This window comes from Streptomyces sp. T12, from assembly GCF_028736035.1.
Classification (GTDB): Bacteria; Actinomycetota; Actinomycetes; order Streptomycetales; family Streptomycetaceae; genus Streptomyces.
This window is the reverse complement of sequence record NZ_CP117866.1, coordinates 10,033,319-10,088,582: the sequence shown is the minus strand read 5'-3', so window position 1 is coordinate 10,088,582 and position 55,264 is coordinate 10,033,319. Positions and strand designations below refer to the sequence as shown.

General features: G+C 71.7%; 54 protein-coding genes (2 of these 54 cut by a window edge). 23 read left to right on the top strand and 31 right to left on the bottom strand.

The features are described 5' to 3' along the window. Together PBV52_RS45240 and PBV52_RS45235 are read right to left on the bottom strand one after the other, a co-directional pair. Positions 1-96, bottom strand: the 5' portion of a protein-coding gene (locus PBV52_RS45240) for a hypothetical protein (protein WP_079033661.1). 117 nt of this gene lie to the left of the window's left edge; 96 of the gene's 213 nt are visible here — the first part of the coding sequence; its start codon is at positions 94-96; its stop codon lies off the left edge, out of view. 1,251 nt (positions 97-1,347) lie between these two features. Further along, a complete protein-coding gene (locus PBV52_RS45235; RefSeq protein WP_274247311.1) occupies positions 1,348-2,313 on the bottom strand; it encodes a pirin family protein in 966 nt (321 codons plus the stop codon). A 158-nt stretch (positions 2,314-2,471) separates the two neighbouring features. On the opposite strand from PBV52_RS45235, the gene PBV52_RS45230 reads away from it, so the two are divergent. The 3 genes from PBV52_RS45230 to PBV52_RS45220 all read left to right on the top strand — a co-directional run bounded on the left by PBV52_RS45230 (position 2,472) and on the right by PBV52_RS45220 (position 3,818). Next, positions 2,472-2,963, top strand: a complete 492-nt coding sequence (locus tag PBV52_RS45230) for a MarR family winged helix-turn-helix transcriptional regulator (RefSeq protein ID WP_274247309.1) — start codon at positions 2,472-2,474, stop codon at positions 2,961-2,963. Beyond that, positions 2,960-3,406 (top strand): MarR family transcriptional regulator, encoded by a 447-nt coding sequence (locus tag PBV52_RS45225; protein WP_274247307.1) that lies wholly within the window; start codon positions 2,960-2,962, stop codon positions 3,404-3,406. Before PBV52_RS45230 ends, PBV52_RS45225 begins: the two co-directional genes overlap by 4 nt. Before the next feature lie 64 nt (positions 3,407-3,470). Then, the gene (locus PBV52_RS45220) at positions 3,471-3,818 is read left to right on the top strand and encodes a tetratricopeptide repeat protein (protein WP_274247305.1); all 348 of its coding nucleotides are present in this window, start codon (positions 3,471-3,473) and stop codon (positions 3,816-3,818) included. Positions 3,819-3,900: 82 nt separating this feature from the next. Here the strand turns inward: PBV52_RS45220 and PBV52_RS45215 are convergent, their stop codons facing one another. Continuing rightward, on the bottom strand, positions 3,901-5,301 hold the full coding sequence (locus PBV52_RS45215) for a PepSY domain-containing protein (RefSeq protein ID WP_274247303.1): 1,401 nt from the start codon (positions 5,299-5,301) through the stop codon (positions 3,901-3,903). A 165-nt stretch (positions 5,302-5,466) separates the two neighbouring features. On the opposite strand from PBV52_RS45215, the gene PBV52_RS45210 reads away from it, so the two are divergent. Then, the gene (locus PBV52_RS45210; protein WP_274247301.1) at positions 5,467-6,111 is read left to right on the top strand and encodes a peptide deformylase; all 645 of its coding nucleotides are present in this window, start codon (positions 5,467-5,469) and stop codon (positions 6,109-6,111) included. 132 nt (positions 6,112-6,243) lie between these two features. Then, on the top strand, positions 6,244-7,827 hold the full coding sequence (locus PBV52_RS45205) for an ABC-F family ATP-binding cassette domain-containing protein (RefSeq protein WP_274247299.1): 1,584 nt from the start codon (positions 6,244-6,246) through the stop codon (positions 7,825-7,827). Between the two features lie 7 nt (positions 7,828-7,834). On the opposite strand, the gene PBV52_RS45200 is transcribed toward PBV52_RS45205, so the two are convergent. Next, positions 7,835-9,268: an NAD(P)/FAD-dependent oxidoreductase gene (locus PBV52_RS45200; RefSeq protein ID WP_274247298.1), complete on the bottom strand. Its 1,434-nt coding sequence runs from the start codon at positions 9,266-9,268 to the stop codon at positions 7,835-7,837. 120 nt (positions 9,269-9,388) lie between these two features. On the opposite strand from PBV52_RS45200, the gene trxA reads away from it, so the two are divergent. Beyond that, positions 9,389-9,775, top strand: a complete 387-nt coding sequence (gene trxA / locus PBV52_RS45195) for a thioredoxin (protein WP_062715671.1) — start codon at positions 9,389-9,391, stop codon at positions 9,773-9,775. A 9-nt stretch (positions 9,776-9,784) separates the two neighbouring features. On the opposite strand, the gene PBV52_RS45190 is transcribed toward trxA, so the two are convergent. Genes PBV52_RS45190 through PBV52_RS45175 form a run of 4 tightly spaced genes read right to left on the bottom strand, consistent with a single transcriptional unit; the run spans position 9,785 to position 14,215 of the window. Then, on the bottom strand, positions 9,785-11,221 hold the full coding sequence (locus tag PBV52_RS45190) for an aldehyde dehydrogenase family protein (RefSeq protein WP_274247294.1): 1,437 nt from the start codon (positions 11,219-11,221) through the stop codon (positions 9,785-9,787). Positions 11,222-11,251: 30 nt separating this feature from the next. Beyond that, positions 11,252-12,430, bottom strand: coding sequence for a 4-hydroxybenzoate 3-monooxygenase (locus PBV52_RS45185; protein ID WP_274247293.1), 1,179 nt, complete (start codon positions 12,428-12,430; stop codon positions 11,252-11,254). An 18-nt stretch (positions 12,431-12,448) separates the two neighbouring features. Further along, positions 12,449-13,483, bottom strand: coding sequence for a LacI family DNA-binding transcriptional regulator (locus tag PBV52_RS45180; protein WP_274247291.1), 1,035 nt, complete (start codon positions 13,481-13,483; stop codon positions 12,449-12,451). Positions 13,484-13,540: 57 nt separating this feature from the next. Continuing rightward, positions 13,541-14,215 carry a TetR/AcrR family transcriptional regulator gene (locus PBV52_RS45175; RefSeq protein ID WP_274247289.1) on the bottom strand — a complete coding sequence of 225 codons (675 nt, stop codon included), beginning with the start codon at positions 14,213-14,215 and terminating at the stop codon, positions 13,541-13,543. Between the two features lie 101 nt (positions 14,216-14,316). Between PBV52_RS45175 and PBV52_RS45170 the strand changes: the two genes are divergently transcribed. Next, complete coding sequence (locus PBV52_RS45170) at positions 14,317-14,880, top strand: NADPH-dependent FMN reductase (protein ID WP_274247287.1); 564 nt, start codon at positions 14,317-14,319, stop codon at positions 14,878-14,880. A gap of 423 nt (positions 14,881-15,303) precedes the next feature. Here the strand turns inward: PBV52_RS45170 and PBV52_RS45165 are convergent, their stop codons facing one another. Beyond that, on the bottom strand, positions 15,304-16,209 hold the full coding sequence (locus PBV52_RS45165) for a LysR family transcriptional regulator (RefSeq protein WP_274249960.1): 906 nt from the start codon (positions 16,207-16,209) through the stop codon (positions 15,304-15,306). Between the two features lie 115 nt (positions 16,210-16,324). Here PBV52_RS45165 and PBV52_RS45160 point away from each other — a divergent pair, with 115 nt between their 5' ends. Continuing rightward, positions 16,325-16,579, top strand: coding sequence for a hypothetical protein (locus PBV52_RS45160; protein WP_274247284.1), 255 nt, complete (start codon positions 16,325-16,327; stop codon positions 16,577-16,579). A gap of 10 nt (positions 16,580-16,589) precedes the next feature. On the opposite strand, the gene PBV52_RS45155 is transcribed toward PBV52_RS45160, so the two are convergent. Both PBV52_RS45155 and PBV52_RS45150 read right to left on the bottom strand, forming a co-directional pair. Next, on the bottom strand, positions 16,590-17,471 hold the full coding sequence (locus PBV52_RS45155) for an LLM class F420-dependent oxidoreductase (protein ID WP_274247282.1): 882 nt from the start codon (positions 17,469-17,471) through the stop codon (positions 16,590-16,592). 68 nt (positions 17,472-17,539) lie between these two features. Continuing rightward, positions 17,540-18,520 (bottom strand): helix-turn-helix transcriptional regulator, encoded by a 981-nt coding sequence (locus PBV52_RS45150; RefSeq protein ID WP_274247281.1) that lies wholly within the window; start codon positions 18,518-18,520, stop codon positions 17,540-17,542. A gap of 56 nt (positions 18,521-18,576) precedes the next feature. On the opposite strand from PBV52_RS45150, the gene PBV52_RS45145 reads away from it, so the two are divergent. Then, positions 18,577-19,806 carry an MFS transporter gene (locus tag PBV52_RS45145; RefSeq protein WP_274247280.1) on the top strand — a complete coding sequence of 410 codons (1,230 nt, stop codon included), beginning with the start codon at positions 18,577-18,579 and terminating at the stop codon, positions 19,804-19,806. Here the strand turns inward: PBV52_RS45145 and PBV52_RS45140 are convergent. Then, positions 19,742-20,707 (bottom strand): TerC family protein, encoded by a 966-nt coding sequence (locus PBV52_RS45140; protein WP_274247278.1) that lies wholly within the window; start codon positions 20,705-20,707, stop codon positions 19,742-19,744. The genes PBV52_RS45145 and PBV52_RS45140 overlap by 65 nt on opposite strands. A gap of 234 nt (positions 20,708-20,941) precedes the next feature. Between PBV52_RS45140 and PBV52_RS45135 the strand changes: the two genes are divergently transcribed. Then, on the top strand, positions 20,942-21,916 hold the full coding sequence (locus tag PBV52_RS45135) for an alpha/beta hydrolase (RefSeq protein WP_274247276.1): 975 nt from the start codon (positions 20,942-20,944) through the stop codon (positions 21,914-21,916). A gap of 254 nt (positions 21,917-22,170) precedes the next feature. Then, the gene (locus PBV52_RS45130; protein ID WP_274247275.1) at positions 22,171-23,163 is read left to right on the top strand and encodes a helix-turn-helix domain-containing protein; all 993 of its coding nucleotides are present in this window, start codon (positions 22,171-22,173) and stop codon (positions 23,161-23,163) included. A gap of 31 nt (positions 23,164-23,194) precedes the next feature. Here the strand turns inward: PBV52_RS45130 and PBV52_RS45125 are convergent, their stop codons facing one another. Continuing rightward, entirely contained in the window at positions 23,195-23,548 is a 354-nt protein-coding gene (locus tag PBV52_RS45125; protein ID WP_274247273.1) for a hypothetical protein, read from the bottom strand. 196 nt (positions 23,549-23,744) lie between these two features. On the opposite strand from PBV52_RS45125, the gene PBV52_RS45120 reads away from it, so the two are divergent. Together PBV52_RS45120 and PBV52_RS45115 are read left to right on the top strand one after the other, a co-directional pair. After that, a complete protein-coding gene (locus tag PBV52_RS45120; RefSeq protein WP_274247271.1) occupies positions 23,745-24,203 on the top strand; it encodes a MarR family winged helix-turn-helix transcriptional regulator in 459 nt (152 codons plus the stop codon). A 94-nt stretch (positions 24,204-24,297) separates the two neighbouring features. Next, positions 24,298-25,491: a CaiB/BaiF CoA-transferase family protein gene (locus PBV52_RS45115; RefSeq protein WP_274247267.1), complete on the top strand. Its 1,194-nt coding sequence runs from the start codon at positions 24,298-24,300 to the stop codon at positions 25,489-25,491. 36 nt (positions 25,492-25,527) lie between these two features. Here PBV52_RS45115 and PBV52_RS45110 read toward each other — a convergent pair whose 3' ends face one another. After that, entirely contained in the window at positions 25,528-26,235 is a 708-nt protein-coding gene (locus PBV52_RS45110) for an SDR family NAD(P)-dependent oxidoreductase (RefSeq protein WP_274247265.1), read from the bottom strand. Positions 26,236-26,337: 102 nt separating this feature from the next. Between PBV52_RS45110 and PBV52_RS45105 the strand changes: the two genes are divergently transcribed. Both PBV52_RS45105 and PBV52_RS45100 read left to right on the top strand, forming a co-directional pair. Beyond that, entirely contained in the window at positions 26,338-27,174 is an 837-nt protein-coding gene (locus PBV52_RS45105) for a helix-turn-helix domain-containing protein (protein WP_274247263.1), read from the top strand. 94 nt (positions 27,175-27,268) lie between these two features. Continuing rightward, positions 27,269-28,138, top strand: coding sequence for a hypothetical protein (locus tag PBV52_RS45100; protein WP_274247261.1), 870 nt, complete (start codon positions 27,269-27,271; stop codon positions 28,136-28,138). 1 nt (position 28,139) lies between these two features. Here the strand turns inward: PBV52_RS45100 and PBV52_RS45095 are convergent, their stop codons facing one another. The 9 genes from PBV52_RS45095 to PBV52_RS45055 form a co-directional block, all read right to left on the bottom strand. After that, positions 28,140-30,197, bottom strand: a complete 2,058-nt coding sequence (locus tag PBV52_RS45095) for a beta-galactosidase (protein ID WP_274247259.1) — start codon at positions 30,195-30,197, stop codon at positions 28,140-28,142. A 29-nt stretch (positions 30,198-30,226) separates the two neighbouring features. Continuing rightward, positions 30,227-31,042, bottom strand: a complete 816-nt coding sequence (locus PBV52_RS45090) for a carbohydrate ABC transporter permease (protein WP_274247256.1) — start codon at positions 31,040-31,042, stop codon at positions 30,227-30,229. Further along, complete coding sequence (locus PBV52_RS45085) at positions 31,042-31,980, bottom strand: carbohydrate ABC transporter permease (protein ID WP_274247253.1); 939 nt, start codon at positions 31,978-31,980, stop codon at positions 31,042-31,044. The genes PBV52_RS45090 and PBV52_RS45085 overlap by 1 nt, the downstream gene beginning before the upstream one ends. Before the next feature lie 12 nt (positions 31,981-31,992). Further along, a complete protein-coding gene (locus PBV52_RS45080; protein WP_274247251.1) occupies positions 31,993-33,333 on the bottom strand; it encodes an ABC transporter substrate-binding protein in 1,341 nt (446 codons plus the stop codon). A 95-nt stretch (positions 33,334-33,428) separates the two neighbouring features. Next, positions 33,429-34,436 carry a LacI family DNA-binding transcriptional regulator gene (locus tag PBV52_RS45075; RefSeq protein ID WP_274249959.1) on the bottom strand — a complete coding sequence of 336 codons (1,008 nt, stop codon included), beginning with the start codon at positions 34,434-34,436 and terminating at the stop codon, positions 33,429-33,431. A 224-nt stretch (positions 34,437-34,660) separates the two neighbouring features. Further along, on the bottom strand, positions 34,661-35,527 hold the full coding sequence (locus tag PBV52_RS45070; protein WP_274247249.1) for a fructosamine kinase family protein: 867 nt from the start codon (positions 35,525-35,527) through the stop codon (positions 34,661-34,663). Between the two features lie 90 nt (positions 35,528-35,617). Next, positions 35,618-36,073 carry a (2Fe-2S)-binding protein gene (locus tag PBV52_RS45065; RefSeq protein ID WP_274247247.1) on the bottom strand — a complete coding sequence of 152 codons (456 nt, stop codon included), beginning with the start codon at positions 36,071-36,073 and terminating at the stop codon, positions 35,618-35,620. A 40-nt stretch (positions 36,074-36,113) separates the two neighbouring features. Continuing rightward, a complete protein-coding gene (locus PBV52_RS45060; protein WP_274249958.1) occupies positions 36,114-38,213 on the bottom strand; it encodes a xanthine dehydrogenase family protein molybdopterin-binding subunit in 2,100 nt (699 codons plus the stop codon). A gap of 170 nt (positions 38,214-38,383) precedes the next feature. Beyond that, entirely contained in the window at positions 38,384-39,532 is a 1,149-nt protein-coding gene (locus PBV52_RS45055; RefSeq protein ID WP_373922048.1) for an FAD-dependent oxidoreductase, read from the bottom strand. A gap of 257 nt (positions 39,533-39,789) precedes the next feature. Between PBV52_RS45055 and PBV52_RS45050 the strand changes: the two genes are divergently transcribed. Next, complete coding sequence (locus PBV52_RS45050) at positions 39,790-40,332, top strand: hypothetical protein (RefSeq protein WP_274247243.1); 543 nt, start codon at positions 39,790-39,792, stop codon at positions 40,330-40,332. Positions 40,333-40,399: 67 nt separating this feature from the next. Here the strand turns inward: PBV52_RS45050 and PBV52_RS45045 are convergent, their stop codons facing one another. Next, a complete protein-coding gene (locus tag PBV52_RS45045; protein ID WP_274247241.1) occupies positions 40,400-42,175 on the bottom strand; it encodes a helix-turn-helix domain-containing protein in 1,776 nt (591 codons plus the stop codon). A gap of 161 nt (positions 42,176-42,336) precedes the next feature. Between PBV52_RS45045 and PBV52_RS45040 the strand changes: the two genes are divergently transcribed. The 5 genes from PBV52_RS45040 to PBV52_RS45020 all read left to right on the top strand — a co-directional run bounded on the left by PBV52_RS45040 (position 42,337) and on the right by PBV52_RS45020 (position 47,512). Then, positions 42,337-44,076 carry an FAD-dependent monooxygenase gene (locus PBV52_RS45040; RefSeq protein ID WP_274247239.1) on the top strand — a complete coding sequence of 580 codons (1,740 nt, stop codon included), beginning with the start codon at positions 42,337-42,339 and terminating at the stop codon, positions 44,074-44,076. A 25-nt stretch (positions 44,077-44,101) separates the two neighbouring features. Continuing rightward, entirely contained in the window at positions 44,102-44,962 is an 861-nt protein-coding gene (locus PBV52_RS45035) for an intradiol ring-cleavage dioxygenase (protein WP_274247237.1), read from the top strand. After that, positions 44,959-46,041, top strand: a complete 1,083-nt coding sequence (locus tag PBV52_RS45030; protein ID WP_274247235.1) for a maleylacetate reductase — start codon at positions 44,959-44,961, stop codon at positions 46,039-46,041. Before PBV52_RS45035 ends, PBV52_RS45030 begins: the two co-directional genes overlap by 4 nt. A 60-nt stretch (positions 46,042-46,101) precedes the next feature. Beyond that, positions 46,102-47,022 carry a YceI family protein gene (locus PBV52_RS45025; protein ID WP_274247233.1) on the top strand — a complete coding sequence of 307 codons (921 nt, stop codon included), beginning with the start codon at positions 46,102-46,104 and terminating at the stop codon, positions 47,020-47,022. A 106-nt stretch (positions 47,023-47,128) separates the two neighbouring features. Beyond that, positions 47,129-47,512 carry a luciferase family protein gene (locus PBV52_RS45020; protein ID WP_274247231.1) on the top strand — a complete coding sequence of 128 codons (384 nt, stop codon included), beginning with the start codon at positions 47,129-47,131 and terminating at the stop codon, positions 47,510-47,512. A gap of 9 nt (positions 47,513-47,521) precedes the next feature. Here the strand turns inward: PBV52_RS45020 and ppk2 are convergent, their stop codons facing one another. The 4 genes from ppk2 to PBV52_RS45000 all read right to left on the bottom strand — a co-directional run bounded on the left by ppk2 (position 47,522) and on the right by PBV52_RS45000 (position 50,586). Beyond that, complete coding sequence (ppk2, locus tag PBV52_RS45015) at positions 47,522-48,418, bottom strand: polyphosphate kinase 2 (protein ID WP_274247229.1); 897 nt, start codon at positions 48,416-48,418, stop codon at positions 47,522-47,524. 53 nt (positions 48,419-48,471) lie between these two features. Further along, entirely contained in the window at positions 48,472-49,356 is an 885-nt protein-coding gene (locus PBV52_RS45010; protein ID WP_373922047.1) for a pectate lyase, read from the bottom strand. Positions 49,357-49,619: 263 nt separating this feature from the next. Next, complete coding sequence (locus PBV52_RS45005; protein WP_274247225.1) at positions 49,620-50,087, bottom strand: SRPBCC domain-containing protein; 468 nt, start codon at positions 50,085-50,087, stop codon at positions 49,620-49,622. A 70-nt stretch (positions 50,088-50,157) separates the two neighbouring features. Beyond that, complete coding sequence (locus tag PBV52_RS45000; protein WP_274247223.1) at positions 50,158-50,586, bottom strand: MarR family winged helix-turn-helix transcriptional regulator; 429 nt, start codon at positions 50,584-50,586, stop codon at positions 50,158-50,160. A gap of 169 nt (positions 50,587-50,755) precedes the next feature. Between PBV52_RS45000 and PBV52_RS44995 the strand changes: the two genes are divergently transcribed. Continuing rightward, positions 50,756-51,568 (top strand): amidohydrolase family protein, encoded by an 813-nt coding sequence (locus PBV52_RS44995; protein WP_274247221.1) that lies wholly within the window; start codon positions 50,756-50,758, stop codon positions 51,566-51,568. Between the two features lie 31 nt (positions 51,569-51,599). Here PBV52_RS44995 and PBV52_RS44990 read toward each other — a convergent pair whose 3' ends face one another. From PBV52_RS44990 to PBV52_RS44980, 3 genes are all read right to left on the bottom strand, one after another. Next, positions 51,600-52,928 (bottom strand): enolase C-terminal domain-like protein, encoded by a 1,329-nt coding sequence (locus PBV52_RS44990; RefSeq protein ID WP_274247220.1) that lies wholly within the window; start codon positions 52,926-52,928, stop codon positions 51,600-51,602. A 56-nt stretch (positions 52,929-52,984) separates the two neighbouring features. Further along, complete coding sequence (locus tag PBV52_RS44985) at positions 52,985-54,322, bottom strand: gluconate:H+ symporter (RefSeq protein WP_274247218.1); 1,338 nt, start codon at positions 54,320-54,322, stop codon at positions 52,985-52,987. A 177-nt stretch (positions 54,323-54,499) separates the two neighbouring features. Then, positions 54,500-54,940, bottom strand: coding sequence for a TIGR03668 family PPOX class F420-dependent oxidoreductase (locus PBV52_RS44980; protein WP_274247216.1), 441 nt, complete (start codon positions 54,938-54,940; stop codon positions 54,500-54,502). A gap of 124 nt (positions 54,941-55,064) precedes the next feature. Between PBV52_RS44980 and PBV52_RS44975 the strand changes: the two genes are divergently transcribed. After that, a protein-coding gene (locus PBV52_RS44975; RefSeq protein ID WP_274247215.1) for an archease crosses the window boundary here: on the top strand, positions 55,065-55,264 show its 5' end (the start). 256 nt of this gene lie beyond the right edge of the window; the window shows 200 of its 456 coding nt (coding positions 1-200); the start codon lies at positions 55,065-55,067; the stop codon falls past the right edge of the window.

Genomic DNA, 55,264 nt, shown 5'->3' with positions numbered 1-55,264 from the left:
AATCATCCAACCGCTCATGCGCTTGGCGCTCCTGGGCTTCGGATTGCGACGAATGTGTCCGCGTACCCGGTGGAACCCGTCCGGCACCTTCGACATGTTTCCCCTCCCGTCGGTGGGCCGCGGAGCGCGGCTCATCCCAACAAAAGGGTGTAGCAGTGGGCACTGACAGCAGCTGATGGGGCATCATGGCGCTACGTCTTGGTCGAGTCGCCATCAGGCCAGGAGGGCCCATACCGTCAGGCCAATTCATGGGGCAGCGAGCCTGAGGCAGTTCAGCTGGACGAATGCCCTTTTCAGCTCCCAAGCGGTTCGCCATGGCCCTTTCCGCCAGCCGTTACACGGCGCGTGACCGTCCGTCTCTCACCTGCGGAAACAGCCCAAGTCACGCCAGACGGATACCTGCCGACGAATGGCGAAAAGCAGCGGAAGCGCACTCACAGGCATAGTGCGCCGGAGCCGCCCCCTCGAACCGTGGTTCTGCGACCATGGCCCGGGGGCGTCAGAGGGTCGGGAGGCACTGGTAGCACTGATCACCCGCCGCCGCGACGCCTCGGCCACCCGAGCCCCCACGGGACGAATTCTTAACGCGGTGTCGTCGCGGTCCTGCGAGGACAGCGCCACGGTTGTAGGGCCGGGCCGAAGAAGCGCCTCTGGCCTCCGCCAGCGCCGGATCCAGCCTTGGTGCAGCCCGGTCAGGACAGTCTTCTGCAGCCCGTCGTCGCGTCTGGAAGCAGTGCCGAGGCCGTCATCGTCGTACAAGCGCGCCATGCGAGCACCGCTCATCACCACGAACACTTCTAACCAGATCCGGACCAGATCCGGACCAGCCGTACGCAGCTTGTGGCCATCGGAGCTGTTTTCGCTGGTCAAACTACATCCGAGCCGTGTACCGCCAGCAGACGAAGAACCTGCTAGTCGCTCTCCGGCGCAGCACCTTTCGGATCGGACGGAAGCGGCGCTGCCGACAGACAGCGGTGACATCGGAATCCTGTGGAATCGCAACAAGACCGCAGTGTGAGCGACGCCGTCCCTCCGTAACGCCTGACTCGACCGCCAGCCAGGTCAGCATCGGTCCGGACTCCACCGAACCTGCAAACGCCTCCGCAAGCCCGGAAGCTGGGAAAAGAGCCGCTCACCCGAGCCTGACGAGGCGTCAGCAAAGTCAGCATTAGGTCAGCAAGAGTCCTGCCACAGCCGCCCGCAGACAGCCACACCGTGGAATCGCCAACCGCACCGGCCTGAGTTAGCCGGCCGCTTGGACGCCTTCCGGCAAGCAGGTGGAAGGCAGGGAGAATTGCCCAACCACCTTCCGCCCTGCGGCCACCAGAGCTGACGCATTTCCGCAGGTCAGCGCACCCTTCCCCGCGGTTTCAACGGCACCGGCGGCAGTTCCGGTGCGGGCAGTGGGGCCCCGTCGTACCCCTTCACCTCACCGAACCGGGAGCCTTCCATCCAGTCCTGACGGGCCTGTACGATCTCTTCCTGAGATCGCCCGATCCAGTTCCAGAACATGATCAGCTCCTCCTCGAACGGCTCGCCGCCGAGGAGCATCAGTCCGGCGTCCGAGTCCGCGCGCAGCGGGAGTTCGGTGCGGCCGCAGCCGAGGTAGAGCATCGAGCCGGGCAGCACCGGCACGCCGTCCACGTATGCCTCGCCGGACATGGACAGGACGGCGTACTCGAAGTCCGGCTCCAGCGGGAGGCGTACGTCGGCGCCGCGCTCGAGGGTCAGGTCGGCGCCGACGATCGGGGTGTAGGTCGTGCCGGGTGAGCGCACACCGTCGAGGCCGCCCAGGATCAGGGTGGCCCGCAGGCCCGGCGCCGTGACGACGGGCAGTTCGGCGTGGTGTTCGAAGCGCGGGTCGGTGTGGCGGTGGCTGTCCGGGAGAGCGACCCAGAGCTGGGCGCCGTGCAGGAAGCGGGCGTGGGACTTCGGGCTCTCCTCCGAGTGGCTGATCGCCCGGCCGGAGGTCATCAGGCCCAGTTCACGCGGGCGGATGGTCTGGAGGCTCCCGGTCGAGTCGCGGTGCAGGACCTCGCCCTCGTGCAGCCAGCTCACCGTCTGCAGGCCCATGTGCGGGTGCGGCGGCACCTGCATCCCGGGCTCGTCGGCGATGTCGTCGGGGCCGTAGTGATCGATGAAGCACCAGGCGCCGACCATGCGCCGCCCCAGGTTGGGCAGCAGGCGACGGACTTCGGTGGACTCGCCGAGCTTGACGTGACGAGGGCTGAGAAGTTCGCGTACGGGCTCTGCCACGACGAAACCGCGGCCGCCGCAGATGGCGGGCACCGCCTCGCGATCAAGATTGCTCATGTCGCCCAAACTAGCCCCGCCGGGGTCGCTTCGTCAGTCCGTCACCCGGGCCTGTCTCGATGCATTCCGGTGCATTCCCGTTGCATTCACGCATGGATTCCCGCATGCGTTCCCGAAAATAGTAGCCATGTACATAGTAGCCATGTACTGTATCGGCCATGAGCAAGGGTTCCGAGAACGCCTCGCCCGGTTTCCTGGTGTGGCGCCTGTCCACGAAGTGGCGGGTCGCGGTCGACCGGGCCGTGACCCCGCTGGGGCTCACCCACGCGCAGTACGCGCTGGTGGCCTCGCTGTACGACATGCAGCGCCGCGGAGAGCGCCCCAGCCAGCGGCGACTCGCCGACCACACCGGGCTCGAACCCCTCTACGTCTCCAAGCTGGCACGCTCCCTGGAGACCGCCGGCCTGCTCGAACGCACCCGGGATCCCCGCGACCCACGCGCGGTGCAGCTGGCGCTGACCGAGCAGGGCCGCGAGCGGACCCGGCAGGCGATCAAGGTGGTCCAAGGTCTCCTGCAGCAGCTGCTGGCGCCGCTCGGCGGCCTGGACAGCGCGCGCACCCGGGAGTTGACGCGCGACCTCGCGACCCTGCTCGACGCACCTCTTGACCCGCTTGCCACCGACATCGAGTCCGACAAGGAGCAGACATGACCACCACCACTCCCCTGGTCGACCCCCGAGTCGTAGCTCTGGCCCACTACGCCGGCCGCGCGCTTCTCGAGCAGGTACTGGCCCGCCACGGCGCGACATTCCAGCAGTCCGTCACCCTCCGGCTCGCCGCCGTCGCCGACGGACCGGCCGAGCGGGACCGCATCATCGACAGTGTCGTCGGCGCGCTGAAGATCGACGCCGCGGAGGCCGAGGCCGTGGTCGACGAGCTGATCGCCGCGGAGCTGCTGAGCCCTCAGGAGCCGTCCCAGGTGCGGATCACGGACGCCGGGCAGGAGCTGTACGACAGGACTTCCGCGGCGACCGCCCCCATCTCCGCCCTGATCTACGCCGGCATCCCGACGGAGGACCTGGCCGCCGCCGGGCGAGTCCTGACCCTCATCACCGAGCGGGCCAACGCCGAACTCGCCGCCATGGCCGGCTGAGGAAGTAGTGGAATATTGAACGACTGCCCTCCGTTGACGGCGTCGAAGTCGAAGGAGGGCACGAGTGGACACGACGTACTACGACCACGGAACACCGGCCGAGCGCTGGGAGCGCGCGCAGATGTTCTTCGACGCCAAGGACTACGCCGCCGCCGCGCGCGTCCTCGGCAAGCTGGTCGAGGAGGCGCCGCGGCAGACCGGAGTGCGGCTGTTGCTGGCGCGCGCCTACTACCACTCGGCCCAACTGCGGCGGGCGGAGGGCGAGTTGCGCGTCATCGTCGAGCACGACCCCGTCGAGCACTACGCCCGGCTGATGCTGGGCCGCACGCTGCAACGGCAGGGGCGGGACGAGGAGGCCGAGCCGCACCTGCGCCTCGCCTCGGCGCTGGCGGGTGACTTCGAGCAGCTCTGAGCCATCGACCTATCGAGCCATCGAGCAAAGCAATGCTTGGGGCCCGGTTCCCCCGGAACCGGGCCCCAAGTCCTTCATCCCTCTAGTTCACTTCCGCGGGCGTCCGCTTCCCCCGCCGATGCGCTGCCTCTCCGAGGACGACGTCCACGACGATGAACGCGGCCAGGGAGATGCCGAACAGCGGTACGAAGTAGCCGAGTACGGCGACGACCGCCACCAGCGGGACCAGGATCTGCGGAGGCACCTGCTGCCAGGCGCCACGTGGGATGGGGCGACCGAACGCGGAGCCGCGACCGCGCTGCCACCACATGCGGTAGCCCCACACGATCAGCAGGATCAGCGAGAGCGCGAGCAGCATCAGGGCGATCTGGTTGACCAGGCCGAAGAGGACGCCCGTGTGCAGGTCGATGCCCCAGCGAGTCAGCTTGGCGAGCACCGGGTGGTCGGCGAACCGCAGCACGTCGGTGACCTCGCCGGTGGACGGGTCGATCGCGGCCGAGTCCTGCTTCGTCGGCCAGCTGCGCTGCACCTGCTTCACCACGTACGCGGACGAGGCGTCGGCGGGCGGAACGATCTCCACGGGATCGCCCAGGCCCTCGGCGCGCGCGGCCGCCAGCACCTTGTCGAGGCCGACGCCGTGCTCGCCGCTTCCGCCGGTACCCGCGGCGGCGCCGTGAGCCGCGTGGTCGCCGCCCGCCGTGGCCGACACGGACGGGGTGGCCTGGCCGAGCGAGGTGCGCAGCTCGTCGATGTTGGCGCCGGCGTACGCCGACCAGGTCAGGCCGGTCGCCGAGAGGAAGAAGAACCCGGCCGCGGCCCAGACCCCGACCGTGCCGTGCAGCCCGAGCGTGCGGCGGCGCCCGCTGCTCCCGCGCACCTTGCGCAGGGCGCGGCGGCGGGAGAACCACAGCACCAGGCCGCCGCCCGCGATCACCCACAGCCAGCTCGCGGCGAGCTCGCTGTAGAGGCGGCCGGTCTCGCCGAGGTGCAGGTCGCGGTGGAACTCGTCGATCCAGGTACGCAGGGGCAGCGCGCCGGTCGAGCCGTACTGTTCGAGGGCGCCGCGCACCGTCGCGGTGTACGGGTCGACGAACACGGCGAGCGTGTGGTCGGCGTCCACGCCCTTGACGCCGGACAGCAGGACCCTGGTGGACGCGTCGTCCGCCGGGGAGGGCCGTATCGCCGAGACCGTGCCCTCGGGGTGGGCCTTGCGCACGGCTGCGACCTGCTCGGATATCGGCAGCTTCTCGTCGCCTACCCGGACGGTCATCTCGTGGGCGTACACGATCTTCTCGGCCTGGAACGCACCGGCGTAGAGGAAGCCGGTGGCCGCGGCGACGAGCAGGAACGGCGCGACGAGCACGCCGGCGTAGAAGTGCAGACGCAGGATCAGCGGACGCAGTGGTGCCCATCTGCGGGGCGCCGACGCCGGGGCGTCGGGCTGCGTCGACTCCTCGGTGGTCGTCGAGGGAGCGGTGGACATCGGCGGCATCTCCGGGGCTGGGCGGGGAAAGGCGAGTGGGGACGTTCTTGTCTGTTGTAGCGGTCCAGTAGTCGGGGGAAGGGGCCGTTGAGTTCCCGGCTCATTAAGTGGCGTGCGTCACAGGTGAGTCGGCGAGTGGCGGGGGCGCCGTGGCATGCTGGCGCGGTGGCAACTCCGAGCGATCGCGCACCCCTGGCCGAGCAGGTCGAGCAACTCCTGTCCAGCGATGGGCCGTTGACCATCGTGGCGGCCGGTGACCCGGTGCTGCGGCGCCGCGCCGAACACTTCGACGGCCAGCTGGACCCGGCGCTGCTGGCCCGCTTCGTCGAGGCCCTCCGGGTCACCATGCACGCGGCGCCGGGCGTCGGCCTCGCCGCACCGCAGGTCGGCGTAGCACTGCGGATCGCGGTGATCGAGGACCCGGCACCGGTGCCGGAGGAGGTGCGGCTGGCGCGCGGGCGGGTGCCGCAGCCGTTCCGGGTGCTGGTGAACCCGTCGTACGAGCCCGTCGGCGCCGCTCGCGCCGCGTTCTTCGAGGGCTGTCTGAGCGTGCCGGGCTATCAGGCGGTGGTGGCCCGGCACGGCGAGGTGCGGCTGACGGGCGAGGACGAGCACGGGCGTGCGGTCGACGAGGTGTTCACGGGGTGGCCCGCCCGCATCGTGCAGCACGAGACGGACCACCTCGACGGTGTGCTCTACCTGGACCGGGCCGAGCTGCGCTCACTCTCCTCGAACCAGGCGATCGCGGAGCGCTGGGCAGGGCCGACACCGGCGCGGGCCGCCGAGGCGCTGGGCTTCGAGCTGCCGTAACGGAGAAAAATCGCAGGCGTCCGACACGGCGCCCGCGTTAGCCTGACCGCATGTCTACGCCCCGAATTTCTTAGCTGAGGACCCGCTTACACGCCACCCGTGTGCCCTCTTGCTTGTTCGGAGCGTCTTCTCATGATCACCGTAAGTGGTGTCGACGTGCGCGTCGGCGCGCGTCTGCTGCTGTCCGGCATCTCCTTCCACATCTCCCCCGGCGACCGCATCGGCCTGGTCGGCCGTAACGGCGCTGGAAAGACCACCCTGTTGAACACCCTGGCGGGCACGGTGCGCCCGGCCGCCGGGACGGTCACCCGCACCGGCGAGGTCGGCCATCTGCCCCAGGACTCGCGCGCCGCGGACCCGACGGTCACCGTCACCGACCGCATCCTGTCCGCGCGGGGCCTCGACGGAGCCGTGCGCGCCCTGCGCCGTGCCGAGGAGGCCATGGCCGACGGTACGCAGCGCGCGATGAACGCCTACGTGCGCGCCGAGGCCCGGTTCCAGGCGGCCGGCGGTTACGCCGCGGAGGCCGAGGCGGCCCGGGTGGCCGCGGGTCTCGGGGTTACCGCCCGGCTGATGGACCAGCCGTTGGGTGCACTGTCGGGCGGACAGCGCCGTCGTGTGGAGCTGGCCCGCATCCTCTTCGCGGAGCACGGCACCCTGCTGCTGGACGAGCCGACGAACCACCTGGACGCGGACTCGGTCGCCTGGCTGCGCACGTTCCTGACGAACCATCAGGCCGGGCTCGTGCTGATCAGCCACGACACGTCGTTGCTCGCCGGCGCGGTGAACCGGGTCTTCCACCTGGATCCGCAGCGCGCCACGATCGACGTCCACAACACGGGTTGGGACGTCTATCTCGCCCAGCGGGAGGCCGACGAGCGGCGCAGGGCGCGCGAGCGGACGAACGCCGAGCGCAAGGCGGCGTCGCTGCACGCGCAGGCCGGGAAGATGCGCGCCCGCGTGTCGACGGCCGTGGCCGCGAGGAACATGGCCCGCCGCGCCGACCGTATGCTCGCCGACCTCGAACCGGTCCGCCGCACCGCGAAGGTGGCGAGGATCCGGCTGCCCGAACCGGCGCCGTGCGGCCGGATCCCGCTCGGCGCCATCAGTCTGACCAAGTCGTACGGCGGCCATCGCGTCCTGCGGGGCGTGGACCTGGCGGTCGACCGGGGCAGCCGCCTGGTCGTCCTCGGCCCCAACGGTGCCGGAAAGACCACCCTGTTGCGCATCCTCGCCGGTCAGGCCAGGCCGGACGGCGGCCGGGTGGTCCACGGGCACGGGTTCCGGCCGGGCTACTTCGCCCAGGAACACGACACGCTGGACGGGGAGTTGACCGTGGGTGCGCAGCTGGCGTCCGCCGCCCCGCATCTGACGTACGGCGAAGTGCGGCGTGTCCTGGGATCGTTCCTGTTCACAGGTGACGACGCCGACAAGCCCGTCGGTGTCCTGTCCGGCGGTGAGAAGACCCGTCTGGCGCTGGCGGGCCTGGTGCACTCCGGCGCGAACGTCCTTCTCCTGGACGAGCCGACCAACAACCTGGACCCGGCCTCCCGCGCCGAGGTCCTGGCCGCGGTGGGCACGTATCCGGGCGCGATCGTCATGGTCACCCACGACGTGGGCGCCATCGAGGCGCTGCGCCCGGACCGGGTCCTGCTGCTACCGGACTGCGAGGAGGATCTGTGGAGCGATGACTACCTCGAGTGGGTGGCCGGATGAGGCGGGCTCAGTTGTCGCGGTACGACTCCAGCAACCGCAGCCACACCTCGCTGATCGTCGGATACGACGGAACCGCGTGCCACAGCCTGCTGACCGGTACCTGGCCGGCGACGGCGATGCTCGCCGAGTGGATGAGTTCACCGACGCCGGGGCCGACGAAGGTGACGCCGAGGAGGATCTCGCGTTCCACGTCGACGACCATGCGGGCGCGGCCGCGGTAGCCCTCGGCGTACAGGCCCGCACCGGCGACCGAGGAGAACTCGACGTCTACGGCGCGCACGCGGTGGCCGGCCTGTTCGGCCTCCGCCAGGGACAGGCCCACGGCGGCCGCCTCGGGGTCGGTGAAGACGACCTGCGGCACGGCGGCGTGGTCGGCCGTCGCGGCGTGGGCGCCCCACGGGTCCGACTCCAGGAGGGGCACGCCGGAGGCGCGGGCGGCGATGGCCGCGCCCGCGATACGGGCCTGGTACTTGCCCTGGTGGGTGAGGAGGGCGCGGTGGTTGACGTCGCCGACCGCGTAGAGCCATTCGCTGCCGGTGACGCGGAGGCTGTCGTCGACCTCCAGCCAGGAGCCGGGTTCCAGGCCGACGGCTTCCAGGCCGATGTCGTCGGTGCGCGGGGTACGTCCGGTGGCGAAGAGGATCTCGTCGGCCTCGATGCGGTCGCCGCCGTCGGTGACGACCACGACCGTGCCGTTCTCCCGGGTCACCGCCTCGACGGAGGTGCCGGTGCGGACGTCGACGCCCGCCTCGGTGAGCGCCTCGGCGACCAGTTCGCCGGCGAAGGGCTCCATGCGGGACAGCAGGCCCTTGCCGCGGACCAGGAGCGTGACCCGGGAGCCGAGCGCCTGCCAGGCGGTGGCCATCTCGGTGGCGACCACACCGCCGCCGACCACCACCAGCCGGCCGGGCGCGGCCTTCGCGCTGGTGGCCTCGCGGCTGGTCCACGGCTTGACCTCGGCGAGTCCGGGCAGGCCGGGCAGCTGGGCGCCGCTGCCGGTGCAGACGGCCACGGCGTGCCGGGCGGTCAGGACGTGCCGTACGCCGTCGGGGCCGGTCACCTCCACCGTGCGGGGCGCGGTGAGGCGGCCGTGGCCGCGGTAGAGGTCGGCGCCGATGGCGTCCAGCCACCCGACCTGGCCGTCGTCCTTCCAGTGCGAGGTGTACTCGTCGCGTCGGGCGAGGACCGCGGCCGTATCGAGGGGGCCCTGTACGGACTGGCTGAGGCCCGGCAGGCGGCGGGCGTCCGCGCGGGCGATGACCGGGCGCAGCAGCGCCTTGCTGGGCATGCACGCCCAGTACGAGCATTCGCCGCCGACCAGCTCGCTCTCCACGACCGCGGTGGAGAGGCCGGCCGCACGGGTGCGGTCGGCGACGTTCTCCCCCACGGGCCCGGCCCCGAGCACCACGACGTCGTACGCGATGGAATCCGTTTCCGTCATGGGGTCAGTCTTACGGGTGGTGTGCGGCCTGGCCACACGGGTACGCGCGCGGAATACGCCGCCGTACGGTCGTGTTGTCGCCGACGGCTTCGCCCCGACACCAGGAAGAGGGAATACGCGATGAGCAGCACCGTGGAGCTCACCAAGGAGAACTTCGACGAGACGGTCACGGACAACGAGTTCGTCCTGATCGACTTCTGGGCGTCCTGGTGCGGGCCGTGCCGTCAGTTCGCCCCGGTCTACGAGAAGGCCGCCGAGGAGAACCCGGACCTTGTGTTCGGCAAGGTCGACACCGAGGCGCAGCCGGAGCTGGCCGCCGCCTTCGGCATCCAGTCGATTCCGACGCTGATGATCGTCCGTGACCGTGTTGCCGTGTTCGCGCAGCCCGGGGCACTGCCCGAGGCCGCCCTGACGGACGTCATCGGGCAGGCCCGCAAGCTCGATATGGACGAGGTCCGCCAGGCCGTGGCCGCTCAGCAGGCGCAGGCCGAGCAGAACGGCCAGTAGAGCCCCGGTCTAGAAGGGGTACGCCGCCACGTCGCCGCGCACCGTCGTCCAGCGCACGTCGGTGAACGCCTCCAGGTTGGACTCGCCGCCGAACCGGGCCCCGGTGCCGGAGGCGGCGATGCCACCGAAGGGCGCGACGGCCTCGTCGTTCACGGTCTGGTCGTTGATGTGCACGATGCCGGTCGGGATCCGCTCGGCCAGGTCGAGGCCGCGGGCGGCGTCCCCCGTGACGATGCCGAGGGAGAGCCCGTAGGAGCCGGCCGCGGCGAGGGCGGCGGCCTCGTCGGCGGTGGCGAAGGGGCGTACCGGCGCGACGGGGCCGAAGACCTCCTCGGCGTAGGCGGGGGTCTCGTCGTCGACGCCGGCGAGTACGGTCGGCCGGTAGAAGAGCTGCTCGTGGGTGCCGCCCGCGGCGAGCTTGGCGCCCCGGGAGGTGCTGGCCTCCACCAGGCCGTGCACCTTGCCCAGCTGGCCCGAGTCGATGAGCGGGCCGAGGTGGACCTCCGCGCGGTGCGGGTCGCCGACGGCGAGGGAGTCGGCCTTGGCCGCGAGCCGCTCGACGTACTCCTCGTACAGGGACTGATGGACGAGGTGGCGGCCGGTCGTCATGCAGATCTGGCCCTGGTGGAAGAAGGACCCCCAGGCGGCCGTGGAGATCACCGCGTCGATGTCGGCGTCCTCCAGCACGACCAGGGCGGAGTTGCCGCCCAACTCCAGGTGCGCGCGCTTGAGATGACGCCCCGCGGCCTCGCCGACGGCCCGGCCCGCGGCGGTGGAGCCGGTGAAGGAGATGACGGGCACGCGCGGGTCGGCGACCAGCGCCTGGCCCACCTGCGGACCGCCCGGCAGGACGTGCAGCAGCCCCTCGGGCAGACCGGCCTCCGCGAAGACCGCGGCCAGCGACAGGCCGCCGCACACCGCCGTGCGCGGGTCCGGCTTCAGCACGACCGCGTTGCCGAGCGCGAGGGCCGGGGCGACGGAGCGGATGGAGAGGATCAGCGGGGCGTTGAACGGGGAGATCACGCCGACGACACCGACGGGGACCCGGCGCGTGTACGACAGGCGGGGCGCCTCGCTGGGCAGGACCTGCCCGGCCGGGCGGGAGGCGAGGGCGGCGGCCTCGTAGCACTCCTGGGCGGCGACGTGCAGCTCGAAGTCGGCCTTGCCGGGGATCGACCCGGACTCGCGGACGAGCCACTCGCGCAGCTCGTCGGCGTGCGCGGCGAACAGGTCGCCGGCCTTGCGCAGCACTGCGGCGCGTACGAAGTGCGGGAGGCGTGCCCACTCGGCCTGGGCGGCGCGGGCGGCCTCGGCGGCCGTGCCGACGTCCTCGGCGCCGGCCAGGGTGACGGTGCCGAGCGTGTCGCCGGTGGCGGGCTCGGTGACGGCGTACTCACCTCCCGACAGGGAGCTGGACTGCCAGGCCTTCGGGTCGAGCAACGGCATTGCGACTCTCCGTTCGATCACCGGCGGGACTCACGCGGGGAGCGGAAGTCCCGAGTAGTTCGCCGCCAGTTCGGCGGCCGCGTGGCGGGATGCGGTGATCCGGCGCAGACGTGCGAGCTGCATCCGGTGGTCGAACGCATCCCCGTCTGGTTGAGCGTGCAACATCTTAGTCATGTCATCCGAGAAACGGCTCGCCTGCCACACACGCTGAAGGCACAACTCGGAGTACCTGTCGAGAAGTTGTGTGTTCCCTGTGCGGTGCAGCTCGATGAAGCCGCGGGCCAGGACCCGTACGTCGGACACGGCGAGGTTGAGGCCCTTGGCGCCGGTCGGCGGGACGATATGGGCGGCGTCCCCGGCGAGCAGGAGCCGTCCGTGGCGCATCGGTTCGTGGACGTAACTGCGCATCGTGGTCACGGACTTGGCGGTGATGGGGCCGCGGTTGAGGGTCCAGTCGGCGTCGATGGCGAAGCGGGCGGCGAGTTCGTCCCAGATACGGTCGTCGGGCCAGTCGTCGGGGTCGGTGTGGTTGGGGACCTGAAGGTAGAGCCGGGAGACCGAGGCCGAGCGCATGCTGTGCAGCGCGAAGCCGCCCTCACCGCGTGCGTAGATCAACTCGTCGCAGGACGGCGGCACTTCGGCCAGGACCCCGAGCCAGGAGTACGGATACTCGTGCCCGTAGGAGCGGCTCACCTCGGCCGGGAACGCGTCCCGGGAGATGCCGTGGAAGCCGTCGCAGCCGGCCACCCACGCGCAGGTCAGCGTCTGCTCGCGGCCCTCGTGCAGGAACCGTACGACGGGCGTCGCGCTCTCCGGCTTCTCGACGGCGAGCGCCTCGGCCTCGAACAACAGCGGTGGCCCGTCGGCGAGTTGCAGCGCGACGAGGTCCTTCACGATCTCGGTCTGGGCGTAGATCGTCACCGTACGGCCGCCGGTGAGGGCCGGGAAGTCGATGTGGTGGCGTTCCCGGTCGAAGCGCAGCTCGATGCCCTGGTGGACCAGGCCTTCGGCCGTCAGCCGCTCGGCGGCGCCGGCCTCGCGCAACGCGTCGACCGTGCCCTGCTCCAGCATCCCGGCCCGCTGGCGCTGCTCGACGTACTCCCGCGTGCGGCTCTCCAGGACGACGCAGTCGATGCCGGCGCGGTGCAGCAGGCGGGCGAGCAGCAGTCCGGCGGGGCCGCCTCCGATGATGCCGACGGTCGTGCGCATGTCCCGCCTCCCCTGGGTTCAGCTGGATTCGCGGTGCACCACCGTCGCTCCCAGCACCTTGTGTGTCTCGGGTGCGGCGCCGGGGTTGCGCACCGCGCGGTCGACCAGTTCCGCGAGTTCGCGGCCGGACGGCAGCTCGATGTGCACGGTGCTCAGCCTAGGCCGCAGCAGCCGTCCGAGCATCAGGTCGTCGGCGCCGATGACGGCTGTGTCGGCGGGGACGCGGACGCCCTCGTCCTGCAGGGCGCGCATCAGCAGCATCGCGTACTCGTCGTTGTAGGCGAACACGGCGTCGAGGCCGAGGGCGCGCCAGCGGGCGGCGAGCCGCGCGGCGGACTCCTCCGTGTAGGCGAGGGGCAGCTCGGTCACGGTGGCGTCCGTGCCGTGCAGGGCCCGGCGCACGCCTTCGAGGCGGGGCGCGGAGAAGGACTCCAGGCCGTCCTCCTCGGGCACGACGACGCCGATCCGGCGCCGGCCGCGGTCGTACAGGTGGCTGCCCGCGCAGTGGCCCACGGCCTCGTAGTCCATCAGCAGGGCGTGGGCACCTTCGACGGACTCGGGGCCGAGCGAGACCACGGCCCGGGCGCCGGAGCGATGGAGCACCGTCACGCCCTTCGGGCCGAGGCCGGAGCCCGAGACCAGTACGGCGACGGGGCGCAGCTCGGCCCAGGCGCGGGCGGCCTCGTCGCCGTGCAGGCCGACGCTGCCGTACTGCACGACCGTGTAGTCGAGGCGACCGAGCGCCAGCTGGAGGTCGCTGAGGAAACGGCTGTAGAGCGGGCCGACGGGGAAGCTCGGCGCGGGCATCAGGACCATGCGGCTGTGCCCGGCGCGCAGGCTGCGGGCGGCCGCGTGCGGGACGTAGCCGAGTTCCTTCGCGGCCTCGTGGACGCGACGGCGGGTGGGTTCGCTGATCCGGACGGCGCTGGTGTTGTTCAGGACGTAGGAGACGGTCGCGCGCGAGACGCCGGCGAGGCGGGCCACATCAGCGCTCGTGGGTACCGAGCGCGGTGCGGGGGGAGCGGGCGCGGGCGTTTTCGGTATCTGCACCATGACGTACGGCATCTTTGCAGAACCTGTGAGCGGGGCTCACTCAGGGTCTCCCCGTGCTCACACCCCGGCGTGTGTCACGCGGTCGACCAGGTCGAGCCAGCCCCTCTCCAGCCGCTCCATGGGCATACCGCACTGCCTGGTCAGGTGGTTGATCAGGGCGGGGTCGAGGTACGCCATGAGCGTCTGGGCGAGGAGATCGCAGTCGGCGTCCGGCACGGTCTGCCGCAGCAGCACCGTGACGTGGGTATGCAGCGCCCGGACCGAGGGATGGGAGTAGCGGCGGGTCGGCTCCGGCTGGGCGGCCAGTTGCAGGTCCAGTTGCTCGGCCGCGCGGTACAGCACCGCCACGCCGAACGCCCGCAGGCGCTCCACCGGGGGTGCCCCGGGGCCCAGCGGCGGCGGGCCGCCGAGGAAAGCGGCCTGCAGATTCCTCGCGGAGTGGTCCAGCAACGCCGTCAGCAGACCGGTGCGGTCGCCGAAGCGGCGGAAGACCGTCCCCTTGCCCACGCCGGCCTCCGCGGCCACCGCCTCCATGGTGACCCCGGCCGCGCCGTGCTCCGCGATCAGCCGGGCGGCGGCCTCCAGCAGCCGGGCACGGTTGCGGGCCGCGTCGGCGCGCAGGCAGGGCTCTTCGGCGGCGGAACCGACCTCCAGCAACTGAGGCTTGTCGATGGGCTCCTGAGGCTGCGGGAAAGGGGGCAGGGCGGCGGACATGAAGCCAGCGTAAAGCATCGGGAATGAAACTGGACCGCGGTCCGGTTAGGGTGCTAGAAACGTTAAGCGGACCTCGGTCCGGTTCCTTACGGCAGTGTTTCAGCACCCTTGGAGTTCGTATGTCTGTTCGCATCCTCGCGCTCGTCGGCAGCCTTCGCGCCGGTTCGCACAACCGTCAGCTCGCCGAGGCGGCCGTCAAGCTCGCTCCCGAGGGCGCTGAGGTCGTGCTCTTCGAGGGCCTGGCCGACGTCCCGTTCTACAACGAGGACATCGACGTCGAGGGCAGCGTCCCCGCCGCCGCCACCAAGCTGCGCGAGGCCGCGCTGGCCTCCGACGCGTTCCTGCTCTTCTCCCCCGAGTACAACGGCACCATCCCGGCCGTGCTGAAGAACGCCATCGACTGGCTGTCCCGCCCGTACGGCGCCGGCGCCTTCGGCGGCAAGCCGGCCGCCGTGGTCGGCACCGCCTTCGGCCAGTTCGGTGGCGTGTGGGCGCAGGACGAGACCCGCAAGTCCCTGGGTGTGGCCGGCGCCAAGGTACTGGAGGACGTCAAGCTCTCCATCCCCGGCTCGGTGACCCGCTTCGCCGAGACGCACCCGGTCGACGACGCCGAGGTCGCCGCCCAGCTGACCGAGGTCATCGCCCGCGTCCACGGGCACGCGGGTGAGGCAGCCGCCGCCTGATCGGACCGGAGGCCCCCACGAGGCCGGAGCCCAGAGCTCCGGCCTCTCTCCGTGTCGGACCACGGCTTCACGCCAAGCGACCGATTCACGCCAGACCACCGCTCCATGCCAGGCCACCACTGCAACGCCAGGCGCCCGCTTCAAGCCCGGCCACCCCTTCGCACCAGGCACCCGCTGCACGCCAGGCCACCGCTTCATGCGAGGCCCCGCCGCACGCCACGCACCCGCTTCATGCCCCAGCCGCCGCTTCGCGCCAGGCAACCCGCTTCACGCCACGCACCCCGCTGCACGCCCAGGCACCGCACCCCCTCATGCCCAGCCCCCCCTTCGCCCAGGCAACCCGCCGCACACCAGGCCCCGCCGCGTGCCAAGCAACCCACTGCACGCCAACCACCCCGCTACACGCCCAGCCACCCCTTCACGTCACGCAACCGCCGTGACCGCAAGCTCCCGCAGCTCCCCCAGCGCTGCCTTCACCGCCGGGCGTTCCCGGCAGCCTCGGCGGGTGCAGGTGAGTACCTTGCGATGTGGGTCGCCCGCGCAGCGCACCCGCGTGATCGGCAGGTGAGGCGTCAGCTGGGCCAGCCGTGGGATCAGGGCGACGCCGAGCCGGTGGGCGACCAGGTGCGCGGTGACGTTCCAGTCCAGCGCGTGATGGATCACGTCGGGGGTGAACCCGGCCGCCCCGCACGCCGACATCACGTGCGGGCGACAGGGACTCTCCGGCACCGGCGCGATCCAGTCCTCGTGGGCCGCCTCCGCGAGGTCGACGCGTCCGCGGGCGGCGAGCGGATGGTCGTCGGGGACGACGAGGTCGTACGGGTCGTCCAGCAGCGGCTGCTGGTCGAAGCGCGCGTCGCTCAGCGGCGGGTTGTGCGGGGTGACCTCGACCACGGCCAGGTCGGCCTCCCCCTCGAAGAGCAGGTCGAAGCTCTCCGGCACCCCCGTCTCCTGGATCCGTACGCTCAGCCGCGGATGCCGCTCCCGCAGCCGTACGGCCATCGGCGCCAGCAGCACCGACACGGCCATGGGAAAGCCGCTGACGCGCAGCTGTCCGGCGGGAGCGCTGTACTCGGCGCGCAGGTCGAGCTCGGCCGCCTCCCAGCGGGCCTGGATCGCGTCCGCGTGTGCGAGCAGACTCTCGGCGGCCGCGGTGAGGCGCACCCCGCGGCCCTGCGGTTCCAGCAGGTCGACGCCGAGATCGCGGGCCAGCTGCCGGATCTGCTGGGAGGCGGCGGAGGGCGTGAAGTGCAGGGCGCGGGCGGCCGCGGTGACCGTGCCGTAGTGGGCGACCGCCCGGAGGACGTGCAGTCGGCGCAGGTCAATCATGAAGCCCACGCTTCAAGGTCAGGTCCGGAAAGTCAACCTGGACGTGTACGAAGGCCGCACCGCACCCTTGGTCGTGTCGCGACGGTCAACCAGCCACGAGGTACGAGGAGTCGCCATGTCCAGCACGACCGGCACCGCCTGCCCGCACTGCGGGTGGCCCGACGGGGCCGAGCCCTTCCAGGTGGTCTCCCGGCACAGCACCGCGGCGGGCAGCACGGTGTGGACGCGGTGCGGCTGCGGCTCGTTGCAGGTCCGGGTGCTCGACGCCCGCGGGATGCGGATCGTCTCGCGCAGCCGCCCGGCCGACGCCAGCGCCAGCGCCAACGCCAGCGCCAGCGCCGACGCCCGGTCGAGCGCGCCGTGCCGATGAGCCGCGCGGCTCAGTCGAGCCCGGCCAGCCGCTGCACGGCGGGAGCCGCGAAGTTCTCGATGAACGCCGCCGGTTCGCCGGTGCGCGGGCCGAGGATCACCGTGTCGATGCCGAGTTTCGAGTAGCCCGCGATGTCCCGGGTGAAGGCGTCGAGGTCGCCCTCGGCGGCCGCGTCGCCCATGTAGAGGACGGTCTTGCGGATCTCGTCGTAGTCGCGCCCTTCGGTGTCGCAATGGCCGCGCAGCACGTCGAGCTTGTGCCCGACCTCCTCCGGAGAGGTGGTGAACAGGTTGCACGCGTCGCCGTAGCGGGCCACCAGCCGGAGCGTCTTCTTCTCCCCGCCCCCGCCGATCATGATCTCGGGGTGCGGGGCGCTGACCGGCGCGGGCACGCACAGGGTCTCGGCCAGCCGGTAGTGCTCGCCCTCGAACGGGCCCTCGGCCTGCGGGTCCCACATCTGGAGGCAGATCCGCAGGGTCTCCTCCAGTCGCTCGAAGCGCTCGGCGACCGGCGGGAACGGCACGCCGAGCCCCTCGTGCTCCCGGCCGTACCAGGCGGCACCGATCCCGAGGGCGGCCCGGCCGCCGGACAGCACGTCGAGCGAGGTGACGATCTTGGCGAGCAGGCCGGGGTGGCGGTAGGTCACGCCGGTCACCAGGGCGCCGAGGCGGACCGTGGAGGTGTGGGCGGCGAGGTAGCCGAGGGTCGTGTAGGCCTCCAGCATCGGGTCCTCGGCGCGGTCGTTGAACTCCATCTGGAAGTAGTGGTCCATCACCGACAGCCAGCTCACGCCGGCCGCCTCGGCGGCGGCGCCCGCCGCGGCGAGTTCGCCGCCGAGCGCGGGGCCGCCTCCGGGATGGTCGAACCGATTGATGTGCACGCCGACCCGCATGTCCTGTCTCCGTTCACCGGGGCCTTGCACCGACCCTGACGACGCTAGAACTTCGAGCGCTCTCGAAGTCAACCCCGGCCGGCGAGTTGGTCCCCGAGTGCGGTGCGCCGGTACAGCACCCGCCGTCCGTCCCGGGCCCGGGTGACGAGTCCCGTCGCGTGCAGCACCTTCAGGTGCTGGGAGACCGCGCTGGGCGTCACGCCGAGGCGGCGGGCGACCTCGACCGTGGGCAGCGGTTCGGCGAGCAGCCGCAGGACGGTGGTGCGGGGTGCGCCGAGCAGTGCGGTGAGGGCGGAGGTGTCGGGCTCGGGCTCCGGTTCCCACAGGGTCGCGGCGCCCCGGCTGGGATAGGCGAGCATCGGGGGTTCCTCGGCGCTGACCGGGGGCGCGGGTTTGTGCGCGAACAGGGACGGCACCAGGCGCAGCCCGCGCCCCGATCCGTCCACCTCGTGCCGGCCGATCATCTGGTCGACGCGCAGGACGCCGTCGCGCCAGCGCACGTTGCGGTGCAGGTCGGAGAAGAGCAGGTGGGTGCCGCCCGTGGCCAGCTGCCGGGCGCGGTGGGTGATGTCGGCCTCCAGTACCAGCCGCATCCTTGGCCAGTCCGGCCGTATGGCCAACTCCCAGTATCGGAGCAGGAGTTCGCACAGTTCCTCCAGCAGCTCCGCCACGGGGGCGTCGCCGGGTGCGGTGATCTGCCGCAGGGCGTCCGGGAGGGGGTGCGGGGCATGGGTCGTGAGCAGGTCGCGTCGTACGAGATCCGGTGGCGTCGCGCGTACGAAGGCGAGCTGGGCCTCCAGCGCGGGCGCGAAGGTCGTCGGGCGCGGGGTCAGGAAGTCGGGCAGGGTCAGGTTCTGTCCCACCAGGGCCCGCAGCAGCCGGGCGTCGGCGGGGGCGAGACGATCGAGCACCGAGCGGCGCCACGAGGTGTGCAGGGGGAAGAGAGCGGGGGCGCGCAGGGCCCGCAGGCTGCCCATGACCTCGCGCAACGGTGAGATCGCGAACCGGGTGTCCGCGAGGTCGTCGACGTCGAGCAGGAAGCTGATCATTAAGCCCCGGGCTACATCCTTTGGCAACCGGTCGTCGCCGGCGTGGACTTCGGCGTATGACGGATCACCACCACCGGCAGACTACCTTCGCGATCACGCTGCTCGCCTTCGCGTGCGGCGTCGCCGTGGGCAATGTCTACTTCCCGCAGGCGATCGGCCCGTTGGTGGCCTCGGGGCTGGGTGTCTCCCCCGCCGCGGCCGCCACGGTGGTCACCGCGACCCAGTTCGGCTACGCGGCCGGCATCTTCCTGCTCGTCCCGCTCGGCGACCGGTTGCGCCCCCGCCGGCTGCTCGTCACCCTCCTCACCTCGACCGGCCTCGCCCTGCTCGCCGCGAGTACGGCGCAGGCGCTGATGCCGCTGGCCGCCGCGAGCGCCCTCGTCGGCACGGCCACGGTGATCGCCCCGCTCGCCGGCCCGCTGGCGGCCGGTATGGTGCCCGCCGAGCGGCGCGGCGTCGTCAGCGGCACCCTGCTCAGCGGCGCCCTCGCCGGCATGCTGCTGTCCCGCGCGGTCGGCGGCGCCCTCGGCGACTGGCTGGGCTGGCGGGCGCCGTACGTCCTCGCCGCCGCGCTCTCCCTCACGGTCGCCGCCCTGCTGGCCCGCCTGCTGCCCGCACTGCCCCGGGCCGCCGCGGCGCCCTACCCGGCCCTGCTCGCCGCACCGCTGCGGCTGCTGCGCACCGAGCCCGAGCTGCGCCGCTCCTGCCTGTACCAGGCGACGGTGTTCGCCGGGTTCTGCGCGGTGTGGACCGGGGTGGCGCTGCTGCTCACGGGCCCGGTGTACGGCATGAGCGCGAAAGCGGCCGGGCTGCTGGCCCTCGTCAACGCCGCGACGATGCTGTGCACGCCGGTCGCGGGTCGGCTGGTGGACCGCCGGGGGCCGGACCGGGTCAACCTGTGGTGCTTCGTCGTGGTCGGTGTGTCGGCGGTGGTGCTGGCGTTCGGCGGCCTGGGCGGGGCGCCCGGGCTGACCGCGCTGGTCGTCGGCACGCTGCTGCTCGACATCGGCATGCAGTCCGGGATGGTCGCCAACCAGGTGCGGATCTACGGCCTCGGCGCGGACGCCCGCAGCCGCCTCAACACCGCGTACATGACCTGCGCCTACCTCGGTGGCACGGTCGGCTCCTGGCTCGGCGCCCGCGCCTACGGCCGCTTCGGGTGGACCGGCGTGTGCGTGCTGGTCGCGACGCTCACCGCCGTGGCGCTCGCCCGCCATGTGCTCACACGCGTTCCGCCTCTGCCTGCTCCTGCTTCTTCGAAGCACGCAGGCTGGTCACCGTCGTGACCGCCAGGACGAGCACGATGAAGCCGAGCGAGAAGGGGATGCTGATCTCGGGGACGTGGACGCCGGACTCGTGCAGCGCGTGCAGCACCAGCTTGACGCCGATGAAACCGAGGATGATCGACAGGCCGTAGCTGAGGTGGACCAGCTTCTTCAGCAGGCCGCCGATGAGGAAGTACAGCTGCCTCAGACCCATCAGGGCGAAAGCGTTGGCCGTGAAGACGATGTACGGGTCCTGCGTCAGCCCGTAGATGGCCGGGATGGAGTCGAGCGCGAACAGGACGTCGGTGGAGCCGATCGCGAGCATCACGACCAGCATCGGGGTCATGATCCGCTTGCCGTTCTCGGTGATGAACAGCTTGGTGCCGTGGTAGCGGTCGGCCACGCCGAAGCGCTCCTCCGCCATCTTCAGCAGCTTGTTCTCCTGGTACTCCTCCTCGTGCTCGTCCTTGCGGGCGTCCTGGACCAGCTTCCAGGCGGTCCAGATCAGGAAGGCGCCGAAGAGGTAGAACACCCAGGAGAACGTGGAGATGATCGCCGCGCCGGCCGCGATGAAACCGGCGCGCAGCACGAGGGCCATGATCACGCCGACCATCAGCACGCGCTGCTGGTACTGCGAGGGCACCGCGAACTTCCCCATGATCAGGACGAAGACGAAGAGGTTGTCGACACTGAGCGACTTCTCGGTGATGTACCCGGCGAAGAACTCGCCCGTCGGCTTGCCACCCCCGTAGATGAACAGACCGAGGCCGAACAGACAGGCCAGGACGATCCAGACGACCGTCCACGTCCCCGCCTCCCGGATGGAGACGTCGTGGGGTTTGCGACCGATGAGGAAGTCCACGGCGACGAGCGCGCACAGGGCGACGACGGTCAGCAGCCAGACGGAGAGGGAGACGTTCACTGGTAGTACTCCTGGTGCAGGTGGGGCCTTGACAGGGTTGTCGCCGCTGGGGGTGACTTCCACCTACGGCAGGTGAACAGCAGGTCATGTCATGGCAAGCTCCAGGTCGCACAGTTGCCACCCGCCGTACGGCGGGCAGGTTCCGCCGAACGGCGGCCCCCCGGTCCGGGCCGGTACGCGGATCATGACGACAGAGCCGCCGGGCATCCACGTGCCCCCGTGTGAGGAGAAGCCATGACCCAGGTTCCGCCCCCGTTCGACCCCGAGCTCGCCGCCGCCCTGGAGCTCATCAGGGACGTGATCTCGCCCGGCCTCACGATGGACGAGATAGCCGACATCCGCCAGGGTCCGGGGATCCAGATGCTGGCCCAGCTGGATCTGACCATGGACGGCTTCTTCGAGGTCGAGGACCGGGTGGTGCCGGGTCCCGAGGGCGCGCCGGAGATCTCCCTGCTGATCTGCCGTCCGGCCGCCCCGGCCGAGGCGGGCCCGCGGCCGGTGATCTACCACGTGCACGGCGGCGGCCTGGTCATCGGCAACAACCGCGTCGGCGTCGACGTGGCCCTGGCCTGGGCGAAGGAGCTGGACGCGGTCGTGGTGTCCGTGGAGTACCGGCTCGCGCCCGAGGACCCGTACCCGGCGCAGATCGAGGACGTGTACGCCGGTCTGGAGTGGACGGCGAAGCACGCCGCCGAGCTCGACGGCGACCCGCAGCGGATCGTCGTCGCCGGTGCCAGCGCGGGCGGCGGGCTGTCCGCGGCGCTGGCGCTGCTGACCCGGGACCGCGGGGGCCCGGAGCTGATCGGCCAGCTGCTGATGTGCCCGATGCTGGACGACCGCAACGACACGCCGTCCGTGCACCAGATGGCGGGCCTCGGCGTCTGGGACCGTACGGCCAACGAGACCGGCTGGACGGCGCTGCTCGGCGAACGCCGTGGCGGCCCCGACGTGCCGGCGTACGCGGCACCGGCCCGCGCCGAGGACCTGTCCGGGCTCCCCCCGGCCTTCCTGGACGTCGGCTCGGCGGAGACGTTCCGCGACGAGGTCGTCGCCTACGCCTCTCGGCTGTGGCAGGCCGGCGGGGTGGCCGAGCTGCACGTGTGGCCCGGCGGCTTCCACGGCTTCGACGGCTTCGCACCTCAGGCGGCACTGTCGCAGGCGTGCCGGGCGGCGCATCTGGCGTGGCTGAAGAGGCTGCTGGGCAGCTGAAACGCGGGGGGGGGGGGGGCGGGGGCCCGGGCGGCACGGCAGCGGGGGCTGCGTTGCGCCTGCTCGTCTGCCGGGTTCTGTGGCTTTGCGGGTGCGGGTTCGGGTGCGGGTTCGGGTGCGGGTTCGGGTGCGGGTGGCAGGTGGCCTGTCGCGCCCACGCGGCGGAGCCGCATATCGACAGGGCCCCGCACCCCTGGGGTCGGCCACCGTGCGCGGGCTCCCCGCCGCTTGACGCCATACCGCACCATGGGCCTATGAAAGAGCTGGCCGGACGTCTGACCGCATTGGATCCGGATGCCGGCGCCGCGGTCCGGGTCATCGCCTACTTCGATCGGCTCGCCGAGTCACGGGCCGGGCTGGAGGCGCTGGTGCGCGGCGCCGCCGTGTTGGCCGGGGTGCCGGCGCGGCTGGTGGACGTGGACCGCCGGGTGCATGTCCGGGTCGAGGTCGACGGGACGCGGCGGGCGAGCGACCTGCCACCGGATGCCGCCTGGCCCTCCGCCGCGCTGACGCCGGGCGGTGCTCCGGCGCTGTGGCTGGAGCGGGCTCAGGAGGCGGAGCCGAGCGTCGTCGACGCGGTGATCCTGGAGCGGGCCGCCGGGGCGATACGGCTCGTTCTCGACCGAACGCGCGGGCGGGCGCCGGCGGATGATCCCGCGCTGGTCGAGACCGTCCTCGACGCCACGGCCCCGGAAGCGGCCCGGCTGCACGCGGCCCGCCGCCTGGGGCTCGACCCCGCCGCTCCGGCCCGTGCCCTCGCCCCGCTGGAAGGCCGCCCCCGCGTCGTCGCGGCGCTCCCGGACGCCGAGCCGCCGGCCGGCCGCGTCGGGGTGGGTCCCGCCGTCCCGGTGCTCGACCTGCCGCGCTCCTGGTCGCAGGCCCGCATCGCACTGCGGTTCACGGCCGAGGGCACCGCGCAGGACCCGGGTCCGGGCGTCGTGCACGCGGACGAGTTGGGCGATGTCGCCCTCCTCGCCGACCTGGTCGTACCGGGCGCCGAGCCGCCGCCCGACGTACAGGCCCTGGAGGGGGCCGCGGCGGCCGCGCCCTGGCTGCTCGCCACGCTGCACGCCGTCGCCTCGACGGTGAGCCTGCGGGCGGCGGCAGCGGAGATCAACGTCCACCACTCCACCCTCCAGGAGCGGCTGGCACACGCCGAGCACCTGCTGGGCTGGCCGCTGCGCACGCCGCAGGGCCGGTTCAGGCTGGGGCTGGCACTGGCGATGCGGCACCTGGCCCGGCCCTAGGACAGGCCTCTGCCCCAGCAGGCGGCCGCCGTCACCGGAACTCGTGCACGACCTCGATCGCGCCGACGATGTGGGCGTTGAACTCGTCGAGCTCCTCGGCGGGCACCCACAGCTCGAGGATCGTCTCGCCGCCCGCCTGCTGGACGGGGTACCGGCGCAGGAACTCCGACTCGACCTCGAACCGGGTCACGAAGCCGGCGCCGTCGTGCTTGACGTTCCAGTCCCGGGCGATCTTCACCGCGTAGTCCTCGTTGAGCACCGGGTAGAAGATCGGCTGCTCGGGCAACCGCGGCGGCCAGGCGCGCCAGTTGAGTGCGCGAACCAGGTCCAGCTCCTTGGGGCCGGTGGGTCGCCACAGGGTGGTGGTCGGGGGCGGGCTGATCATGGGATCGGACGATACCCATGCCGCGAGCGCGACGGCCACGGAGTTTCATGGAGTTCCGCGGGGCGTCGCGGGGCGTCGCGGGGCGTCGCGGGGCGTCGCCCAATGCTTGCAGGCGCGCTCTACACGCATTCGCTGGAAATTTCACGTATGGCCTATCCTGGGTGTCATTCACCTCGGGACAAAGGACACCGGCGCCATGACCGCCACGGACCCCGCGCTCACCGCCCTCGCCCAGGGCTGGTGCGCCCTCTCCCTGCTGCACGGGAGGATCGAGGCGCACATCGAGCGCGCCCTGCAGACCGGACACGACCTGAGCGTGCGCGAGTACTCCCTGCTCGACGTACTCAGCCGCCAGCACGACGGCGAAGGCGGACATCTGCAGATGAAACAGGTCGCCGACGCCGTCGTCCTCAGCCAGAGCGCCACCACCCGGCTCGTCACCCGCCTGGAAGACCGCGGCCTGCTCTCCCGCTACCTCTGCCCCACCGACCGCCGCGGCATCTACACCGACGTCACCGAAGCAGGCCTCAACCTCCTCGAAAAAGCCCGCCCCACCAACGACACAGCCCTGCGCGAAGCCCTCGACGAAGCCGCGAAGAACCCCGAACTGGCCCCACTGGTCCGGGCCGTGGAGACACTCCGCGCACCCGTCTGAGGTCGGGCACCCCAAGCACAACCCGCATGCCCCATACATGCACTGACATGCGTCCATTGACGCGATCTCCGTTGTGCCCGTACACATGGCCCCTATGAGCGCGCCACACCTTCCCCTGTCCGGCATCACCGTCGTCAGCCTGGAGCAGGCCGTGGCGGCCCCGTACGCCACCCGGCAGCTCGCCGACCTCGGGGCGCGTGTGATCAAGGTCGAGCGGCCCGGGGACGGCGACTTCGCCCGCCGGTACGACACGACGGTGCACGGTCACTCCAGCTATTTCGTGTGGCTCAACCGGTCCAAGGAGTCCCTCACGCTGGACCTCAAGGATCCCCGGGGCCGCGAGATCCTGCACCGACTCCTCGACGACGCGGACGTGTTCGTGCAGAACCTGGCGCCGGGCGCCGCCGACCGCCTCGGGCTGGGTGTCGAGGCCCTCGGCGAGCGGTGGCCGCGGCTGATCCCGTGCACGATCTCCGGGTACGGCACGTCCGGGCCGTGGGCCGACCGCAAGTCGTACGACCTGCTGGTGCAGTGCCAGACCGGGCTGGTGTCGCTGACCGGGACCCCCGACGAGACCGCGCGGGTCGGCATCTCCGTCGCCGACATCGCCGCCGGGATGTACGCCTACAGCGGCATCCTCACCGCCCTGTTCACCCGCGCCACCACGGGTACGGCCCACCCGGTGGAGGTGTCCCTGTTCGAGGCGCTGGCGGAGTGGATGGGCCAGCCCGCCTATTACACGCAATACGGCGGCACCCAGCCCCAGCGTCTGGGCACCCAGCACCCCACCCTCGCGCCGTACGGTGCTTTCACGGCCGCAGACGGGAATCAGGTGCTGTTCTCCATCCAGAACGAGCGCGAATGGGCCGTCCTGTGCGCGGAGTTCCTCGGCCGGCCCGAGCTGACCGACGACCCGCGATTCGCGACAAGCTCCGCCCGCGTGGCGCACCGCGACGAGCTCAACGCCGTCGTCGCCGAGCGCTGCGCCCGCTCCGGCGCCGAGGAGATCCTCAAGGACCTGGAGTCCGTCAACATCGCCTGCGCCGGGGTCAACGACGTCGCCGCGTTCCTGAACCACCCGGTCCTCGCCGCCCGCGACCGCTGGCGCGACGTGGCCGTGCCCGGTGGCGCGACGGTGCAGGCCCTGCTGCCGCCGGCCGACCTCGCAAGACTGCCCGCGCGCATGGAGCCGGTGCCGGCGGTGGGCGAGCACACCGAGGCGATCCTCGCCGAACTCGGCCGTACCGGCGTGGAGATCGAGGCCCTGCGCGCGGACGCCGTCATCTGAGAGGGGCGCGGCGCCAGAGCGTCGAGGCAGCGGGCGTCACCAGGGCAGCGGCCCGTTGACGTCGACATAGCCGCCGGTCGGGCCGTCGGGACCGATCTGTGCCATACGGACGATGATCTCGGCGCCTTCCTCCACGGTCTGGGTGCCGCTGCGCCCGTTGAGGTCCGTGGCGGTAAAGCCGGGTTCGACGGCGTTGATGCGCATGTTCAGGAACGCCTTCGCGTACTGCACGGTGATCATGTTCACGGTGGCCTTCGAGGCGGGATACGCGACGCCCGGGTAGTGGTACGCGGGGTGATCCGGGTCGCAGACGTGGGCGGCCGAGCCGAGGCCGCTACTGACGTTGACCACGACCGGCGCGGCCGACTTCTGCAGCAGCGGCAGGAAGGCGTGGGTGACGCGGACGACTCCGAAGACGTTCGTCTCGAACAGCGTCCGCATGCCGTCGGCGGTCAGGTCCGCGGCACCGGGCACGCCGTTGTGCTCGTCCCGGTATTCGATGCCCGCGTTGTTGACGAGGACGTCGAGCCCGCCGTCGGCCTCGACGGTCTTTACGGCGGCCTGGACGGAGCTGTCGTCGGTGACGTCGAGTTGGACGTACCGTGCGCCGAGCCGTTCTGCGGCGCGGCGGCCCCGCTCGGCGTCCCTGGCGCCGAGGTAGACGGTGTGGCCTGCGGCGACGAGCCGGCGGGCGGACTCGAAGCCCAGCCCCTTGTTGGCTCCGGTGATCAGTGTGGTCGTCATGCCTCCACGGTGCCGTGCGGCCGGCCGGGCAGCCAGGAGACCCTTCTTCCTGGGACTCCCAGTACCAGGCACATCCGCGAACGGCCGTGTTCACTGGAGGGCATGACGGCGACGGAACTGGGACGGGCGCTGCGCCGCTGGCGCGACCGGGTCGCCCCGCAGACAGCCGGGCTGCCCGTCGGCGGACACCGGCGTGCGGCCGGGCTCAGGCGCGAGGAGCTGGCCCTGCTGGCGGGGATATCGGTCGACTACGTCACCCGCCTCGAACAGGGCAGGTCGGCCGGCCCCTCCGGGCAGGTCGTCGAAGCCCTGGCCCGGGCACTGCGTCTGTCGGCGGACGAGCGGGCCTATCTGTTCCGGCTCGCCGGGCTGGCGGCACCGGGCCCCGACACCGTGCCCGCGTACCTCACACCCAGTGTCCAGCGGCTGCTGGACCGGCTGGTGGACACCCCCGTCGGCGTCACCGACGCGGCCCACACCCTGCTGGTGGCCAACCCGATGTACGCGGCGCTGATGGGCGACCCCCAGGGCCGGCGCGGCTTCGAGCGCAACGGGGCATGGCGCTGTTTCCTCGGTGCGCCGAGCCGGGTCCGGCACACACCCGAGGAACAGCGCGCCTTCGAGGTCGGCATGGTCGCCGAGCTGCGCGCGACCGCTGCCAGGTATCCCGCGGACCGTCGACTGCGGCGCCTGATCGGCGAGTTGCGCGCGAGCAGCGAGCGGTTCGCTCAGCTGTGGGACGCGGGCGTCGTCGGCCGGCTCGAGGCCTCCCGCAAGACGATCGAGCATCCGCAGGTGGGCCTGCTGACACTGGACTGCGACCTGCTCCGCGTCGAGGGCAACGACCTGCGCATCCTCGTGTACTCGGCCGAACCGGGCACCGAGGCGGCCGAGAAGCTGGAGCTGCTCGCCGTCGTCGGCACCCAGTCGCTGGTGTGACCGAACGCGGCGCGCCCTCCGTGCGTCACAGTGTCGGGACGGCCCCGGCACCGTCCCTGATGCCGCGCCCGTCGCAGTCCGTTCAGGGGGATCCATGCGCACGTCCACCTCACGCACCGTTCAGTTGCTCACCGCGCTCGGCCTGCTCGCCGCCGGCTGCGGCGCGGGCTCGGGCGCGGCAGGCTCGGGCGAATCCGAACCGGCGCCGGACACCAGGCCCCGCGCCCTCAAGGTGGCCAAGGCCTGGGACGGTTCACCGGCTGCCGAGATCTGGCGCGAGGGCTACTACCCGATGGCGGACCCGGTGCAACTGCCCGAGGGCGCCTTCCACAACGAGGCCGACAAGGAGGCGTACATCAGCGAGAACTTCGTACTGCGCGGCGACCTCCCCGAGACCCCGAAAAGGGACGCGAAGGTGACTTGGCAGGACGGTGACTCGCTCACACTGCCGCTCATGGGCGCGCGGGAGGCGTACGAGAAGCTGGACAACAACGACTCACCGGCGCCACGCCTCACCGTGACCGGGGCGAAGCTGAGCGAGACGACGCTGGCCACCAGCCGCGGCCCGGCCACCGTCCCGGTCTGGCTGTTCACCCTCAAGGGCTATGACACCCCGCTCAAGCAGGTCGCCCTCAACGCCTCGAAGCCGCCCGAGGCGCCCATCGGACCGGTCGACCAGGTCAGCGACGATCTGTGGGAACTCAACAAGCTGGTGGAGGTGGCCGCGGACGGCCGGTCCGTCACCGTACTGGCCCACCACGGGGCATGCGACGACGGACCCGCCGTGGACGTGCTGGAGACGGACGGCAGCGTGGTCCTGTCCGGCTACATCGTCGGGACGGGGGACGGCCCCTGCACGCTCCAACTGCTCGCCAAGAAGGTGACGGTCAAGCTGGACCGCCCACTCGGCGACCGGATCCTGCTGGACGCGTTCACGGGCCGTCCCGTGCGCGGCACCGACTGAGTCACTCGTCCTGAAGGACCTTCACATCCCAGGGCCCGAGGGGTACTTCGGCGGCGTGCACAGCTCCGGACAGCACGTCGCGTACGCCCTGCGGCACGGGTACGGTCACCTGCTCCCACGACCAGTTGTGCAGGAAGCGGACCCGGCGGCCGTCGCGCGAGGCGGCCGTGGTCGAGGTGATGCTCGGGTGACCGGGCCGCCAGGGGTCGTCGGCCGGAGCCGCCCACTGGAGCAGCGCCTTGGCGAAGGCCGGGTCCGGGACGGTGCCGACGTAGGTGATGCGGCCGGCGCCGTGCCGATGGGTGGTGGCGGCGGGCCAGCGGCCGAAGTGCGGGTGCTCGTACGCCGCCAACTCCTCGGCGCCCTGCCGCCGCAGGCCGTCGGCCCAGTGCAGGGCTCGAGCCCCGGGCGGCAGGGCGAGGCCGCCCGCGCCGGTCACGGGCAGCGGGGCGTCCAGGTTGCTGAACTCGTCGTACGTCACCCCGGCCGCGTCGGCCAGGCGCGCGGGCTGGACGTCGGTACGGGCCCGCGCCTGAAGGTCGCCGTAGGCCGTGCGGGGCCCGAGCACCAGGTGGCCGCCCTGCTCGGCGTAGGCCTTCAGCCGGTCCAGGGTGGTGTCGTCGGCGGCGTAGTAGGCCGGGACGACCAGGACCGAGGGCAGTTCGGCGTCGGGGAGTTGGCCGGGGTGGAGGATGCGGGACTGGAGGCCGGCGTCGAAGGCGCCCCGGTAGAAGGCGTCGAAGACGGTCTCGTACGACCGCTTGTCCGGACCCCCGTCGGACGTGGCCAGCGGTGGCTGCGCCTGGAGCGCCCATTTACTGGGGCCGTCGTACAGGAAGGCGACATCGGCGTCCGGCGTGAGGGACGCCACCAAGTCACCCGCCCTCTCCAACTCCCCTCCCAGCTGGGCGAGTTCCCGGTAGACGCGGCCGGGCCGGCCGTTGTGCGGGAGGATGCCGCCCCAGTAGGTCTCGGCGCCGAAGTGCAGGGTGTGCCAGTGCCAGTACTCGATCATCGAGGCGCCGCGCGAGATGAGCGCCCAGGCGGCCTGGCGGTACTGGCCGTCGTAGGCGGGGCGGTTGTTCCACGGTCCGCCGATGGCCTGCGCGTTGGTCTCCGTCACCAGGAAGGGTTCCTGGCGTGAGGAGTACATGCGGTCGGCGCTGCGGTACAGCGCCCAGGTGCCGTTGGTCGTCCAGTCCTGGCCGGAGCGGTTCCGGTCGGGCAGGGCGAGGGCGTCCTGCATCGTGTAGTACGGGTTGCCCGCGGTGACGTCGAGCCGCTCGGTCAGCTTGTCGTCCTCGACGCCCTGGCGGTCGTAGGAGATGCAGGTGGTGACGGACTGGCCGGGGCGGGCGTACTCGCGCACGATCTCGGCCTGCCAGGCGATGAACTCGGTGGTGAGCCCGGCTTGGAAGCGCCGCCACGCCAGGTCGTACTGGGGCTGGGCGTTGCCGTCGGGCGTCCACAGGTCGGCCCAGGTCGACAGCCGGTGCGACCAGTAGACGAGGCCCCACTCACGGTTGAGGGTCTCGACGTCCCCGTACCTGTCGCGCAGATGGTCGACGAAGCGCTGGAAGACGCCGTGGTTGTGGAAGAGGTGCAGGCCGGGTTCGTTGTCGACCTGGAAGCCGATGACGGCCGGGTGGTCGGCGTAGCGGCCGACGATCTTGCGGATGACCCGCTCGGCGTGGAAGCGGAACGCCGGGTGGGTGAAGTCGACCTCCTGCCGGGCACCCCAGCCGTGGCGCTCGCCGGTGCGGTACTCCCCCGCGATCTCCGGGTACTGCCGGGCCAGCCACGGCGGCACCGCGTACGTCGGTGTCCCGAGGATGACGGAGATGCCGCGCTCGTGGGCGCCGTCCAGCACCGGTTGCAGCCAGTCGAGGTCGAACCGACCATTCTCCGGCTCCCAGGTCGACCAGACGGACTCGCCGACCCGGATCACGGTGAAGCGAGCCTCGGCCATCAGGTCGAGGTCGTCCTTGAGTCGTTCGTACGGCTGGTACTCGTGGTAGTAGGCGGCGCCGAAGAGGACCCGGGGTGGAAGCTCGAACATCCTTCTCCCATACGGTGGTTGAGTGAGCGTCAGCCCTTGACGGCGCCCGTGGACAGGCCTTCGAGGAGCTGTTTGCGCAGCAGGACGAACAGTGCGACGGCGGGGACCACGGCGATGACCGCTCCGGCGAGGACGAGGTCGTACTGCCGTTGTTCCGACACGAACAGGGTCTGCAGGCCGAGCGGCAGGGTGTACTGGGAGCTGTCGGAGACCAGCACCAGCGGCCACAGGAAGCTGTTGTAGCTCTGCAGGAACTGCCAGACGGCCAGCGCACCGAGCGCGGGGCGCAGCAGGGGCAGCACGATGGTCCGGAAGATGCCGAACTCGCCGGCCCCGTCGATGCGGGCGGCCTCCAGCACGGAGTCCGGGATGGACTGCACGATGTACTGCTGCATCATGAAGATCCCGAACGCGGGCGCCACCCACGGCACGATCAGCGCGAACCACGGGCTGCCCAGCCCGGTCTTGACCAGCATCACGAAGAGCGGCACGAGGATCACCGCGAACGGGATGGACAGCGAGCTGAACATCACGCCGAAGAGCAGCTTCCTGCCGGCGAAGCGGAACTTGGCGAAGCCGTAGCCGGCCAGGGCACAGACGAAGACGGACACAGCAGTGGCGGCCAGGGCGACGACCGTGCTCATCAGGAACCAGCGCCAGAACGGCTGTCCGGAGAACAAGCGCTGGTAGTTGTCGAGGGTGAACGGGTCGGGGATCAGCCGCGGCGGGTAGGCGAAGATGTCGCCGCGCGGTTTGAACGAGCCGCTCAGGGCCCACAGGAGCGGGGCGAGAAAGGCCAGCAACAGCAGGACCAGGACGCCGTACAGCGGCAGGCGGGTGCGCATCAGGACGCCCTCCCGATGCCGAGGAGACGGTTGACGAGCCGGCTCAGCCCGAAGACGAGGACGAAGAGCACGACGGCCGCGGCGGCCGCGTAGCCGAACTGCTGGCGCTGGAAGGCGGCCCGGTAGATGAACATCGTGACCGAGAGGGTGGATTCGGCCGGTCCGCCACCGGTGAGCAGATACGGCTCCTCGAAGATCTGGGCCGCGCCGATGAAGGAGGTGACGACGACGAACGCGGTCACCGGTTTCAGCGCGGGCAGGGTGACGGTGGAAAACGTGCGCAGCCGTCCGGCGCCGTCGAGGGCGGCGGCCTCGTACAACTCCCTCGGCACGTTCTGCAGTCCGGCGAGGAAGAAGACCGTGAGGTAGCCGGTCCAGCGCCACAGCATCACCAGCGCGATGCTCGCCTTGGCCAGGCTCGGATCGCCCAGCCAGTCGACGCCGCCGGTGCCGAACAGGGCGCGCAGCACCGAGTTCGCGAGGCCGAACTGCCGGTCGAAGACCAGGCCGAAGATGAGCGCGACGAGGATCGGGGAGACGACGACGGGCACGAAGTACGCCGTGCGCCACAGGTCCCTGACGCGCAGGCCCCGGGTGTTGAGGGCCTGGGCGATGAGCAGCGCGAGGGGCACGACGACGCAGACCGCGACGAGCACGAAGACGGCCGTGTTGCCGAGGGCCCGATGGAAGCTGATGTCGGTGGCGAGGAGCCGGTAGTTGCGCAGGCCCACCCAGTGCGGGGTGCCGAGGCCGACCCATTCGGTGAGGCTCAGCCAGAGCGAGACCACGATGGGGACCAGCATGAACAGGATGTAGAGGAGATAGAAGGGCGAGATGAAGAGGTACGGCGCCCAGGAGCTCTTCGGGCGGCGGGCTGTGTCGGCCTCGTCGGCTCGGTCACCGGTCGAGCGGGGCGGGCCGGCTATGGCGGTGGTCATGGTGGGCTCCTCCTAGCGGCCGGCCTGGTCGCGGAAGTCGGCTGCGGTCTGCTTCAGGGCCTGGCGTGGGCTCAGATCGCCGTGGTAGGCGCGCAGGAGATTGCCGGCGAGCACGTCGTAGAGGATCGACTGGTCGGGGCTCTGGTGGAACGGGGGCACCTGGGGCAGCAGTTCGCGGTAGAGGGGGAAGAGCCGCTGTCCGCCGCAGAAGTCGTCCCGGGCGGCGCTCAGGCGGGGGTCGTCGTAGACCGAGCGGCGTGTGGGCAGGTAGCCGGTCTCGGTGAAGCGACGGACCTGGCCGTCATGGGTGAGCCAGGTGTTGAACAGGAACTCCCTGGTCGCCTGTGTGTTGGCCTTGTCCTTGATGACGCCGAAGCCGGTGCCGCCCACGGCGGCCGTGGCCGCGCCGCCCCTTGCGAACCGGGGCAGTGCCTTGACCCGCCATTTCCCTTTCTGCTCGGGCACGTTGGGGACCAGGCCGTAGTTCTTGTACCAGATGGCCATGGGCAGTCCGATGACCCTGTCCTGCTTCAGGGCGGTCTGCATCGCGGCCCCGTAGTAGTCGGAGACGTCGATGACGAAGCCGCTGCGCAGCCCGTCGCACAGGAAGCGCAGGACATCCTCGGCCTCCGGTGAGTCGAGGACGAGGTTCTGGTCGGCGTCGAAGAAGGCGCCGCCGCGCTGGTAGAGCAGCATCTGGAAGGACTGCACGACCTGGCCGGCGTCGCTGCCCGCGGTGGAGACGACGCACATCGACGCGCCGTGCTCCTGATGGACGCGGGCGCCCAGGTCGGCGAACTCCTCCCAAGTCACCGTCTGCTTGGGCAGGTTGTACCGGTCGAAGAGGTCGTCGCGGTAGAAGTAGACGACCATCGGGGTGTCCGAGTCGAGGGCGTAGACCCGGCCGTCCTTGCTGAAGGGGGCCGTGCGGGCGGGCAGCAGGTCGGCCTTCAGACCGGGTACGGCGGCGATGTCGTCGGTGAGGTCGTACAGCAGCCGTTCGGCGATGTCGCCGCGCAGCATGCGCGGGAAGCTGCCGATCTCGAAGCCCACCAGATCGGGTGTGCCGCGCCCGGCGACGGCCTGGGCGAGGAGTTTGGTGACGATGTCGGGGGCTCCGGCGCGGGTGACCTTCAGGTGGTAGCGGAAGTCGGTGCGGCGGTCGGCCTGCGGGATGCCCTTCTCGAAGAAGGCCTCGTAGCCCGGGTCGTGGGTCCACAGGGCGAGGGTGATCTCACCGGAAGTGCGGACGGTGGCGCTGCCGCCCGCGCAGGCGGTGAGTGCGGCGGCCGTGCCGAGGCCGAGGGCACCGCGCAGCAGGGCGCGGCGATTGGGGTGGGGTGGGGTGTACACACGTGACTCCTCACGTGGTGCGGCTACGGGGGTGGGCGTGCGGCGGCCGTCCCGGGCGGCGCACGCGGATCGCGACGGGGGTGGTGCGGGCGGGGTCAGTCGTGCGACAGGGGACTGCGGGCGGGGCCGGTGGAGGACCGTACGGTCAACTCGACGGCCGGTTCCGGTTCGGTGGGATCGGCCGGTACGGGGCGGCCCTCGATCAGGGCGATCAGGTGGTCGACGGCGCGGTCGGCGACGGCGGTGAAGTTCTGCCGGACGGTGGTCAGGGGCGGGGCGAGGTAGGCGGCGGCGGGGATGTCGTCGTAGCCGATGACGCTGACGTCGCCGGGGACGTCGCGACCCGACTCGGCGAAGGCGTGCAGGGCGCCGATCGCCATGTCGTCGTTGGCGGCGAACACGGCGGTGACGTCGGCCAGTCGGGCCAGCTGTCGGCCGGCCGCGTATCCGGCGGCCGGGCTCCAGTCGCCCTCCGGGGCGAGCGGCGGTTCGGGGGCGCCGGCGGCGGCGAGGGCCTCGCGCCAGCCCCGGAGGCGGTCCCGGGCGGCCCACCAGTTCTGCGGGCCGGGGATGTGCCAGACGGTGCGGTGGCCGAGGGCGAGCAGATGCTCGGTGGCGATCCGGGCGGCATCGACCCCGTCGGCGCCGACGACCGCGCCCAAGCCGTCGGTGAGTTCGACGCCCTCACCGAGGCTGACCACGGGCACGTCCGCGCCGAGTCTGAGCGGGGTGCCTTCATCGATGGGCTCGGACAGCACGATCCCGTCGACGCCCTGCTCCAGCAGTGCCTCGACGGCGACGGACACTCTCTGCCCTTCCAGGGTGCTGGCCAGGGCGAACGAGTACCCCGCCCGCTGCATCGCCCGCTCCAGCGCGATGAGCAGCGTCGACGGGCCGTACAGGGCGGTGCCCAGCGAGACGACTCCGATGCGCCGGTAGCGGCCGAGGAGCAGGGCGCGCGCCGTGTTGTTCGGGCGGTAGTCCAGCTCCTGTATGACCCGCAGCACGCGGTCGCGCACCTCCGGGCTGACATGCGGCTCGCCGTTGACGACCCGCGACACCGTCTTCTGGGAGACACCGGCGGCACGGGCGACCTCGGTCATCCCGGGGCCCCGGCGGCGACGCACCGACCCGCCGGGGGTTCCTTCGGACGGGGTCGTCGCCATAGGGGCTCCCGGAAGGTGGCGTCATCGGCTCTTGACTACGTAGTCAGTGAAGGCAACAGCCGTGCCGCCGCTGCTTTGACTACGTAGTCACGCCAGTGTCAGGAGCTTTCGGCGTCCAGTCAATGGTCCGTGCGTCAACAGGTTCGCGGCGCCCGGGCGGGTCACCTCGTCAAGGCCGCCCTGGCCGCCGTGAGGGCCTGTTCCGCGTAGCCGCGGCCGAAGAGCACGGCGTGCACCAGGAGCGGGAAGAGCTGGTGCAGGGCGATGCGGTCGGCCCAGCCCTCGGCCAGGGGGGCCGTCCGCTGGTAGCCGTCCAGGATCCGGTCCAGGTGGGGGCAGCCGAAGAGGTGGAGCATGGCCAGGTCGGTCTCGCGGTAGCCGCCGTGCGCGGCCGGGTCGATCAGCCAGGCGTGCCCGTCGGCGCCCCACAGGACGTTGCCGTTCCAGAGGTCGCCGTGCAGCCGGGCGGGCGGCTCGGCGGGGCCCGCCAGTTCGGGGAGCCGCTCGCAGACCCGCTCGATCACGGGGGCCTCCGCGCTGCGGACCGTGCCGTCGTCGACCGCGCGGCGCAGATACGGCAGCACCCGGTGCTCGGCGTACCAGCGGGGCCAGTCGGGGCCGGTGACGTTGCGCATCGGGGCGAGCCCGATGTACGCCTCCTCGGGGCCGCCGGGAGGTGGGGCGCCGAACGCGGGTGCGCCCGCCGCGTGCAGGGCGGCCAGGTCGCTGCCGAGGTGTTCCGCCGCGTCGGCGCCGGGCCGGCCGGTCGCCACACGGTCGGTGACCAGCCACTGCCCGTCGTGGCCGTGCACGGCCGGGATGCGGACGGCGTGGGCGTCGGCCAGCCAGCGCAGTCCCGCCGCCTCCGCCTGTGCGGCGCGGGGGCCGTCGCCTCGCTTGACCATCACCACTCGGCCACCGTCGAGGGTGACTTCGGCGAGCGCCCCGGAGAGCTGTCGCTCGCCGGTCACCGCGAGCCCGGTGAACCGCGTCGCCGTGGCGCCAGGGCCCTCGCAGGAGTTGTGCACGGCGATCAGGGTACGGCGGCCTTCGGCCGTACTGAAGTCACTTGGTCGACTGTCCGCTGCTGAACTCTCGGCTGGTCAACTGTCGGCTGGTCAACTGTCGGCGGCCGCCTTCTTGATCGCCTCGCGGATCCGGGAGTAGGTGCCGCAGCGGCAGACGTTCTCGATCCGGTCGATGTCGGCGTCCGTCGGCCGGGGCGTCTTCTTCAGAAGGGCGGCCGTGGCCATGATCTGGCCCGGCTGGCAGAAGCCGCACTGGGCGACGTCGCAGTCGAGCCAGGCCTGTTGGACGGGGTGGAGCTTGTCGCCGTCGGCCAGGCCCTCGATGGTGGTGACCTTGCGGCCGGCGCAGTCGGCGACCGGTACGACGCAGGGCTGGATCTCGTCGCCGTCGAGATGGCTGGTGCAGGCGCGGCAGGCGCCCACGCCGCAGCCGTACTTGGGACCGGTGACGTTCAGCAGGTCGCGCAGCACCCACAGCAGAGGCATGTCGGCGGGTGCCTCGACGGTGACGCGCTCGCCGTTGAGGGTGAAGGAGTAGGAGGGCATCGGTACCTTCTCGAAAGGTGGCTCAGCAGTCGAAGGTGACTCAGAAGTCGAGGGGGAAGCGGCGCGGCTTGGTGCCGGTCGCCCGGGCGTAGGCGTTGGCGACGGCACCGGCCGCGGCGGGGACGCCGAGTTCGCCGGCTCCGCCGGGGTCGCGCCGGGAGGGCATGATGTGCGCCTCGAAGCGCTGGGGGGCGTGCCGCTGGCGGGCGTAGTGGAAGTCGGCGAAGCTGCTCTCGCGGACGGCGCCCCGGTCGATGTGCAGGCCGGCGCTCAGGATGGTGGAGATCCCGTCGACGGCGGTGCCCATGAGCTGGGCCTCCAGGCCGCGCGGGTTGACGGCCGTTCCCACGTCGGCGGCCATCACGACCTTGGTCACCCGGGGGTTCTTCGGATCGACGGCGTCGATCTCGACGAGGCAGGCCACGCAGGAGCCGTACTCCTCGTGGACGGCGACACCCTGGGCGTGCCCCGGCGGCATGGTCCGGCCCCACTTCCCGGCGGTCGCGACCTTGTCCAGTACGGCCTTGACGGCCTTGCTCCGCAGTGTCGTACGGCGGAAGGCGACCGGGTCCTCGCCGAGGCTGCGGGCGACCTCGTCGACGACGATCTCCTCGGCGGTGCGCACGGTGCCGGAGTCCACCGAGCGCCAGGCGCCCAGGGGGATCGCGAGGTCGACCGAGCCCGAGTCGCCGGAGAGGCGGCCGAAGTTGTAGAGGCCGCTGTCGCTGGGGAGGGGGGCCGCCGCGGGGGCGCGTACGGTGGAGCGCACGCCGCCTTGAGTGGACAGACCCTGCTTCTCGAAGGACTCGTTGACCGAGGCCGTCGCGTGGGCGAAGGCCACCACCCTGCCCTGGGCATGGCTGGCCCGGATCCGGTGGTGGGTGGCCGGGCGCATCCTGCCGTGCCGGATGTCGTCGGCCCGGCTCCACATCAGCTTCACCGGCCGGCCTGCCTTCTTGGAGATCAGGGCCGCCTCGATCGCGGCGTCGTAGTTCAGGCGGCGCCCGAACGAGCCGCCGCCGTGCAGGACATGGACCCGGACCTTCGACACCGGCAGACCGGTCGCCGAGGCGATCTCCTCGCGCGCCGACTGCGGCGTCTGGGAGGAGAACCAGATCTCGGCCCGCTGTTCACGTACGTCCGCGACGGCTGTGAGCACCTCCATCGGCGCGTGGCTGACGAAGGCGAACGCGAACTCGGCCTCGGTCTGCTCGGATCCGCGCGGCGGGGTCTGAAGCTTCGGGACCGCGGCGCGCAGCCGGGAGCGGATCTGGGCGTCGGAGAGGTCCGCCAGTGGGCCCGGCGCCCACTTGATCCGGAGGGCGTCCCGGGCCTGGAAGGCGTGGTGGAAGGTCTCCGCGACCACGGCGACACCGCCGTCGATCTGGACGACCGCGTGGACACCGGGCAGGGCGCGGGCGGCCCGGGAGTCGACCGAGACGACCTTCCCGCCGATGGTCGGCGGCCGGGCCACGACCGTCGGCTTCGCGCCGGCCGCCGTGAGGTCTCCGGTGTACTTCGCCTTGCCGGTGATGATGTCGCGGGCGTCGATGCGGGTCGTCGGCCGTCCGATCACCTGATGCCTGGACGCCGGTTTGGGCTGGGTCGACACGGTGGGCCGGGTGATCCGGGCGGCGCTCTTGGTGAGCGATCCGAAGGTGGCGGTGCGTCCGTCCGGGGCGAAGACTCTGGTGCCCCGGGTGCGCAGGGTTCGCGCGGGGACGTGCCAGCGCCGGGCGGCGGCGGTGATGAGCTTGGCGCGGGCGGTGGCGGCCAGTTGCCGGGCCGGTCCGTACAGCGAGCTGACCGAACTGGAGCCGCCGGTGAACTGGTTGCCCTCGCTGCGGGCGTCCGCGAGCGGGATGTCCACGTCGGCGAGCCGGGCGTCCAGCTCCTCGGCGATCATCATGGCGACGGCGGTGGTGACGCCCTGGCCGACCTCGACGCGCGGCAGCCGTACGACGACCCTGTTGGCCGGGGTGACCTCCAGGACCAGCATCTCCCCGTCGGTGCCGGTCACCAGGACGTCGGACGACCTGCGGCCGCCGTCCGTGGTTTCCTCGGCGCCTTCCGCGGTCGAGCCGTCGCAGCCGAGCGGGGCAGCGACGGTCAGGGTGGTCGCCGCGAGCGAGTAGACCACGAACTGGCGGCGGGACAACTGACGGGGCAACAGGCGCTCCTCTCCGCGAACCCGGGCTGGTTCGACCTGTATGAGGGGCCGGTGCGCTCCGGGGTTGCGTCGGTTGGTCGTTCCATCGATTACCGCGTCGCGTCACGGCGCCGATTTGCGGCGTCGATTTACGCGTCGATTCACGGCGCGAGTTGCCAGAGGTCGGTGCCCCACTCCAGGTGCCGTATGAGCTCGTCGTCGCCCGGCCGGTTCGCACTCGCGCCTCGGGGGCCGGGGACCGAGGGGGTGTGGGCGCCGCGGGAGATGTTGCCGCTGACGGTGATGTTGTGTTCCACGCGGGGGCGGCGGAGTGTCTCGTAGAGGGTGAGCGCGGCGTCGGTGTCCGGCGCGTCGCGCAGGGACTTGGCGAGGACGACGGCGTCCTCCAGCGCCATCGAGGCGCCCTGCCCGGTGGCGGGGGACGCGGCGTGGGCCGCGTCGCCGATGACCAGGGTCCGGGCGGAGCGCCAAGGTGTCCCGGTGGGGAGTTCGGTGGCGTTGGTGACCATGAGGTGGTCGGGGGTGCCCGCGACGAGGTCCGCTGCGGGGGTGGAGTCCTTGCGGAGCAGCGGCAGCAGCAGGTCGCGCCACTGGGCCGGGGTGCCGTGCGCGATGGCGTCCGCGGCCAAGGGGGCGTCGGAGACGCGCGCGAACCAGTACGTCTCCCCCTCCGGCGACACCGCGTACCCGAAGGCGACGGTGCTGCCGCGCACCATGGTGATGGTCTCGCCGTCGCCGGATCCGGGTGCGGCGGCGGTGTAGCCGTAGAAGACGTACTGTCCGGCGTACCCCGGGCGTGCCTCGGGGGCGATGAGCCGGCGGACGGTGGAGTTCAGGCCGTCGGCCCCGATGAGGAGGTCGCCGGTCGCCGTGCTGCCGTCGGCGAAGTGGGCGGTGACGCCGTCCGGGCCGTCCTCGACGGACACGAGGCGGGCGCCGTGCCGGAGGGGGATGCCCCGGCGCTCGACCTCGGCCTGCAGGGCGGCGTTGAGGTCCCCTCGTCGCAGGCACCGGTACCGAAGGTGCGGGGTGCCGGCCTCGCCGAGCGGCACCTGGGCCACCTCGGCGCCCGTGTCGTCGAGGACTCGCATCAAGGTCAGGGGGAACCCGATCCCGGTGACCGCCGCCGAGGCGTCGACCTGCGCCAGGGCGCGCATGCCGTTGCTCGCGAGCGTGAGGAAGGCGCCTATGTCCTCGGCGGAGTCGGGGTGCGCCTCGTACACGGCGACGTCGAATCCGGCCTTGTGCAGGGCAAGAGCCGCTCCGGCACCGGCGATCCCGCCGCCCATGACGATCAACCGCGTCACATCGCCCCCTGGTACGCGCGCTACGGCCCCCTGAGCAGCAGCCGTCCTTCGTGGAACGTCCCGGGTCCGGTACGGGTTCCCGAGCGAGCCGCCGCTCGTTGTACAGCCCGGACCAACGAACTCCGCAACGGTGCAACCATTCCGCCGACCCGAATGTCTTGCCTAATATCAGACACACCACCCTTCCAGGGGATGAAATGGGACGAAACAGAACCGCATGGGCGACGACAATCGCGCTCATGGCCGCCACGCTGGGTGTGGCGGCGGTCCCGGCCGACGCCACGACGGCCACCACCACCCAGACCACGGCCTGCCCCACCGGCTGGGGCAGTCTGGCCAAGACCCGCTCCGCCGCGACGTCGGAGTCCGTGACGAACATCAGGACCGGCCGGCACGACTGCTTCGACCGCATGGTCGTCGACGTCCCCGGCGCGGGCACCAGCAGCCTCGGCTATTCCGTCAGGTACGTCAGCCGCCTCTACCAGGACGGTTCGGGCAACTACATCCCCGTCGGCGGCGGAGCCGTCCTCGAGGTGCGGGTGGCCGCCCCCGCCTATGACATCGACACCGGCGAGCCCACGTATCCCGTGCGGGCCGGTCAGCGCCTGAAGGGCGTGGATCTCACGGGCTACCGCACCTTCCGGGACGCACGGTTCGCCGGCAGCTTCGAAGGGGACACGCAGATCGGGCTCGGCGTCCGGGCACGGCTGCCGTTCCGGGTGTGGGTGACGACCGGCCGGGTCGTGGTCGACGTGGCGCACAACTGGACGGGGGCGCGCTGAGGCCCACAGGTGAACCGGACCACGACAAGGCCCGCAGGGCTTCGAGGTGGTCAAGGCTGCGGGGCGATCAGGGCAGCTTCTGGGTGATCGAGGCATCCCGCCCCTGGTACCCCCGCAGCTTCCGGTAGAGGGTGGCCCGGGCGATCCCCAACGCCGCCGCGGCGCGCGCCTTGTTGCCGCCGTGGCGCCGCAGCGCCTCCAGGATCGCCGCCCGCTCGGCGAGCTCCATCGGGCTGAGGTTGCGTCCCGCGGGTCCCTCCCGAACGGGATCCGGCAGTTCGCCGCGCCGAACGGGTCCGCAGATCCGCCGCTGACTCGCCAACGCCCTCACAAGGTGGGCGAGTTCGGTGACGTTCCCGGGCCAGGGGTGCTGCTCCAGCGCCCGCAGCGCGTCCAAGGTCCAGGTCAGCGGCGGGCTGCCGGGGGCCGGAGCGGGCGCGAGGGCGGGGAGCAACTCCCTGATGTCCTCGGGGCGTTCCCGCAGGGCGGGCAGGGTCACCGAGCGGGCCGCGAGGGTGTCGAGGAGCCGCTGCAGGCAGGGGCCCGGCGCGGGGCCGGGAGTGTAGGTGGCGACCAGGTGGACGTCGGGGCGTTCGTCGAGGAGGGAGTTGAGGGCGGCGATGTCCGGCTGGGCCAGCCGTTCGGCGTGGCGCAGGAGCAGCGGGCGGTCACCGGCCCTCCCCCAGCCTTCGGCCGGGGGGACCCCGAGGCCGAGTTCGGGTGATTCGGCGGCGTCCACGACCAACGGAGCCGTGCCGTCGAGCAGTTCGAGAGCGAGCGTGGTCTTGCCCGTGCCCCGTTCGCCCACGACGAGCAGGGGTCCCGCGGTACGGGCCAGGGCCGTGGCCTGCGCGACGGCGTGCCGCCACGGCACCGACCTCCCCACCGACGCGCTCCCCGGACGGGGCAGCGCCGGTGCCGACTCCACGGGACGTGGCGCGAGCACGGCGACCAGGCCGAGAGCGCGGCCCTCATGCCGTACCGGAGTGATCTCGACGGTGCACCCGGCGTCCTCGGGCAGCGAGATCTCGTACGACTCACCGGCCGCCCTCCCGCTTCCCGTCCCGCTTCCCCTCCCCCACGCCCGCACGCCCCGCTCCAAAGCCTCCAGCACCTGCGGCGAGGCCAGGCGTGCCGCCGCCTCGCTGACCAGGCGGTTACGGCCGTCCAGCGCGACGACCGCCCGCTCGCGCCCCCGCACGGCCCGCTCGTATGCGTCGAGCAGGACCCGTTCCGCGGTACGCGCGCGTGCCCGCAGTTCCGCCTCCACCGCCGTGGCGGCCGCCTCGGCGAGGGCGGCGCCGGGGTGCGGGCGGCAGCCGGCGCACAGGCCGGAGGCGACCGTCACGGTGCCGAGCGCCTGTCCCGTCTCCGGGGAGAGCAGCGGCACGCTGACCGCGGAGACGTCCTGCCACATGTCGAGGAAGTGCTCGGGACCGTGCACCTCGGCCCGGCGCCGGGTGCGCAGGGCGAGCGCGGCGCTGTTGTGGCCGACCTGCCGCTCGGACAGGTCGCCGCACGTGTCGTCGCCGGGCGCGCTGCCGGCCGACCACAGCACCCTCAGCCGTTCGTCGGTGAGCACGAGCGCCGACCGTCCGGCGTCCAGGGCCTGGGCGATACGGGTGAGCACGGGACGCGCCGCCTCCAGCAGGGGCGAGTCGACGGGGTGGGCCAACTCCCGTACCGGGCCTTCGAGATCGGGCCGTACCCCGAAGAAACGGGCGCGTCGCCAGGCCGCGACGACGTCGTCCGGTACGCCGTCCGGGAGCGGGCGCCCCGTCAGGAACCGCTCGCGCGCATGGCGGAGGGGGGCGAGGGCAGGAGGATGTTCGGCGGTGGTCATGGCGCTGTTCACCGTATCGGGGGCGTCCCGCGGGGAGCGACAGCGGGCTGTCTCGTATTGAGACACCCATAAGCGGCCGGACCGCTCCATGATCTTGAAAGGTCGGAGTCCGTTCTCGTCTCCGGCCCGTTCTCGTGCCTCATCTCCTGGAGCGTTCTGTCGTGCACACCGTTGTCGAGACCGACGTACTGATCGTGGGCAGCGGCCCGGCGGGCGCGTCGGCCGCGCTCGCCCTGAGCACCTACGGCGTGCGCAACATGGTCGTCACCCGGTACGCGAGCCTCGCCGACACGCCCCGCGCGCACATCACCAACCAGCGCACCATGGAGGTGCTGCGCGACCTGGGTGTGGAGGACGAGGTGATCGCCAAGGCGACGCCGCAGCACCTGATGGGCAACACGACCTTCTGCACCAGCCTGGCCGGTGAGGAGCTCGGCCGGGTGCGTTCCTGGGGCAACGACCCGCTCGTGCAGGCCGCGCACGACGTGGCCAGTCCGACCCGCATGTGCGACATGCCGCAGCACCTGATGGAGCCGGTGCTGGTGAACGCGGCGATCGCCCGCGGCACCGACTTCCGCTTCAGCACGGTCTACAAGTCTTTCGTCCAGGACGAGGCCGGCGTCACGGTCACCGTAGAGGACCGGCTGCGCGGCGACGAGTACACCATCCGTGCCAAGTACCTGATCGGCGCCGACGGCGGCCGGTCCAAGGTCGCCGAGGACGCCGGACTGCCGATGGGCGGTCAGATGGGGGTCGCGGGCAGCGTCAACATCGTCTTCGACGCGGATCTGAGCAAGTACACCGCGCACCGGCCCTCCACCCTCTACTGGGTGCTGGCGCCCGGCGCCACGGTCGGCGGTATCGGTGCGGGGCTGGTCCGCTGCGTGCGCCCCTGGAACGAGTGGCTGATCGTCTGGGGCTACGACGTGAGCGCGGGCGCCCCCGACCTCACCGAGGAGTACGCCCTGTCCGTCATACGGCAGCTGGTCGGCGACGACGAGATACCGGTGACCATCAAGTCGTCCTCGGCGTGGACGGTCAACGAGATGTACGCCGAGACGTATGCGCGCGGCCGTGTCTTCTGCGCCGGTGACGCCGTGCACCGCCACCCGCCGTCCAACGGGCTCGGCTCCAACACCTCCATCCAGGACTCCTACAACCTGGCCTGGAAGCTGAAGCTCGTCCTCGACGGCGTCGCCACGCCCGAGCTCCTCGACACCTACACCGTGGAGCGCGCGCCGGTCGGCAGGCAGATCGTGACCCGCGCCAACAAGTCCATCGCCGAGACCGCACCGATCTTCGAGGCGCTCGACGGGCTCTCGCCGCAGACGCCCGAGCAGCTGTGGGCCAACATCGCCGCCCGCAAGGACGCCACCGAGGCCGCCGCCAAGCAACGGGCCGCGCTGCGCGAGGCCATCGCCTTCAAGGTGTACGAGTTCAACGCGCACGGCGTCGACCTCAACCAGCGCTACGCCTCCGCCGCGGTCGTCCCCGACGGCACGCCCGACCCCGGCTTCTCCCGCGACGCCGAGCTGCACCACCAGCCCACCTCCCGTCCCGGCGCCAAGCTCCCGCACGCCTGGATCACCTCCGGGACCCGGACCCTGTCCACCCTCGACACCGTCGGCAAGGGCCGCTTCACGCTGCTCACCGGCATCGGCGGCGAGGTGTGGCTGCGGGCCGCCGAGGCCCAGCCCCTCGACATCGCCACGGTCGTCGTCGGACCGGGCCAGGAGTACGAGGACCCGTACGGCGACTGGGCGGACCTGAGCGAGATCTCCGACGGGGGCGCCCTCCTCGTACGCCCCGACGGCTATGTGGCGTTCCGGCACGCCGACGCGCCCGAGGACGCCGAACGGTTGCTCACGGGGGCGCTGCGGCGGATTCTCGGGCACGGTTGAGATGAGCGCCCAGGAAGGAGCCGGCATGGGCGGCGACGACGCGAGGGTCACGGACGAGGTGGTCGCCAGTCTGCGCGGCACGGACGATCCGCGGCTGCGGGAGCTGCTGACGGGGCTGGTCCGGCATCTGCACGCCTTCGCGCGCGAGACGCGGCTGACGCAGGAGGAGTGGGAGCGGGCGATCGGCTTCCTGACGGCGACCGGGCAGGCCTGCACGGACACCCGGCAGGAGTTCATCCTGCTCTCGGACGTGCTCGGACTGTCGATGCTCGTGGAGACCATCAACGAGCGACAGGGCCCCGGCGCCACCGAATCGACCGTGCTGGGCCCGTTCCACATGACCGCCTCGCCGGTGCGCGAGCTCGGCGCGAACATCGACCTGGTGGGCGGCGGCGAGCCGTGCGTGGTGAGCGGGCGGGTGCTGTCCCGGGACGGCGGCCCGCTGCCCGGCGCGGTCGTCGACGTGTGGCAGGCCGACGGGAACGGCTTCTACGACGTGCAGCAGCCCGACGTGCAACCGCCGGGCAACGGGCGCGGCCTGTTCACCGCGGACGACGAGGGCCGGTTCTGGTTCCGTACGTGTGTGCCGAGCCCGTACCCCATCCCGACGGACGGGCCGGTCGGCGGGCTGCTGCGGGCCGCCGGACGGCACCCCTACCGGCCCGCGCACATCCACTTCATCGCCTCGGCCGAGGGGCACGCCCCGGTGACCACGCACATCTTCGTGGCGGGGAGCGACTATTTGGACTCGGACGCGGTGTTCGCCGTCAAGCCGGGCCTTGTCACGGACTTCGCCTCGGTCGACGACCCGTCGGCGGCACGGGAGTTCGGCGTGGCGAACCCCTTCCGGCGCGCCCGCTTCGACCTCGTACTGGAGCGCGCGTGAAGGACGTCCTCGACTTCTCCTACGAGGCCCGGCCCGTGCGGGTTGTCTTCCGGCCCGGCGCGGCGGTGTCCGCGACGCCGGACGAGGCCGGGCGGCTCGGGCTGCGGCGGGTGCTCGTGGTGTGCGGGACGCGGGGCGCGGACACCGCGCGGGCGGTCGCGGACGCGCTCGGCCCGGTGTGCGTCGGGGTGCACGACCGGGCCCGGATGCACGTGCCCGTCGAGGTCGCCGACGTGGCCGTCCAGGCGGCTCGCGCGGCCGGGGCCGACGGGTGCGTGGCGGTCGGCGGCGGCTCGTCGGTCGGGCTGGGCAAGGCGATCGCGCTGCGCACCGGCCTGCCGCTGATCGCGGTGCCGTCCACCTACTCCGGCTCGGAGATGACCCCGGTCTGGGGCCTGACCGAGCACGGCGTCAAGCGCACCGGCCGCGACCCGAAGGTGCTGCCCCGCAGCGTCGTCTACGACCCCGAGCTCACCCTGTCCCTGCCCGTACCGCTCTCCGTGACCAGCGGGATCAACGCCGTCGCGCATGCCGTCGAGGCCCTGTACGCCCCCGACACCTCGCCCCTGATCGCGCTGATGGCCGAGGAGGGCGTACGGGCGATGGCGCGGGCGCTTGCGGACGTGGCCGAGGAGCCGACGTGCCTGGAGGCCCGCGGTCGCGCGCTGTACGGGGCCTGGCTGTGCGGGTCCTGTCTGGGCGCCACCACCATGGGCCTGCACCACAAGCTCTGCCACGTCCTGGGCGGCAGTTTCGGGCTGCCGCACGCCGAGACGCACACGGTGGTGCTGCCGTACGCCCTGGCCCACAACGCGCCCGCCGCCCCGGACGCGGTCGCGGCGGTGGCCCGCGCCCTGGACGCGCCCGATGCGCCGACCGCCCTGTGGGAACTGGCCGGACGCCTGGGCGCGCCCCGCTCCCTCGCCGAACTGGGCCTCGGCGAAGCCGACTTGGCGACCGCCGCCGCGCAGACCGCGGGCCAGGCGTACGCCAACCCCCGCCCGGTCACGGCCGACGGCGTGCTCGCCCTGCTGCGGGCGGCGTACGAGGGCGCACCGCCGACCGCGGCCGCCCACTGACCTCCCCCCCCCACGCTCGAAGATCCCCCCACGCCGGAAGAAAGAAGAAAGGTGATCGCCATGCCCCTCGGTCTGCTCTGGAGTCGAAACTCCCGAGGGAGTCGACGCTCCCGAGGGGCGCCAGGTGTCCCGTTGCCCGTGCCGGCCGGTGCGGGCGTCGTGGGCCGCGAGGTCGTGGACCCGGTGGGACTGCCGATGCGCGGCGCCGACGTGACCGTGACCGCACTGGACTCGCACCAGGTCGTGGCGTCCGGTACGACGGACCCGTACGGCCTCTTCCTCGCCACGCTGCCCCCGGGCCGCTACAGCCTGATGGTGACGGCCGAGGGCCTGACACCGCACCGGGAGACCCTGGACGTCGTCGCCGGTCCGCCGCTGCCCGCCACACGCGTCCAGCTGACGTCGGCCCGGCAGCTGGAACTGCCGGCGCCCGGCACCTGGCTGTTCGACCCGCCGCACACGGCGATCCGGTTCATCGCCAAGCACGTCGGCATGGCCCACGTCCACGGCCGCTTCGAGCGGTTCACGGGCGGCATCCGGGTGGCGCCCGACATGGCCGAGTCCCACGTGTCGGTGCGCATCGACGCCTCCAGCATCACCACGGGCAACAACACCCGGGACAACCATCTGCGTTCGGCCGACTTCCTGAACGTCGAGCGCTACCCGTACATCGACTTCACCAGCACGCGGTTCGCCTACCGCGGCGGCGCCAAGTGGACCCTGCACGGCTCGCTCACCATGCACGGAGTGAGCCGCTCGGTGGAGCTGGACACCACCTATCTGGGGTCCGTCAACGGCGGCTACGGCGAGGAGTTGCGGTGCGCGGCGCTGGCCAAGGCGGAGCTGCACCGGGAGGACTTCACCCTGAACTGGCGCAGCATGCTGGCCCGCGGGATCGCGGTCGTCGGTCCCACGGTCCAGCTGGAGCTGGACGTGCAGGCGATGTACCGCACACACGACACACCGACGCCGCCGGAGTAGACGCCGTACTCACGGCCGGCCGCGGGGCCCTGTCAGACACCTCACGCCCCGGTTACGAAGTGCTCAACCTCTGGTTGCGGCGCGGTGATCGGGTGACTATGGGGTCATGACACCGGCCCAACGCGCCATGGAACGACTGGAAGTCTGGCCCGACCTCAGCTCGGGCCCGGCCAGTTGCGGCGCAGGACGGGCACTGCGCTCCGTCCACAGCGAGATCGTGCACTTCCACTCCGACCGGGACGTGGACCTGCATCTGACGGTGTCGGCCATCCGGCGGTTCCACGACGACCTCCAGGAGTCGACCGCGATCCGACTGGTCCCCGGCTCTGGCTGGGTGACCGTCCATCTCGACTGCGACACGGACGTGGATCTGCTGATGAGCCTGGTCAGCGCCGCGCTCAAGGCCCATCAGAACCGGCCCTCCCCTGCCGGTCGCCCGGCAGGGAACGAGTGCAACTTCCGCCGCGTCACGGTGCTGCCCCGCGGCTAGGGCCTGGCGTCACCTTCCCGCCTGCTCGGAGTCGTCCTCGCCCGCCTCCAGCAGGCCCGCGGCCGCGCCGATGATCCGGGGGTCGGGGGTGCCGACGACCTCCTCGTCCTTGTCGGTGTAGTCGAAGCGGGCCAGCACGCTGCGCATGGCCTCGACGCGGGCCCGCTTCTTGTCGTTGCTCTTCACCACCGTCCAGGGCGCGTGCTCGGTGTCCGTCTCGCGGAACATGGCGACCTTGGCAGCGGTGTAGTCCTCCCAGCGGTCCAGCGACGCCAGGTCCATGGGGCTGAGCTTCCACTGCCGTACGGGATCGACCTGGCGGATGGTGAACCGGGTGCGCTGCTCGCCCTGGGACACCGAGAACCAGAACTTGATCAGGTCGACACCGTCGTCCACCAGCATCCGCTCGAAGGCGGGCGCCTGCCGCATGAAGCGCCGGTACTCGTCGTCCGTGCAGAAGCCCATCACACGCTCCACACCGGCCCGGTTGTACCAGGACCGGTCGAACAGCACGATCTCGCCGGCGGTCGGCAGATGCTCGACGTACCGCTGGAAGTACCACTGCCCGCGCTCACGTTCGGTCGGCTTCTCCAGCGCCACCACCCGGGCGCCGCGCGGGTTGAGGTGCTCCGTGAAGCGCTTGATGGTGCCGCCCTTGCCGGCCGCGTCCCGTCCTTCGAAGACGATGACGAGACGACGGCCGGTCTCCTTGATCCAGCGCTGCAGCTTCAGCAGTTCGATCTGCTGCAGCCGCTTGTGCCACTCGTACTCCGGGCGCTCCATGCGCTGCTGGTAGGGGTAGTTCTCGCGCCAGGTGTCCACCGGGCTGCCGTCGGGCCGGATCAGCACGGGATCGTCCTGATCGGTGTAGTCGACGCGCAGCCCTGACAGCAGTTCGGTGTCCATACGCACCCATGGAAGCGAGCGCTTTCATACGCCCGGCGAACCCCAGGCAAAGATCACGTATAGGTGACGTCCGACGAGCTGTAACGGCAGTGCGTGCCGTCCGGGCCGCTGCCGGTCTCGCTGGGCTCGGCGCCGGAGTCGTTGCCCTGGAAGCGGGCGCAGACGGTGATGTCCCGGCCGCCGTCGCCGACGATCCGCACACCCGAAAGGGTCGCCGTGTCGCCGTAGTTGGTGTTGATTCCGGCGAGGGCGTTGCCGGGGCCGGTCACCCGGACATCGCTGATGACGACGTGGCGTTCGTACTGGGTGTCGCAGTTGCCGCACGAGCGGTAGAGCTTGCCGAAGTCCGACACCTGGAAGTTCCTGATGGTGAGCGTCCCGGCGCCGTTGTGCTGGAAGACCTTGTCGTCGGCGTGCCGCGCGCCACCGCCGGTCACGAGGTACGTCGCCGACGCCGACGTGCCCTTGAAGGTCGCCGCGTCCTCGCCCACGTCCTGCCACCACACGTTCCGCAGGGTGCAACTGCCCAGGCAGTGCACGCCGTCGGCGGCCGGGGCGCCCAGGATCACGTTCTGCAGGGTGGCTCCGTCGGCGAGTTCGAAGAGCGGGCCCTGGTCCTCGTCCTGGCCATCGCTGCCGAGGGCTCCGGAGCCGTGGAAGCGCTTGAGGCCGCCGTCGTAGCTGCCGGAGACCTCGATGGTGGCGGTCACCGGGCGGTCGGCGGCGGGGGTGGGCCAGGAGCCGGAGCCGGTCGGGGAGTCGGCGGCGCCGGTCGGCTTCGCGGCGGCCGCGGCGCTCTTGCGGGGCGAGGCCGACGCCTTCGAGGCGGAGGGAGACGGCGACGGCTCGGCAGGGGACGGGGACGCCGAGGTGGCGGTCGAGGAGACGGACGGGAAGGCGCCGCTCGCCTCCCGGAGCGTCGAGCTCTCGCTCCTCACGGTGTCCGATCCCGAGTCGGGCGTCGTCGTCAGCAGGCCGCCGACCAGTACGGCGGCCGCTACCAGGGTGATCGTCAGCGCGCCGATCAGCAGGGGACGGCGGCGGTTGTCGGTTCTCTTGCGGTGCTGACTGCGCCTGCGCGGCGTTGCTCCGGTGCTCATGCGGTGACTCTCGTTCGGTCTCGGGGAGGCATCGGGAAGCCCCCTCGGCCGACAGTCGCCGCCGAACGCTCAGAGGTTGCCGATCAGCTTTCCGAAAACGGTCACCGCGCTCCGGGCTCGACCAGCCGGGCGAGGTTGGCGAGCGCCATCCGGGTACCGGTCTCGTTGTCATCGGCGGGAACGACGTCGGGGATCCCCTCGTGCACCACGAGGACGTCCGTGCCGCCGCCGTCCGCGTCGGTGAGGGTGGTGGTCATCCTCATCGTGCCGCGCAGCGCGGGGTCGTCGGTCTCGAACTCGACCTCCTCGACGACCTGCTCGTCCGGCACGAGCTTCACGAAGTGACCGTGGTACGTGTCGGTGTGCGCGTCTGACTTGCCCGTGCCGGTCGGCACGTCGTAGGTGAGCGAGACCCGGAACGCCCCGCCCTCCCGGCCGTCGAACTCGTGCACATGCCCGGTCATACCGTCCGGCACCCGCCACTTGGCGATGGCGTCCGCGTCCAGCAGAGCCCGGTACACGGCCGCGCGTGCGGCGTTGACGTGCCGGGAGACCCGCGTCGAGTACATGGCCTCACGATAGGGGCGGGAGCACGGAACCGGACGACCGGACGACACGAAAGCCCGGCCTCCGTCCCCGTCAGGGGCACTCCCAGTACGCCAGGGCGCACATCGCCGCCGAGGCCTGCGCGAATCCGTCCTCGCCGAGCAGCGTCCGCGCCTCCGCGTTGAACCGGTCGACCTCCGGCTGCGCGGCGTCGAGCGCGGCGGCCCCGTCGCCGGTCAACTCCAGCACCACCGCCCGGTGTTCGCGCGGATGCGCCCGCTTGACGACCAGACCGGCCACGGTGAGCCGGCCGACCAGCCCGGTGACGGCGGACTCGCGCAGGCCCAGGGTGCGGGCCAGCTGCTGCTGGGTGATGCCCGGCTCGTCGCGGACCGCGAACAGCGCGCCGAGCTGGGCCGTGGTGATCCCGGCGGCGGCCAGCAGGCGCCGGTCGGAGGCGGTGCGCAGCTGGTGGGCCGCCCGCTGGAGCAGGAAGAACAGACGCTGATCGGGCTCGGGCATGGACCGATGTTGACAGACGTCACGGGGCGGCGCCATTCTCACTTCACTAGTGAAGTGAGGGGGCCGGTGTGTACGAGTCCCTCGACCTGGCCCCAGCCCTGGCCCTGGCCCGCGGGGCACCGAGCGCGACGCACCCTGCCCCTCCCCGACCACAGAGAGGCGGCCCACCGTGCCCGTCATCGACGCCTGGATGCAGCATCCGACGCTGCGCCACTCCCACCACGAGATGTTCGAGTCGCTGCGCCGGTGGACCGGCATGGAGCGGCTCGACAAGCCGTTGCCCGTCGAGGTCACGGTGGCGGCGCTGGCGGCCGCGGACGTGGAGGTCGGCCTCGCGGCCGCCTGGTACGGGCCGCAGGGCCCACTGATCGACAACGACGAGGTGGCCGCCTTCGTCGAGCGGTCGGGCGGGCGGCTGCGCGGCGTCGCGGGCGCCGATCTCGCCCGGCCCATGGCGGCGGTACGGGAACTTCGGCGCGCCGTCGGGGAGTTGGGCTTCGTGGCGCTGCGCATCATCCCGTGGCTGTGGGGGCTGCCGCCCACCGACCGGCTGTACTACCCCCTGTACGCGGCCTGTGTGGACCTCGGCGTGCCGTTCTGCACCCAGGTCGGGCACACGGGCCCGCTGCGGCCGTCGGAGACCGGGCGGCCCATCCCGTACATCGACCAGGTCGCGCTGGACTTCCCCGAGCTCACGATCGTGTGCGGGCACATCGGCTACCCGTGGACGACGGAGATGATCGCGGTCGCCGACAAGCACGAGAACGTGTACATCGACACCAGCGCCTACACCGTCCGCCGCTATCCGCCGGAACTGGTGGAGTACCTGCGCGGCCGGGGCCGTCACAAGGTGCTGTTCGGCTCCAACTACCCCATGATCACGCCGAGTCGGGCCCTGGAGCACCTGGACGCCCTGAATCTGGACGAGGAGACGCGGGAGCTGTTCCTGCGCGGCAACGCCCGCCGCGTCTTCGCCCTCTGACGGCGCTGCCGGCGGCGGCCCGAAGCCCGGCTCAGCGCACCAGACAGGGCCGCTTCGCGTCGAAGGTCCAGCCGTCGATCAGGTACTGCATCCCGACGGCGTCGTCCCGGCCCGCCAGCGCCTTCTCCTCGTACAGCTCCTGCGCCGCCAGGAGCCGGTCCCGGTCCAGCCGGACCCCCAGTCCGGGCGTGTCCGGCACCGCGACCTCGCCGCCGGTGATCCTCGGTGGCTCGACGGTGAGCCGTTCCCGTCCCTCCTGCCAGATCCAGTGCGTGTCCAGGGCGTTGTACTCGCCCGGGGCCGCCGCTCCGCAGTGCGCCATCATCGCCAGGGAGATGTCGAAGTGGTTGTTGGAGTGACATCCCCAGGTCAGCCCCATGGCGTTGCACAGCTGGGCGACGCGCACCGAGCCCTGCATGGTCCAGAAGTGCGGGTCGGCGAGCGGGATGGACACCGACTGCAGGGCCAGGGCGTGGGCCAGCTGGCGCCAGTCCGTGGCGATCATGTTGGTCGCCGTGGGCAGCCCGGTGGCCCGGCGGAACTCGGCGAGGATCTCGCGGCCCGAGTAGCCGCCCTCCGCCCCGCAGGGGTCCTCGGCGTAGGCGAGCGTGCCGACGAGGGGGCGGCACAGCTCGACGGCCTCGCGCAGGGACCAGGCGCCGTTGGGGTCGAGGGTGATCCGCGCGTCGGGGAAGCGTTCCTTGAGCGCGGTGACGGCCTTGACCTCCTCCGCGCCCGCCAGGACGCCGCCCTTGAGCTTGAAGTCACGGAAGCCGTAGTGGTCGTAGGCGGCCTCGGCCTGCCGGACGATCGCCTCGGGGGTCAGCGCCTCCTCGTGCCGGACGCGGTACCACGCGACGTCCGAGTCGGGTTCGCGGACGTAGTCCAGGTCGGTCCGGTCCGGGTCGCCGACGTAGAAGAGGTAGCCGAGGACCCGTACGGCATCACGCTGTTTGCCGTCGCCCAGCAGGGCGGCGACCGGGACCTCCAGGTGCTGCCCCAGCAGGTCCAGGAGGGCGGACTCGACGGCGGTGACCGCGTGGACCGTCGTGCGCAGGTCGAAGGTCTGGGCGCCGCGACCGCCCGCGTCACGTTCGGCGAAGGTCGCCTCGATCGCGCGCAGGACGCGCTTGTAGTCGCCCACCCGTGCGCCGACGACCAGGGACTCGGCGTCGCGCAGGGTCCGCGTGATCTTCTCCCCGCCCGGCACCTCGCCGAGGCCCGTACGCCCTTCGGAGTCCTCGATGACGACGACGTTGCGGGTGAAGTACGGGGCGTGCGCGCCGGAGAGGTTCAGCAGCATGGAGTCGCGGCCGGCGACCGGATGGACGGCGAACTTCGTGACGACGGGTTGGCTCATTGCGGGGCCGGTGCCCTTCTCGGGAGTGACGACGGGGTGGGGAGGGGCGCAGCGGGTCAGATGTTCAGGGCGTCCAGGACTTGTTCCAGCACCAGTACGCCACCCAGACCGAGGATCGCCAGCACGGTCGTGTACGTCGTGCGTGCCTTGATCGCGTCCAGGACGGACAGGTTGAAGTACTCCTTGAACATCCAGAATCCCGGGTCGTTGACGTGGGAGAAGGCGATCGAGCCGCAGGACACGGCGAGGACCATCACCTCGGGGTGGACGCCGCTGCCCGCGAGCAGGGGCAGCGCCACGCCGGAGGCCGTGACGACGGCGACCGTCGCGGAGCCGAGGGCCACACGCAGGACGGCCGCGATCAGCCAGGCGAGGAGGATCGGGGAGATGGACCAGCCGTCGGTCGCGTCCTTGATGTAGTCCGATATGCCGCCCTCGACGAGGACGTTCTTGAAGGCACCGCCCGCACCGATGACGAGCAGGATCATCGCCATCGCCTGGGCGGCCTCCTTGCACGAGGCGCTGACCTCGGCCAGGCTGCGGCCGACGCGCGGGCCGAACGCCCAGATCGCCACGAGCAGGGTGAGCAGCAGGGCGATCGGCGCGGAGCCGACGAAGGCGATGAGGTGCAGCAGGCCGCTGTCTCCGGAGGCGGCCAGGTCCGTCACCGCCGCCCCGGCGATCAGCACCACGGGCAGCAGGGCCACGGACAGCGACCAGCCGAGGCCGGGCATCTCTTGCTCTTCGAAGACGCGCTCGCTCACCAGGCCCTTGGGGACATCGGGGTTCATCGCCCGGACGAAGGGCAGGCGCGGCCACAGCAGGGCGATGAGCGCGCCGGCGGGGACGGCGATGAACAGGCCGTAGAACAGGGTGAGTCCGACGGAGGCGTGGAAGGTGGCGGCCACCGCGGTGGGGCCGGGGTGCGGCGGCAGGAAGCTGTGCATGGTGGACAGGGCGATCGACATGGGCAGCCCCACCCACAGCAGGTTCGACCGGGTGACCCGGACGAGGGTGAACGCGATCGGCACGATGATCACGAAGGCCACCTCGTAGAACATCGTCACGCCGATGAGCATGGCCGTCAGCACCATGGCCACCTGCACCCAGCGCGGCCCGCACAGATCGAGGAGCCGGCCGGCGATCCGCTGGGCGGCGCCGGAGTCCCCCATCACCCGGCCGACCATGGCACCGAGCCCGATGGTGAGCATGGTGTCGCCGATCTGGTCGCCGATGCCCTCGGCGAGGACGTCCGGGATCTCCTCCAGTCCGATCCCCTGCACCAGGCCGACGCCCACGGCCACCACGAGAAGGGCGGCGAAGCCGTTCAGCCTGAGCTTGGTCATCAGTACGAGCAGGACCAGAACACTGACCCCGACCACCACGAGCGGCATAGCGCGGTTCTCCTTCGAACGTCGGCCGCTTACGTTCACCCCGACGAACGGGGTCCTCATATGAAGACGTGGTCTACATATGAGGACGGAGATTATGTTCGTGGATGGTCAAGGGTCAATGGGTCTGCAGCGAATGGGTCTGCAACGGTGGCTTTGCGGGCGCGCCCATGCGCCGATCTACGAGGCCCGCCAGCCGCTCCAGCGCACCACGGTGATCACGATCGCCGGGCCGGCCGGGGGCTGTCGCCGGTACTGGGGGTACTTCTGCCGCAGCAGGCCGACCGCGACGGCGTACTCGTCGCGCGTCGTCTCGTCGGACGCGTCCGGCAGCAGCATCCGGGCGTCGCCGTCGGCCCGGACCCACCACAGGCGGTCCCAGTCGTCGTCGTACGCGTCCACGAGCAGGCTGACCGCCGGGTGCCCGGCGATGTTGCGCAGCCGCCCGAGCCGCTCGGAGCGCTTCGGCTTGCGGTCGACGGCGGTGACGATCCGGTCGCCGCGCCGGGCGAACACCACCGGCACCAGGTGCGGGCGTCCCACCGGGTCGACCGTCGCCAGCCGTGCCACCCGGGCAGCGGCGAACCGACGACGCGCCTCGTCCTCCTCCATGTCCGGCACTGTCCGCTCCTTCGGCCTCAGCGGTACGGGTGCCCCCACGCGGGTACCCCTATCGATGTATCTCCCCTCGCGGGGGAGACGGCTCCCGGGCCTGGCCGGCCGAGCGGATCAGAGGTGAGTGCACATGGTCGGCGACACCGACGACGACATCCAGACACGGCGGCGCGGCGGCAGCGGCCACCGGGCGGTCCCGCACACGGCCGACGTCCGCGTCGAGGCGTGGGGGGTGAGCCGGGAGCGCTGTCTGGTCGAGGCCGCGCTGGGCATGGTGGAGTGCTTCGCGGACGTCACGGCGGTACGGCCCACCTCGGTGGAGCGGGTACG

Bases quoted from the DNA above. Each gene is read 5' to 3' on its own strand.
- PBV52_RS45090 (WP_274247256.1), bottom strand. From the start codon at position 31,042: ATGCGCACCCGCCTGCCGCTGTACGGCGTCCTGGTCCTGCTGTTGCTG.
- PBV52_RS45115 (WP_274247267.1), top strand. From the start codon at position 24,298: ATGAGCGCGCCACACCTTCCCCTGTCCGGCATCACCGTCGTCAGCCTG.
- PBV52_RS45175 (WP_274247289.1), bottom strand. From the start codon at position 14,215: ATGCTTTACGCTGGCTTCATGTCCGCCGCCCTGCCCCCTTTCCCGCAG.
- PBV52_RS45095 (WP_274247259.1), bottom strand. From the start codon at position 30,197: ATGTTCGAGCTTCCACCCCGGGTCCTCTTCGGCGCCGCCTACTACCAC.
- PBV52_RS45035 (WP_274247237.1), top strand. From the start codon at position 44,102: ATGGGCGGCGACGACGCGAGGGTCACGGACGAGGTGGTCGCCAGTCTG.
- PBV52_RS45155 (WP_274247282.1), bottom strand. From the start codon at position 17,471: ATGCGGGTCGGCGTGCACATCAATCGGTTCGACCATCCCGGAGGCGGC.
- PBV52_RS45020 (WP_274247231.1), top strand. From the start codon at position 47,129: ATGACACCGGCCCAACGCGCCATGGAACGACTGGAAGTCTGGCCCGAC.
- PBV52_RS45065 (WP_274247247.1), bottom strand. From the start codon at position 36,073: ATGCCCTCCTACTCCTTCACCCTCAACGGCGAGCGCGTCACCGTCGAG.
- PBV52_RS45215 (WP_274247303.1), bottom strand. From the start codon at position 5,301: ATGTCCACCGCTCCCTCGACGACCACCGAGGAGTCGACGCAGCCCGAC.
- PBV52_RS45160 (WP_274247284.1), top strand. From the start codon at position 16,325: ATGTCCAGCACGACCGGCACCGCCTGCCCGCACTGCGGGTGGCCCGAC.
- PBV52_RS45180 (WP_274247291.1), bottom strand. From the start codon at position 13,483: ATGGTGCAGATACCGAAAACGCCCGCGCCCGCTCCCCCCGCACCGCGC.
- PBV52_RS45150 (WP_274247281.1), bottom strand. From the start codon at position 18,520: ATGATCAGCTTCCTGCTCGACGTCGACGACCTCGCGGACACCCGGTTC.
- PBV52_RS45205 (WP_274247299.1), top strand. From the start codon at position 6,244: ATGATCACCGTAAGTGGTGTCGACGTGCGCGTCGGCGCGCGTCTGCTG.
- PBV52_RS45025 (WP_274247233.1), top strand. From the start codon at position 46,102: ATGCCCCTCGGTCTGCTCTGGAGTCGAAACTCCCGAGGGAGTCGACGC.
- PBV52_RS45085 (WP_274247253.1), bottom strand. From the start codon at position 31,980: ATGACCACCGCCATAGCCGGCCCGCCCCGCTCGACCGGTGACCGAGCC.
- PBV52_RS45050 (WP_274247243.1), top strand. From the start codon at position 39,790: ATGGCCGCCACGCTGGGTGTGGCGGCGGTCCCGGCCGACGCCACGACG.
- PBV52_RS45110 (WP_274247265.1), bottom strand. From the start codon at position 26,235: ATGACGACCACACTGATCACCGGAGCCAACAAGGGGCTGGGCTTCGAG.
- PBV52_RS45235 (WP_274247311.1), bottom strand. From the start codon at position 2,313: ATGAGCAATCTTGATCGCGAGGCGGTGCCCGCCATCTGCGGCGGCCGC.
- PBV52_RS45100 (WP_274247261.1), top strand. From the start codon at position 27,269: ATGCGCACGTCCACCTCACGCACCGTTCAGTTGCTCACCGCGCTCGGC.
- PBV52_RS45125 (WP_274247273.1), bottom strand. From the start codon at position 23,548: ATGATCAGCCCGCCCCCGACCACCACCCTGTGGCGACCCACCGGCCCC.
- PBV52_RS45075 (WP_274249959.1), bottom strand. From the start codon at position 34,436: ATGACCGAGGTCGCCCGTGCCGCCGGTGTCTCCCAGAAGACGGTGTCG.
- PBV52_RS45190 (WP_274247294.1), bottom strand. From the start codon at position 11,221: ATGCCGTTGCTCGACCCGAAGGCCTGGCAGTCCAGCTCCCTGTCGGGA.
- PBV52_RS44990 (WP_274247220.1), bottom strand. From the start codon at position 52,928: ATGAGCCAACCCGTCGTCACGAAGTTCGCCGTCCATCCGGTCGCCGGC.
- ppk2 (WP_274247229.1), bottom strand. From the start codon at position 48,418: ATGGACACCGAACTGCTGTCAGGGCTGCGCGTCGACTACACCGATCAG.
- PBV52_RS45200 (WP_274247298.1), bottom strand. From the start codon at position 9,268: ATGACGGAAACGGATTCCATCGCGTACGACGTCGTGGTGCTCGGGGCC.
- PBV52_RS45005 (WP_274247225.1), bottom strand. From the start codon at position 50,087: ATGTACTCGACGCGGGTCTCCCGGCACGTCAACGCCGCACGCGCGGCC.
- PBV52_RS45105 (WP_274247263.1), top strand. From the start codon at position 26,338: ATGACGGCGACGGAACTGGGACGGGCGCTGCGCCGCTGGCGCGACCGG.
- PBV52_RS45045 (WP_274247241.1), bottom strand. From the start codon at position 42,175: ATGACCACCGCCGAACATCCTCCTGCCCTCGCCCCCCTCCGCCATGCG.
- trxA (WP_062715671.1), top strand. From the start codon at position 9,389: ATGAGCAGCACCGTGGAGCTCACCAAGGAGAACTTCGACGAGACGGTC.
- PBV52_RS45135 (WP_274247276.1), top strand. From the start codon at position 20,942: ATGACCCAGGTTCCGCCCCCGTTCGACCCCGAGCTCGCCGCCGCCCTG.
- PBV52_RS45170 (WP_274247287.1), top strand. From the start codon at position 14,317: ATGTCTGTTCGCATCCTCGCGCTCGTCGGCAGCCTTCGCGCCGGTTCG.
- PBV52_RS45000 (WP_274247223.1), bottom strand. From the start codon at position 50,586: ATGCCCGAGCCCGATCAGCGTCTGTTCTTCCTGCTCCAGCGGGCGGCC.
- PBV52_RS45145 (WP_274247280.1), top strand. From the start codon at position 18,577: ATGACGGATCACCACCACCGGCAGACTACCTTCGCGATCACGCTGCTC.
- PBV52_RS45225 (WP_274247307.1), top strand. From the start codon at position 2,960: ATGACCACCACCACTCCCCTGGTCGACCCCCGAGTCGTAGCTCTGGCC.
- PBV52_RS45120 (WP_274247271.1), top strand. From the start codon at position 23,745: ATGACCGCCACGGACCCCGCGCTCACCGCCCTCGCCCAGGGCTGGTGC.
- PBV52_RS45165 (WP_274249960.1), bottom strand. From the start codon at position 16,209: ATGATTGACCTGCGCCGACTGCACGTCCTCCGGGCGGTCGCCCACTAC.
- PBV52_RS45185 (WP_274247293.1), bottom strand. From the start codon at position 12,430: ATGCGCACGACCGTCGGCATCATCGGAGGCGGCCCCGCCGGACTGCTG.
- PBV52_RS44985 (WP_274247218.1), bottom strand. From the start codon at position 54,322: ATGCCGCTCGTGGTGGTCGGGGTCAGTGTTCTGGTCCTGCTCGTACTG.
- PBV52_RS45130 (WP_274247275.1), top strand. From the start codon at position 22,171: ATGAAAGAGCTGGCCGGACGTCTGACCGCATTGGATCCGGATGCCGGC.
- PBV52_RS45230 (WP_274247309.1), top strand. From the start codon at position 2,472: ATGAGCAAGGGTTCCGAGAACGCCTCGCCCGGTTTCCTGGTGTGGCGC.
- PBV52_RS45055 (WP_373922048.1), bottom strand. From the start codon at position 39,532: ATGGGCGGCGGGATCGCCGGTGCCGGAGCGGCTCTTGCCCTGCACAAG.